The 56,219-nt window shown below is 71.6% G+C and carries 53 protein-coding genes (2 of these 53 only partly in view); 26 read left to right on the top strand and 27 right to left on the bottom strand.

Annotation, left to right across the window (positions count from 1 at the left end; genetic code table 11):
- Positions 1-4,006: the 5' portion of a glutamate synthase large subunit gene (gltB, locus tag AXK60_RS18980; RefSeq protein ID WP_068573565.1), read on the bottom strand. It extends 602 nt beyond the left edge of the window; 4,006 of the gene's 4,608 nt are visible here — the first part of the coding sequence; its start codon is at positions 4,004-4,006; the stop codon falls past the left edge of the window.
- A gap of 227 nt (positions 4,007-4,233) precedes the next feature.
- Between gltB and AXK60_RS18975 the strand changes: the two genes are divergently transcribed.
- The gene (locus tag AXK60_RS18975; protein ID WP_068573564.1) at positions 4,234-5,016 is read left to right on the top strand and encodes an ABC transporter permease; all 783 of its coding nucleotides are present in this window, start codon (positions 4,234-4,236) and stop codon (positions 5,014-5,016) included.
- Positions 5,017-5,062: 46 nt separating this feature from the next.
- Here AXK60_RS18975 and AXK60_RS18970 read toward each other — a convergent pair whose 3' ends face one another.
- Positions 5,063-5,935 (bottom strand): aldo/keto reductase family oxidoreductase, encoded by an 873-nt coding sequence (locus tag AXK60_RS18970; RefSeq protein WP_068573563.1) that lies wholly within the window; start codon positions 5,933-5,935, stop codon positions 5,063-5,065.
- 91 nt (positions 5,936-6,026) lie between these two features.
- Entirely contained in the window at positions 6,027-6,488 is a 462-nt protein-coding gene (locus AXK60_RS18965; protein ID WP_068573562.1) for a GbsR/MarR family transcriptional regulator, read from the bottom strand.
- A 65-nt stretch (positions 6,489-6,553) separates the two neighbouring features.
- On the opposite strand from AXK60_RS18965, the gene AXK60_RS18960 reads away from it, so the two are divergent.
- Genes AXK60_RS18960 through AXK60_RS18950 form a run of 3 tightly spaced genes read left to right on the top strand, consistent with a single transcriptional unit; the run spans position 6,554 to position 9,584 of the window.
- Positions 6,554-7,450 (top strand): ABC transporter ATP-binding protein, encoded by an 897-nt coding sequence (locus tag AXK60_RS18960; RefSeq protein ID WP_068573561.1) that lies wholly within the window; start codon positions 6,554-6,556, stop codon positions 7,448-7,450.
- Positions 7,447-9,027: an ABC transporter permease gene (locus tag AXK60_RS18955; protein WP_068573560.1), complete on the top strand. Its 1,581-nt coding sequence runs from the start codon at positions 7,447-7,449 to the stop codon at positions 9,025-9,027. Before AXK60_RS18960 ends, AXK60_RS18955 begins: the two co-directional genes overlap by 4 nt.
- 53 nt (positions 9,028-9,080) lie before the next feature.
- The gene (locus AXK60_RS18950; protein WP_068573559.1) at positions 9,081-9,584 is read left to right on the top strand and encodes a hypothetical protein; all 504 of its coding nucleotides are present in this window, start codon (positions 9,081-9,083) and stop codon (positions 9,582-9,584) included.
- Positions 9,585-9,743: 159 nt separating this feature from the next.
- Here the strand turns inward: AXK60_RS18950 and AXK60_RS18945 are convergent, their stop codons facing one another.
- From AXK60_RS18945 to AXK60_RS18930, 4 genes are read right to left on the bottom strand one after another with little or no spacing between them, the layout of a single operon-like run.
- Positions 9,744-10,541 carry a glutamate racemase gene (locus AXK60_RS18945; protein ID WP_068573558.1) on the bottom strand — a complete coding sequence of 266 codons (798 nt, stop codon included), beginning with the start codon at positions 10,539-10,541 and terminating at the stop codon, positions 9,744-9,746.
- 9 nt (positions 10,542-10,550) lie between these two features.
- Positions 10,551-11,939 (bottom strand): sensor histidine kinase, encoded by a 1,389-nt coding sequence (locus AXK60_RS18940; RefSeq protein ID WP_068573557.1) that lies wholly within the window; start codon positions 11,937-11,939, stop codon positions 10,551-10,553.
- A gap of 24 nt (positions 11,940-11,963) precedes the next feature.
- Positions 11,964-12,650: a response regulator transcription factor gene (locus AXK60_RS18935; protein WP_068573556.1), complete on the bottom strand. Its 687-nt coding sequence runs from the start codon at positions 12,648-12,650 to the stop codon at positions 11,964-11,966.
- Entirely contained in the window at positions 12,622-13,272 is a 651-nt protein-coding gene (locus tag AXK60_RS18930; RefSeq protein ID WP_139058044.1) for a hypothetical protein, read from the bottom strand. Before AXK60_RS18930 ends, AXK60_RS18935 begins: the two co-directional genes overlap by 29 nt.
- A gap of 229 nt (positions 13,273-13,501) precedes the next feature.
- On the opposite strand from AXK60_RS18930, the gene AXK60_RS18925 reads away from it, so the two are divergent.
- Positions 13,502-15,007, top strand: coding sequence for a SulP family inorganic anion transporter (locus tag AXK60_RS18925; protein WP_068573554.1), 1,506 nt, complete (start codon positions 13,502-13,504; stop codon positions 15,005-15,007).
- A gap of 9 nt (positions 15,008-15,016) precedes the next feature.
- Positions 15,017-15,424, top strand: coding sequence for a MerR family transcriptional regulator (locus tag AXK60_RS18920; RefSeq protein ID WP_068573553.1), 408 nt, complete (start codon positions 15,017-15,019; stop codon positions 15,422-15,424).
- Between the two features lie 101 nt (positions 15,425-15,525).
- Here the strand turns inward: AXK60_RS18920 and AXK60_RS18915 are convergent, their stop codons facing one another.
- The 3 genes from AXK60_RS18915 to AXK60_RS18905 all read right to left on the bottom strand — a co-directional run bounded on the left by AXK60_RS18915 (position 15,526) and on the right by AXK60_RS18905 (position 19,355).
- Positions 15,526-17,676: a solute carrier family 23 protein gene (locus AXK60_RS18915; protein WP_082778246.1), complete on the bottom strand. Its 2,151-nt coding sequence runs from the start codon at positions 17,674-17,676 to the stop codon at positions 15,526-15,528.
- 69 nt (positions 17,677-17,745) lie between these two features.
- Positions 17,746-18,669, bottom strand: a complete 924-nt coding sequence (locus AXK60_RS18910; protein ID WP_068573551.1) for a sensor histidine kinase — start codon at positions 18,667-18,669, stop codon at positions 17,746-17,748.
- Complete coding sequence (locus AXK60_RS18905) at positions 18,666-19,355, bottom strand: response regulator transcription factor (protein WP_175400074.1); 690 nt, start codon at positions 19,353-19,355, stop codon at positions 18,666-18,668. Before AXK60_RS18905 ends, AXK60_RS18910 begins: the two co-directional genes overlap by 4 nt.
- Positions 19,356-19,423: 68 nt before the next feature.
- On the opposite strand from AXK60_RS18905, the gene AXK60_RS18900 reads away from it, so the two are divergent.
- Complete coding sequence (locus tag AXK60_RS18900; protein ID WP_082778245.1) at positions 19,424-20,308, top strand: cytochrome c oxidase assembly protein; 885 nt, start codon at positions 19,424-19,426, stop codon at positions 20,306-20,308.
- 29 nt (positions 20,309-20,337) lie between these two features.
- Positions 20,338-20,973 (top strand): DUF998 domain-containing protein, encoded by a 636-nt coding sequence (locus AXK60_RS18895; RefSeq protein ID WP_068573549.1) that lies wholly within the window; start codon positions 20,338-20,340, stop codon positions 20,971-20,973.
- Here AXK60_RS18895 and AXK60_RS18890 read toward each other — a convergent pair.
- Positions 20,921-21,265 carry an ArsR/SmtB family transcription factor gene (locus AXK60_RS18890; protein ID WP_068573548.1) on the bottom strand — a complete coding sequence of 115 codons (345 nt, stop codon included), beginning with the start codon at positions 21,263-21,265 and terminating at the stop codon, positions 20,921-20,923. The genes AXK60_RS18895 and AXK60_RS18890 overlap by 53 nt on opposite strands.
- 105 nt (positions 21,266-21,370) lie before the next feature.
- On the opposite strand from AXK60_RS18890, the gene AXK60_RS18885 reads away from it, so the two are divergent.
- Positions 21,371-22,588, top strand: a complete 1,218-nt coding sequence (locus AXK60_RS18885; protein WP_068573547.1) for an MFS transporter — start codon at positions 21,371-21,373, stop codon at positions 22,586-22,588.
- Between the two features lie 617 nt (positions 22,589-23,205).
- Here the strand turns inward: AXK60_RS18885 and AXK60_RS18880 are convergent.
- Genes AXK60_RS18880 through AXK60_RS18865 form a run of 4 tightly spaced genes read right to left on the bottom strand, consistent with a single transcriptional unit; the run spans position 23,206 to position 26,390 of the window.
- Positions 23,206-24,549 (bottom strand): L,D-transpeptidase, encoded by a 1,344-nt coding sequence (locus AXK60_RS18880; RefSeq protein ID WP_068575228.1) that lies wholly within the window; start codon positions 24,547-24,549, stop codon positions 23,206-23,208.
- Positions 24,550-24,583: 34 nt separating this feature from the next.
- Positions 24,584-25,225 (bottom strand): 5,6-dimethylbenzimidazole synthase, encoded by a 642-nt coding sequence (gene bluB / locus AXK60_RS18875; protein WP_068573546.1) that lies wholly within the window; start codon positions 25,223-25,225, stop codon positions 24,584-24,586.
- A complete protein-coding gene (locus AXK60_RS18870) occupies positions 25,225-25,767 on the bottom strand; it encodes a GNAT family N-acetyltransferase (RefSeq protein ID WP_068573545.1) in 543 nt (180 codons plus the stop codon). Before AXK60_RS18870 ends, bluB begins: the two co-directional genes overlap by 1 nt.
- Positions 25,764-26,390: a TetR/AcrR family transcriptional regulator gene (locus tag AXK60_RS18865; RefSeq protein ID WP_175400073.1), complete on the bottom strand. Its 627-nt coding sequence runs from the start codon at positions 26,388-26,390 to the stop codon at positions 25,764-25,766. Before AXK60_RS18865 ends, AXK60_RS18870 begins: the two co-directional genes overlap by 4 nt.
- A gap of 139 nt (positions 26,391-26,529) precedes the next feature.
- On the opposite strand from AXK60_RS18865, the gene AXK60_RS18860 reads away from it, so the two are divergent.
- The 3 genes from AXK60_RS18860 to AXK60_RS18850 all read left to right on the top strand — a co-directional run bounded on the left by AXK60_RS18860 (position 26,530) and on the right by AXK60_RS18850 (position 30,569).
- Positions 26,530-26,925, top strand: a complete 396-nt coding sequence (locus AXK60_RS18860) for a DUF5313 domain-containing protein (protein WP_068573543.1) — start codon at positions 26,530-26,532, stop codon at positions 26,923-26,925.
- 81 nt (positions 26,926-27,006) lie between these two features.
- A complete protein-coding gene (locus AXK60_RS18855) occupies positions 27,007-28,089 on the top strand; it encodes an alpha/beta hydrolase (protein WP_068573542.1) in 1,083 nt (360 codons plus the stop codon).
- Between the two features lie 230 nt (positions 28,090-28,319).
- Entirely contained in the window at positions 28,320-30,569 is a 2,250-nt protein-coding gene (locus AXK60_RS18850; RefSeq protein WP_068575227.1) for a heavy metal translocating P-type ATPase, read from the top strand.
- 165 nt (positions 30,570-30,734) lie between these two features.
- Here the strand turns inward: AXK60_RS18850 and AXK60_RS18845 are convergent, their stop codons facing one another.
- The 6 genes from AXK60_RS18845 to AXK60_RS18820 all read right to left on the bottom strand — a co-directional run bounded on the left by AXK60_RS18845 (position 30,735) and on the right by AXK60_RS18820 (position 36,766).
- Positions 30,735-32,573 (bottom strand): cytochrome c oxidase assembly protein, encoded by a 1,839-nt coding sequence (locus tag AXK60_RS18845; RefSeq protein WP_139058043.1) that lies wholly within the window; start codon positions 32,571-32,573, stop codon positions 30,735-30,737.
- A gap of 10 nt (positions 32,574-32,583) precedes the next feature.
- On the bottom strand, positions 32,584-33,306 hold the full coding sequence (locus tag AXK60_RS18840) for a hypothetical protein (protein WP_139058042.1): 723 nt from the start codon (positions 33,304-33,306) through the stop codon (positions 32,584-32,586).
- Positions 33,307-33,362: 56 nt separating this feature from the next.
- Positions 33,363-33,818, bottom strand: coding sequence for a hypothetical protein (locus tag AXK60_RS18835; protein ID WP_139058041.1), 456 nt, complete (start codon positions 33,816-33,818; stop codon positions 33,363-33,365).
- A gap of 10 nt (positions 33,819-33,828) precedes the next feature.
- Positions 33,829-35,202 carry an O-antigen ligase family protein gene (locus AXK60_RS18830; protein ID WP_068573538.1) on the bottom strand — a complete coding sequence of 458 codons (1,374 nt, stop codon included), beginning with the start codon at positions 35,200-35,202 and terminating at the stop codon, positions 33,829-33,831.
- Positions 35,199-35,975 carry a hypothetical protein gene (locus tag AXK60_RS18825; RefSeq protein WP_068573537.1) on the bottom strand — a complete coding sequence of 259 codons (777 nt, stop codon included), beginning with the start codon at positions 35,973-35,975 and terminating at the stop codon, positions 35,199-35,201. Before AXK60_RS18825 ends, AXK60_RS18830 begins: the two co-directional genes overlap by 4 nt.
- A gap of 77 nt (positions 35,976-36,052) precedes the next feature.
- Positions 36,053-36,766 carry a hypothetical protein gene (locus tag AXK60_RS18820; RefSeq protein WP_139058040.1) on the bottom strand — a complete coding sequence of 238 codons (714 nt, stop codon included), beginning with the start codon at positions 36,764-36,766 and terminating at the stop codon, positions 36,053-36,055.
- A 169-nt stretch (positions 36,767-36,935) separates the two neighbouring features.
- Between AXK60_RS18820 and AXK60_RS18815 the strand changes: the two genes are divergently transcribed.
- Positions 36,936-38,408 carry a hypothetical protein gene (locus AXK60_RS18815; RefSeq protein ID WP_068573535.1) on the top strand — a complete coding sequence of 491 codons (1,473 nt, stop codon included), beginning with the start codon at positions 36,936-36,938 and terminating at the stop codon, positions 38,406-38,408.
- A 30-nt stretch (positions 38,409-38,438) separates the two neighbouring features.
- Here the strand turns inward: AXK60_RS18815 and AXK60_RS18810 are convergent, their stop codons facing one another.
- A complete protein-coding gene (locus AXK60_RS18810) occupies positions 38,439-39,740 on the bottom strand; it encodes a lipase family protein (RefSeq protein WP_068573534.1) in 1,302 nt (433 codons plus the stop codon).
- 174 nt (positions 39,741-39,914) lie between these two features.
- On the opposite strand from AXK60_RS18810, the gene AXK60_RS26590 reads away from it, so the two are divergent.
- Complete coding sequence (locus AXK60_RS26590) at positions 39,915-40,058, top strand: preprotein translocase subunit YajC (protein ID WP_139058039.1); 144 nt, start codon at positions 39,915-39,917, stop codon at positions 40,056-40,058.
- Positions 40,059-40,078: 20 nt separating this feature from the next.
- Here the strand turns inward: AXK60_RS26590 and AXK60_RS18805 are convergent, their stop codons facing one another.
- Positions 40,079-40,705 carry a TetR/AcrR family transcriptional regulator gene (locus AXK60_RS18805; protein ID WP_068573533.1) on the bottom strand — a complete coding sequence of 209 codons (627 nt, stop codon included), beginning with the start codon at positions 40,703-40,705 and terminating at the stop codon, positions 40,079-40,081.
- Positions 40,706-40,786: 81 nt separating this feature from the next.
- On the opposite strand from AXK60_RS18805, the gene AXK60_RS18800 reads away from it, so the two are divergent.
- The 10 genes from AXK60_RS18800 to AXK60_RS18755 all read left to right on the top strand — a co-directional run bounded on the left by AXK60_RS18800 (position 40,787) and on the right by AXK60_RS18755 (position 50,242).
- A complete protein-coding gene (locus AXK60_RS18800; protein ID WP_068573532.1) occupies positions 40,787-41,668 on the top strand; it encodes an SDR family oxidoreductase in 882 nt (293 codons plus the stop codon).
- Positions 41,665-42,582 carry a patatin-like phospholipase family protein gene (locus tag AXK60_RS18795; RefSeq protein WP_068573531.1) on the top strand — a complete coding sequence of 306 codons (918 nt, stop codon included), beginning with the start codon at positions 41,665-41,667 and terminating at the stop codon, positions 42,580-42,582. Before AXK60_RS18800 ends, AXK60_RS18795 begins: the two co-directional genes overlap by 4 nt.
- Positions 42,579-44,045, top strand: coding sequence for a flavin-containing monooxygenase (locus tag AXK60_RS18790; protein ID WP_068573530.1), 1,467 nt, complete (start codon positions 42,579-42,581; stop codon positions 44,043-44,045). The genes AXK60_RS18795 and AXK60_RS18790 overlap by 4 nt, the downstream gene beginning before the upstream one ends.
- A gap of 212 nt (positions 44,046-44,257) precedes the next feature.
- Positions 44,258-45,142 (top strand): SDR family NAD(P)-dependent oxidoreductase, encoded by an 885-nt coding sequence (locus AXK60_RS18785; protein ID WP_068573529.1) that lies wholly within the window; start codon positions 44,258-44,260, stop codon positions 45,140-45,142.
- Entirely contained in the window at positions 45,139-46,710 is a 1,572-nt protein-coding gene (locus AXK60_RS18780; RefSeq protein ID WP_068573528.1) for an AMP-binding protein, read from the top strand. The genes AXK60_RS18785 and AXK60_RS18780 overlap by 4 nt, the downstream gene beginning before the upstream one ends.
- Positions 46,707-47,486 (top strand): MBL fold metallo-hydrolase, encoded by a 780-nt coding sequence (locus AXK60_RS18775; protein ID WP_068573527.1) that lies wholly within the window; start codon positions 46,707-46,709, stop codon positions 47,484-47,486. The genes AXK60_RS18780 and AXK60_RS18775 overlap by 4 nt, the downstream gene beginning before the upstream one ends.
- The gene (locus AXK60_RS18770; RefSeq protein ID WP_068573526.1) at positions 47,483-48,214 is read left to right on the top strand and encodes a dienelactone hydrolase family protein; all 732 of its coding nucleotides are present in this window, start codon (positions 47,483-47,485) and stop codon (positions 48,212-48,214) included. The genes AXK60_RS18775 and AXK60_RS18770 overlap by 4 nt, the downstream gene beginning before the upstream one ends.
- Positions 48,211-49,008, top strand: a complete 798-nt coding sequence (locus AXK60_RS18765) for an MBL fold metallo-hydrolase (RefSeq protein ID WP_231855520.1) — start codon at positions 48,211-48,213, stop codon at positions 49,006-49,008. Before AXK60_RS18770 ends, AXK60_RS18765 begins: the two co-directional genes overlap by 4 nt.
- Positions 49,005-49,613 carry a TetR/AcrR family transcriptional regulator gene (locus AXK60_RS18760; protein ID WP_068573525.1) on the top strand — a complete coding sequence of 203 codons (609 nt, stop codon included), beginning with the start codon at positions 49,005-49,007 and terminating at the stop codon, positions 49,611-49,613. The genes AXK60_RS18765 and AXK60_RS18760 overlap by 4 nt, the downstream gene beginning before the upstream one ends.
- A 71-nt stretch (positions 49,614-49,684) precedes the next feature.
- Positions 49,685-50,242: a YdcF family protein gene (locus tag AXK60_RS18755; protein WP_068573524.1), complete on the top strand. Its 558-nt coding sequence runs from the start codon at positions 49,685-49,687 to the stop codon at positions 50,240-50,242.
- Positions 50,243-50,246: 4 nt separating this feature from the next.
- Here AXK60_RS18755 and AXK60_RS18750 read toward each other — a convergent pair whose 3' ends face one another.
- From AXK60_RS18750 to AXK60_RS18740, 3 genes are read right to left on the bottom strand one after another with little or no spacing between them, the layout of a single operon-like run.
- Positions 50,247-50,990 (bottom strand): sulfite exporter TauE/SafE family protein, encoded by a 744-nt coding sequence (locus AXK60_RS18750; RefSeq protein WP_068573523.1) that lies wholly within the window; start codon positions 50,988-50,990, stop codon positions 50,247-50,249.
- A gap of 58 nt (positions 50,991-51,048) precedes the next feature.
- Positions 51,049-52,068 (bottom strand): agmatine deiminase family protein, encoded by a 1,020-nt coding sequence (locus tag AXK60_RS18745; RefSeq protein ID WP_068573522.1) that lies wholly within the window; start codon positions 52,066-52,068, stop codon positions 51,049-51,051.
- Positions 52,065-53,039 (bottom strand): nitrilase-related carbon-nitrogen hydrolase, encoded by a 975-nt coding sequence (locus AXK60_RS18740; RefSeq protein WP_068573521.1) that lies wholly within the window; start codon positions 53,037-53,039, stop codon positions 52,065-52,067. Before AXK60_RS18740 ends, AXK60_RS18745 begins: the two co-directional genes overlap by 4 nt.
- 120 nt (positions 53,040-53,159) lie before the next feature.
- On the opposite strand from AXK60_RS18740, the gene AXK60_RS18735 reads away from it, so the two are divergent.
- On the top strand, positions 53,160-53,798 hold the full coding sequence (locus AXK60_RS18735; protein ID WP_068573520.1) for a TetR/AcrR family transcriptional regulator: 639 nt from the start codon (positions 53,160-53,162) through the stop codon (positions 53,796-53,798).
- Here the strand turns inward: AXK60_RS18735 and AXK60_RS18730 are convergent.
- Entirely contained in the window at positions 53,769-55,283 is a 1,515-nt protein-coding gene (locus AXK60_RS18730; protein ID WP_068573519.1) for a PucR family transcriptional regulator, read from the bottom strand. The genes AXK60_RS18735 and AXK60_RS18730 overlap by 30 nt on opposite strands.
- Positions 55,284-55,408: 125 nt before the next feature.
- On the opposite strand from AXK60_RS18730, the gene AXK60_RS18725 reads away from it, so the two are divergent.
- Positions 55,409-56,219, top strand: partial view of an aminobutyraldehyde dehydrogenase gene (locus AXK60_RS18725; protein WP_068573518.1) — the 5' portion only. The gene runs 617 nt beyond the window's last position; 811 of the gene's 1,428 nt are visible here — the first part of the coding sequence; the start codon lies at positions 55,409-55,411; its stop codon lies beyond the right edge, outside the window.

Raw genomic sequence — 56,219 nt, 5'->3', positions numbered from 1 at the left:
CGCCCTCGAGGCGCAGCGTGATGCCCTTGGGCACGAAGGCGCCGAAGCTGTTGCCCGCGCTGCCCTTGAACGTGATGTCGATCGTGTCCTCGGGGAGGCCGTCGGCGCCGTGCGCCTTGGTCACCTCGTGGCCCAGCATCGTGCCGACGGTGCGGTTGACGTTGGAGATCGGCGTCTCGATCGTGACCGGGGCACCGGTCTCCACCGCGACCCGCGCCTGCGAGATCAGCTGCTGGTCCAGGGCCTTCTCGAGGCCGTGGTCCTGCGGCTGGCTGCAGAACGGGTCCTGCTTCATGAACGGCGAGTCGACCTGCGCCAGGATCGGCGAGAGGTCGAGCTTGCCCGCCTTGGCATTCGCCCAGTGGGCCTGCGCCGCCTCGGTGTCGAGGATCTGCGACTGGCCGACGGCCTCCTGCAGGGTGCGGAAGCCCAGCTCGGCGAGCAGCTCGCGCACCTCCTCGGCGATGTAGAGGAAGAAGTTCTCCACGAACTCGGGCTTGCCGTTGAAACGGCGGCGCAGCACCGGGTTCTGGGTGGCAACGCCCACCGGGCAGGTGTCCAGGTGGCACACCCGCATCATGATGCAGCCCGAGACCACCAGGGGGGCGGTCGCGAAGCCGAACTCCTCGCCGCCGAGCAGCGCGGCGACGATGACGTCCCGGCCGGTCTTGAGCTGACCGTCGACCTGCACGACGATGCGGTCGCGCAGACCGTTGAGCAGCAGCGTCTGCTGGGTCTCGGCGAGGCCGATCTCCCAGGGCGCGCCGGCGTGCTTGACCGAGGTCAGCGGGGTCGCGCCGGTGCCGCCGTCGTGGCCCGAGATGAGCACCACGTCGGCGTGCGCCTTCGAGACGCCGGCCGCGACGGTGCCGACGCCGATCTCCGAGACCAGTTTCACGTGAATCCGCGCCTGCGGGTTCGCGTTCTTCAGGTCGTGGATCAGCTGCGCGAGGTCCTCGATCGAGTAGATGTCGTGGTGCGGGGGCGGCGAGATCAGGCCGACGCCCGGCGTCGAGCCGCGGACCTCGGCGACCCACGGGTACACCTTGTGCGGGGGCAGCTGGCCGCCCTCGCCGGGCTTCGCTCCCTGCGCCATCTTGATCTGGATGTCGGTGCAGTTGCTCAGGTAGTGCGAGGTCACGCCGAACCGGCCCGAGGCGACCTGCTTGATCGCCGAGCGGCGCAGATCGCCGTTCTCGTCGGGCGTGAAGCGCGCCGGATCCTCGCCGCCCTCACCGGAGTTGCTGCGGCCGCCGAGGCGGTTCATGGCGATCGCCAGGGTCTCGTGGGCCTCCGCCGAGATCGAGCCGTAGCTCATGGCGCCCGTCGAGAACCGCTTGACGATCTCGCTCGCGGGCTCCACCTCGTCGATGGAGATCGACGGGCGGTCGGAGGCGAACCGGAACAGGCCGCGCAGCGACGCGAGCCGCGCGCTCTGGTCGTTGACCAGCGCGGTGTACTCCTTGAACACCTTGTACTGCCCGGTGCGCGTCGCGTGCTGGAGCTTGAAGACGGTGTCCGGGTTGAACAGGTGGTACTCGCCCTCACGACGCCACTGGTACTCGCCGCCCACCTCGAGCTCGCGGTGCGCCAGCTCCTCGGGGCGGTCGTTCATGGCGCGCTTGTGCCGCGCGGCCACGTCGGCGGCGATCTCGTCCAGGCCGATGCCGTCGAGCTGGCTCTGCAGGCCGGTGAAGAACTCGTCGACGATCTCCTGCGACAGGCCGATGACCTGGAACAGCTGCGCGCCGGTGTACGAGGCGAGCGTGGAGATGCCCATCTTGGACATCACCTTGAGCACGCCCTTGCCGGCGGCCTTGACGTAGTTGGCGTTGAGCTTCTCCAGCGGGGTGCCGTTGAGCTCACCGCGGATGTGCATGTCCTCGATGGTCGCGAAGGCCATGTACGGGTTCACCGCCGCCGCACCGCAGCCGATGAGCGCGGCCATGTGGTGCACCTCGCGCGCGTCGCCGGACTCGACGATGAGGCCGACCTTGGTGCGGCTGCGCTCGCGCACCAGGTGATGGTGCACAGCGGAGGTCAGCAGCAGCGACGGGATCGGCGCCAGCAGCCGGTCGGAGTTGCGGTCCGACAGGATGATCAGGCGCGCGCCCCCGGCGATCGCCTCGGAGACCTGGGTGCGCACGGTGTCGAGCGCCTCGCGCAGGCCCTTGCCGCCCTCGGCCACGTGGTACAGGCCCGGGATGACCACGGACCGGAACTCGGGCAGCGTGCCGTCGTCGTTGACCTTGACCAGCTTGATCAGCTCGTCGTTGTTGAGGATCGGCTGGTCCAGGTGGATCTGGCGGCAGCTGCCCGGCTCCGGGTGCAGCAGGTCGCCCTCGCCGCCGATGGTGCCGCCGAGGCTGGTGACGATCTCCTCACGGATGGCGTCCAGCGGCGGGTTGGTGACCTGCGCGAACAGCTGCTGGAAGTAGTCGAACAGCAGCCGGGGGCGCAGCGACAGCACGGCGACCGGGGTGTCGGTGCCCATGGAACCGATCGCCTCGGCACCCGTCTTCGCCATCGGCGTGAGCAGCAGGTCCAGTTCCTCGGTGGTGTAACCGAACATCTGCTGCCGCTGGGTGACCCGGTCGTGCGGCATCACGGGGTGCGGGCGGTCCGGAAGCTCCTTGAGGCGCAGCAGGCCCTCGTCGAGCCACTGCTGGTAGGGCTCGGCCGCGGCCAGGTCGCTCTTGATCTCCTCGTCGGAGACGATGCGGCCCTGCGCCGTGTCCACCAGGAACATGCGGCCCGGCTGCAGGCGGGTCTTGTAGACCACCTCGGAGTGGTCGATATCGAGGACGCCGACCTCCGAGCCCAGCACGACGAGGCCGTCCTTGGTGACCCAGATCCGCGACGGGCGAAGGCCGTTGCGGTCCAGCACGGCGCCGATCAGGGTGCCGTCGGTGAAGCAGACCGACGCCGGCCCGTCCCACGGCTCCATCAGCGAGGAGTGGTACTCGTAGAACGCCCGGCGGGCCGGGTCCATGTCCTGGTGCCGCTCCCACGCCTCGGGGATCATCATCAGCACGGCGTGCGGCAGGCTGCGACCGCCCAGGTGCAGCAGCTCGAGCACCTCGTCGAAACGCGCGGTGTCGGAACCGCCCTCGGTGCAGATCGGGAAGATCTTGTCCTCGGCATCGGCGCCGAACGCCGAGACGTCGAGGAGCGCCTCGCGGGCCCGCATCCAGTTCTCGTTGCCGCCGACGGTGTTGATCTCGCCGTTGTGGGCGACGCGGCGGTACGGGTGGGCCAGCGGCCAGCTCGGGAAGGTGTTCGTGGAGAACCGCGAATGCACCAGGCCCAGAGCGGATTCGACGCGCTCGTCCTGCAGGTCCACGAAGAAGCCGCGCAGCTGCGGGGTGGTCAGCATGCCCTTGTAGACGAAGGTCTGACCGGACAGCGACGGGAAGTACACCGACTCCTCGCCCTGCGAGCCGGCGCCCGCACCGTCGGCTCCGAGCTCGCGCTCGACCCGCTTGCGGATCACGAAGCAGCGGCGCTCGAGGTCCATACCGGAGAGCGGCGCACCGTCGGAATCCGTTCCGGCGATGAAGATCTGACGCATGGTGGGCATCGCATCGCGGGCCAGCGCGCCCAGCGAGCCGTCGTCGGTGGGCTGATCGCGCCAGCCCAGGACCGTCAGGCCCTCCTCGACGACGATCCGCTCCACGCCCTCCGCGGCGGCGGTCGCCTCCGCGGCGGCCTGCGGCAGGAAGGCGATGCCGGTGGCGTAGGCGCCCTGATGGGGCAGCTCGAAGTCCACGACCTCGCGGAAGAAGCGGTCCGGCACCTGGATCAGGATGCCTGCGCCGTCACCGGTGTTGGGCTCGGCGCCGGCGGCGCCGCGGTGCTCCAGGTTGACCAGGGCGGTGATGGCCTTGTCGACGATGTCCCGGGACTTGCGTCCGTGCATGTCCACCACGAAGGCGACGCCACACGCGTCGTGCTCGTTCGCGGGGTGGTACAGGCCCTGGGGACCCGGGGGGACGAATCGGCTCATCGAATACCTGCCTTAGCGCAGCGCCTCACGGCGGAACGGATGGATCAAGGGCGGCGATCGGCTCGCGTCCGGGGACGCGGCTCGCCTCAGGCATCGTTGGCTGTACTCAAAACTGTAGTTTCCCCCGCCCGGATCACAAAATGAAAGGCCATCCTTACCGACCGTGACCTGCGGGTATCCGCGGTCACGTCGCCGCGGGCAGCGTGTTTCGACTAGGTTTCCTGCACGTGACCGGAGGTAGTGATCCGGGCGAGCTGCTGAGCGTCGGGCCGGGCCTCGCCGTCGCGCTCGTCGCCCTCGCGCTGATGGGCGCCGCAGTGGCGTGGCTCGGCCGCACCGGCTACGGGCCGGCGGTACTCGGAGCCGCGGCGCGGGCCACCCTGCAGCTGGCCGTCCTGGGCATGGCGCTGAGCCTGATCGTGCGGAGCCTGTGGTTCACGGCGGCGTTCACCGTGCTGATGGGGTGCACGGCGGGCTGGACGGCGGCCGGGCGCATCGTGGGGCGCCGGCCCCGCTGGTCCGAGTTCGCGGTGACGACGGTGACCGTCGCCAGCCCGGCAGCGCTCCTGACGGTCGCGCTGATCCTCTCCGGCGTGCTACCGGCGCGCGGGATCGCCGTGATCCCCGTGGCGGGCAGCGCGATCGGGGCGGCCATGGCCGCGGCGGGGTTGGCGGGCAAGCGCGCACTGGAGGAGCTCACCGCGCGGCGCGGCGAGCTCGAGGCAGGACTGTCGCTGGGGCTGGACCCGATGTTCATCCGGCTCGACCTGACCCGCTCCGCGGCGGCGACCGCGCTGATCCCCGCGCTGGACCAGACACGGACCGTCGGGCTGGTGACGATCCCCGGCGCCTTCGTCGGCATGGTGTTGGGCGGCGCCTCGCCCGTGGCGGCCGCGGTCATGCAGCTCTACGTGCTCGTCGCGATCCTCTGCGTGACCCCGGTCGCGATCGTGGCGATCACGTGGCTGGTCGCCGACGGCAGGTACGAGACGGGCTCGCGCAACTACTGAGTCCCTGTGGTCGATAGTGCCCGCTGAGCGGGCACTATCGACCACGCTAGGAACCGGCGATGGCGTCCAGCTCAGCGACGACGTCGGCGGGCAGCTGCAGGGCCGCGCCGGCGATGTTCTCGCGCAGGTGCACCACCGACGAAGTGCCGGGGATGAGCAGGATGTTCGGCGAGCGCTGCAGGAGCCAGGCCAGCGCAACGGCCATCGGGGTGGCCTCCAGCCGCGCAGCGACGGCGTTCAGGCTGTCGGACTGCAGCGGGCTGAACCCGCCCAGCGGGAAGTACGGCACGTACGCGATCCCCTGCGCCGCCAGCAAATCCACGAGCTCGTCGTCCACGCGGTGAGCGATGTTGTAGAAGTTCTGGACGCACGCGACCGGGGCGATCGACTGCGCCTCGCGCACCTGCTCGGCGGTCACCGTGCTGATGCCGAGGTGGCGGATCAGCCCCTGCTGCTGCAGCTCGGCGAGGACGGTGAAGGGCTCGGCGATCGAGCCGGGAGCGGGCGTGTCGAAATCGCCGACGCGGAGGTTCACCACGTCGATCGCGTCGAGCCCGAGGCGCTCGAGGTTCTCGTCGACGGCGCGGCGCAGGTCGTCGGGCTCGAGGGCCGGCGGCCAGCCGCCCGTGGCGTCACGGCGGGCCCCGACCTTGGTGACGATGTGCAGCGAGTCCGGGTACGGGTGCAGTGCCTCGCGGATGATCTCGTTGGTGACGAACGGCCCGTAGTAGTCGCTGGTGTCGATGTGCGTGATGCCGAGGTCGATCACGTCGTGCAGGACCTCGATCGCGGCCTCACGGTCGGCCGGCGGGCCGAAGACGCCGGGGCCGGCCAGTTGCATCGCGCCGTAACCGAAGCGGGTGACCGTCAGGTCACCGCCCAGATCGAAGGTTCCGCCGGGCGGGGTGGGTGCGGTCATGGGGGACTCCTTCGTGGCGAGGACGTGCGACCCCTCCAGGATTCCAGTTTCCCGCCCGCGCCGCCGAACGACGGCGCCTGGACGGGACCCGTCAGTACCCGTGCTTGTCCTGCCGCACCTGCCGCCAGCGCTCCATCATCTCGGGGAGCTCGGTGATCATGAAGTCGAAGAAGTCCCGCATCACGGACAGCCGTTCCGCGGCGGGCCCGCCCGCGGGGAGTTCCTCGATGCCCTCGATCGCCACCTCGCGCCACCGCTCCAGGATCGGATTCCGCGAGGCGAAGGCCTCGTACCAGATGTCGTCGCCGAGCGTGATCAGGCTGTGCCGCGAACCCGGGACATGGGTGCGGCGGATCATGGACGTCTGCTCGAGGTACCCCACCGCGCCGGACACCGCCCCTGCGGACACCTGCAACTGCGCGGCGATCTGCGACGGGGTCAGCGCGGCCTCCGGCGAGGTCAGTACCGCGGCGAACACACGGGACGCCATCCGCTGCATCCCCGCCTCCACGAACGCGGCTGCCATGTTCTCCACGAAGTTCGGCGCGTCCATATCGCGCAGATTATACGAATTTTTAACACTTCACAAATTTGTGAAACGCGCGTAGCGTCAGCGCCATGACAACTGACGTCATCCGCGCCGAGGGCCTCACCAAGACCTTCGGCAGCGCACATGCCCTCAACGGACTCGACCTGACCGTGACCCCCGGGGAAGTGCACGCCTTCCTCGGACCCAACGGCGCCGGCAAGTCCACCACCATCCGAATCCTGTTGGGGCTCCTGAAGAAGACCGCGGGCACCGTCGAACTGCTCGGCGGCGACCCATGGCGCCAGGCCCCCGAACTGCATCGTCGCCTGGCGTACGTACCGGGCGATGTCACCCTGTGGCCGAACCTGTCCGGCGGCGAGATCATCGATCTGATGGGCCGTCTCCGGGGCGGGCTCGATGAGGCCCGTCGCGCCGAGCTCATCGAGCGATTCGCCCTGGACCCCGCCAAGAAGGCGCGCACCTACAGCAAGGGCAACCGGCAGAAGGTCGCGCTCGTCGCGGCGTTCGCGGCGCGCGCCGAGCTCATGATCCTCGATGAGCCGACGTCCGGCCTCGACCCGCTCATGGAGGAGGTGTTCACGCAGTGCCTCACCGAGGCGAAGGCCGCGGGCACCTCGATCCTGCTGTCCAGTCACATCCTGTCCGAGGTGGACCGGGTGGCGGACACCGTGACCATCATCAAGGACGGTGCGACCGTCGAGACCGGTTCCCTGGCCTCGCTCCGACACCTGTCCCGCACGCGCGTCGAGGCGACCCTCGCGCAGCCCGTCGACCTGACGGGTACCGCGGGCGTGCACGATCTCCAGGCCGACGGTGACCGCGTGTCGTTCAGCGTCGAATCCCGTGACCTGGGGCGGATTCTCGGCGAGCTGGCGGCCGCCGGTCCCACGTCGCTGACGAGCCGTCCGCCCACGCTCGAGGAGCTGTTCCTGCGGCACTACGACACCGCGGGGGCCGTGCGATGACGGGCCTCGCCCCCACTCTCCGGTTGGTGCTGCGGCGCGACCGGATCCAGCTGATCGTCTGGCTGCTGCTGTACGTGGCCATGGCCGCGTCGGCGTACTCGACGGCGAAGACCAACTACGCCGATCAGGCATCGCTCGACTCCGCGGCGCGCGCCGCGAGCGAGAACCCCTCCCTCGTCGCGATGTTCGGCCCGGTCTACTCGTCCACCGTGGGCGCCGTCGGCATGATCAAGATGGTCGTCATGATGGCGGCCGCGCTGGGCCTGCTCACCGGCCTGCTCGTGATCCGGCACACCCGCGCCGACGAGGAGTCCGGCCGCCGGGAGATGTTGGGCGCCTCCGCGATCGACCGCACCGCTCCCCCGATCGCCGCGCTCGTCGAGTCCGTCGTGCTGAGCCTGGCGATCGGCGTGCTCAGCGCGCTGGTCCTGATCGGCATGGGTGCGGACGCGCGCGGCAGCCTGAACTTCGGTGCGCTGTGGGCGTTCACGGGCATCGTGTTCGCGGCATGGGCGCTGCTCTGCGCGCAACTCACGGAGGGCGCCCGCGCGGCCCGCGGGCTGTTCGCCGTGGGCCTCGGCGCCGCCTACCTGCTCCGGGCCGTCGGCGACGTCTCCGTCATCCGGACCGACGGTACGCTGCCGGCCGAGCCCGGCTGGGAGTCCTGGCTCTCCCCACTGGGGTGGGCGCAGCAGATCCGGCCCTTCGCCGAGGACCGGCCGTGGCCGATCCTCCTGCTGCTGGCGCTGTCGGCGGTGTTCATCGCGGTGGCGCTGCGCCTCGCCGCTCAGCGCGACCTGGGCGCCGGACTCATCCCCGTGGGCCGCGGAAAGGCCCGTGCCGGAGCCCTGCTCGGCACCGTCGAGGCGCTGACCTGGCGGCTGCACCGGGGTCAGGTGATCGGCTGGAGCGTCGGCTTCCTCGCCGTCGGCCTCGCCTTCGGCGGCATGGGCAGCGCGATCGACTCCCTGGTCGGCAACAGCGGCACGCGCGAGATGCTCGAGCGGCTGGGCGGATCCGGCTCGAGCATGCTCGACATCTTCTTCGGCGCCGAGTTCTCGATCATGGGCATGGCGACGGCCGCGCTGGGCATCTCCATCGTCAACACCGCGTGCTCCGAGGAGACCTCGGGCCGGGCCGAGTACCTGCTGTCCGCGCCGGTCCGGCGCCTGCGCTGGTACGCCTCGCACCTGACGGCCGCCGTGATCGCGACCTCCGTCGCGACCTTCGCGCTGGGCGTGGGGGTCTCGCTCACCGCGGGGCGCCAGCTGATCCTGCCCGCCCTGGCCGCGCTGCCCGCCGTGTGGGTGATCACCGCGATCGCCGCCCTGGCCGGCGCGATCTCGGCGCACTGGTCCTCGGTCGGCTGGGTGGTCCTCGCGCTGTGCGTGATGACCATGGTCGCCGATGTGCTCAAGCTGCCCGACTGGGTCGCGAAGGTCTCGCCGTTCAAGCACGTCGCGACGCAGCCGGGAGCGACGGTTCTCACCGGCGCCACCCTCGCACTGGTCGTGATCGCCGCGGCCGGACTCATCGCCGCCGCGTTCTCCGAATCGCGCCGGGACCTCGCGTCGTAGTTCCGAATCGGGCCGTTGCGATCGTTCAGCCCGTCCGTGCCAGACTGCACCACGTGAGCGAGACGCCCGATACGATCCCCGCGACCACCGTTGAGTGGATCGCCCGGCCCGGTGACCCTCGCCGCGCAACGCTGGCGTCGCTGCGGCAACGGCGGGCGTGGATGAAGCCCCTGGCGATCGGGCTGGCGATCGGCGTCGTGGTCACTGCGGTGTGTGTGGCGACCGACAGCGGGTGGCCGCTGGGACTGGCGATCGGCGCGGCGTTCTTCGTCGGAGTGGTCGTCGAGATGGAGCTCGTGGCGTTCATCGCCATCTACCGGCACAACCGGAAGGGGCTGGCACCGGGCGCGCGGTGGGCGGCGGGCAGCGACGCGGCGCGGATCCGGTTCGACAGCCCGATCGGCACGACGGTGCTCGATCGGGCGAACGTCCTGAGCATCGAGCGCGCCACGTTCCTCGCGGTTCTGACGGTGCGGCCGAAACAGCGCCTGGGCATCCCCGTCGCACTCCTGCCCGCGATCCTGCCCGTAGCCGACGACCGGAATCTCATCGACTGAGACGGTTGAACTTTCACCTGAGAGACGCCGGGCTAACTTGAGAGATCAAAAGCCCTGCAAATGACTACTGACCGCAGCGAGCGAGTCAGCTGCGGTCAGTGCCCTCTCAGGATAACAGGACAGTTGCGATCATGCATATATCCCGTCGCGGTATTTCTGTCACGTGTTTTTCGCACCGCGCGCGCAACGCTCGAGCAGCAGCCGGCCCGCGGGGTAGGCGGCCAGCGCCACGGGCAGCGTCCCGACCCGACCCGACTCCAGCACGGCCACCACGTCGCCCAGCTCCGACGGCCCGCCGGGCTCGACACCGAGCCGTCGGAGCGTCTGCCGCGCGACCGGCTCCGGCGAGTCGAAGACGGCCACCTCGCGCCCCGTCCGCTCCCGCAGGGCTGCCACGATCGGCTCCCTGACCAGGCCGTAATGGGTGCAACCGAGCACCACGGACTCGATGTCCGCGGGCGTCGCCGCGGCCGCGGCCGTGATCGCCTCCGCCACGCGAGACGGCTCGCCGGAGTCGATCGCCTCGGCCAGGCCGTAGCAGGGGATGCGGTGCGCGAGCGCCGAGTCGGCGAAGGCGTCGATGAGCGAGGTCTGGTAGTCGCTCACGGTGGCGGCCGCGGTGGCCCACACGGCGAAGGGACGCCCCGTCGACCCCGCCGGGCGGATGGCCGGCACCACTCCGACCACGGGGATCGCGGGTTCGAACCGGGCGCGGGCCGCTTCCAGCGCGTACATGGAGCCGGTGTTGCAGGCGACGATGATGGCGTCCACGTCGTACCGCGCCGCTGCGCCGGCCATCGCCACCACGCACTCGGAGATCCGCGCGGGTTCGAGCAGGCCGTAGGGCATGTTGTCGGGGTCGCGCGCCAGGACGAGCTCGGTGTCGGGGCGCACGCGGGAGAGGGCGTCGGCGTAGTTGACCATCCCGAAGCCCGAGTCGATCACCGCAACACGCATGCCTCGAATTTACCGGGCGAGCCGCAGCCGGAAGACGGTGGTCGCACCGTCGCGGCGGTAGTCCACATCGCCGCCCAGCAGTCGCGCGTTGTCGCGGGCGATGGCCAGCCCGAGCCCCGCTCCCCCGCCGCCGCCCCGCGACCGCGCCTCCTGCCCCTTGGCGAACCGCCCGAACACCCGCTCGGCGTCGCACTCCGGCACGCCCGGGCCCGCGTCGCGCACCTCGACGACGACCTCTCCCGGGGCGGTGGCCACGGTCACCGCCACCGGCGGCGCCCCGTGCCGGACCGCGTTGCCCACCAGGTTGGTCACCACCGCGACCACCCTGCGCCGGTCGGATTCGACGGTGAGCGGCGCACCGTCGAGCTCGACGGACCGCCACCCGCGCGCGGTGAGCGCCTCGCGCAGGGCGCCGACGAGCTCGAAGGGCTCGCTCCGCACCTCCGCCGCACCCGCGTCGAGGCGGGTCATCTCCAGCAGGTCGTCGACGAGACCCGCGAGAGTGTCGACCTCGGCGGCGACGAGCTCGGACGCGCGCCGCAGGTCGTCACCGGGTTCCAGCGCGGCGGCCTCCTCGAGCAGCACCTCGGCGGCGGGGACCAGCGCGGCGAGCGGGCTGCGCAGCTCGTGCGAGACATCGCCGACGAACCGCCGCGACCGCTCGTCCTGGCGGCGCAGCACGTCGATCGACTCGCTCTGCCGGTCCAGCATGGAGTTGAAGGTCTCTGTGAAATCACGTAATTCGGTGACGTTCGTGGCGGGCAGGCGCGCCTCGGGGTCGCCGTCCGTGACCCGCGCCGCCACCGACTGGATCCGGCCGAGCGGCCGGATCACGATGCGCGCCACGACCAATGCCACCAGGATGCCCAGCAGCGCACTGCCGCCCACTGCGACGAGCACCACCAGCGTGAGCCGGTCGAGCCGCTGCTGCACATCGCCGAGGGGCTGGACGCTGTACACGACCAGGGTGTCGGCGTCGGCGGCATTCGGACGGTTCATGCTGTGCGCCACCAGCACCCGGCCACCGGACAGCCGCTGGAAGCGGTACAGCGAGGGCACCCGTTCCAGCTCGGAGCGCATCTCGGCCGGGATGTCCTCCGGGCGCACCGTACCGGCCTGGACCGTCCTGCCGTCGACCTCGACCGCGTAGTCCGACGGCAGCCCGAGGGACTCGGAGGGCGTCGCCCACTCCTGACCGCCGCTCCCCGGCACGGGCCGCGTCGGCCGGCTCTCGAAGCTCTGCATGTCGTGCCGGAAGGCCGTGAGCACCGCGTCCTGCGCGTCCTGGTACACCCAGTCCCGCACCACAACCGTCACCGCGATCCCCGTGACACCGGCGGTCAGGCACATCACAACCGCGATGATCGCGAGGATCCGGGCGCGCAGGCCCTTCAGCACGGCACCCGCCTCATGGCACACGCCTCACGGTGACGCCCGGAACCGGTAGCCGAAGCCCCGCACCGTCTCGATGTGGCTCGGGCCGTCGTCGGGGTCGATCTTCGGTCGCAGCCGCAGGATCGCGTTGTCCACCAGGCGGGAATCGCCGAGGAAGTCCTGGTTCCAGGCCAGCGCGAGCAGCTGCTCGCGGCTGAGCACCTGGCCGGGGTGGTCCGCGAAGGCGTACATCAGCCGCTTCTCGGTCGGCGTGAGCGGCAGCGGCGCACCGTCGCGCAGCACCTCCGCGCCGGCCCGGTCGATCACGAGCGGACCGTCGTTCGACGGTGCCGGGCCCGCCTCCGGGGGCGCGCAGGGGACCGAGCGACGCAGCGCGGCCTTGATCCGGGCGTCGAGCACACGGGGGCTGACAGGTTTGACCACGTAGTCGTCGGCGCCGGCCTCGAGCCCGGCGACGGTGTCGATGTCGTCGGAGCGCGCGGTGAGCATGAGGATCGGGACCGTGCTGGAGCGGCGGATCCGGCGGCACACGGCGAAGCCGTCGTCGCCGGGTAGGCCCACGTCGAGGATCACCGCGTCGGCGGCGGCGACGCGCTGCTCGAGATCGTCGGTCGCGGCGCCCAGGTGCTCGACGACGTGGTCGAGCCGGCCGAGCGACAGCACGAGGGCGTCGACGATCGAGGGGTCATCCTCGATGAGCAGCAGCCTGACCACCCGTGAGGCTCCCTTCCACGTCGGACGTCCAGGCCCAGGCCGCCTGACCGACCCGGACCGTCGCGGCGGTTCCCACCGCCACCAGCCATGCTCCCAGGACATCGCCCGGGCGGTGCCACTGTTGGGCGACGACGAGCACGGACACGACGGCGCCGACACTGCCCGCGATCAGGATCGCGAGGCCGCGATAGGGGCGCGCCGCCGAACCGACGAGGATCACCGCCAGCGCGGCCACGACCGCCACGGTGTTCGACGGGAAGGAGTTGAGTTCCGGGCCGATGCCGAACGACGGGCGGTCCAACAGGGCCTTCAGGACGAAGGCGACCGCCACCGTCGCGGTGAGGACGAGCGCGGCGGACACGGCCACGGTCTTCGAGCGGCGGCTCGCGACGACCGCCGCCACGAGGAGACCGCCGACCGCGAGCATCGGCAGTTGGTAGCGGCCCAGCGCGCCCTCGACGGGGTTCTCGACCCCGAACGCCGCGGAGACGATCCGCATGAGTTCGTGGTCGACGTGCTGCCCCGTCGGGGTGCCGACGACCGCGAGGTAGAGCCCGCCGAGGGCCAGCGCGGCGACGACGGCCGTCGTCGCGGCGGTCCAGGGGCGTGTGGTTGCGAACATGACGCCGAGCATTGTGCCCCATGGTCGTCGGGTCTCATCCGTTTCGCACCACGAATGTCACAGCCGTGTCGCAATCCGCGTCGCAAGCACCGACCTCGTGCACAACCCTCCCCTTACGGGAGGGTAGAGTTTCGACCGTTCGCGCGGTGCATCCGCGCACCGTCTCGTCATTCACCCCCGCACTCGGCAGTCGCCGCGAGGTGCGACCGATGTACGAAGGATCCGATCGATGGCAATCGACACGCGCGCGGCGCGGGCCCTACGGGACAGCGAGGTCGTGGCCGCGCTGCGCAGCCCGAAGCGCCTCAAGACCGAGACGCTCGCGGGTCTCGTGGTGGCGCTGGCGCTGATCCCGGAGGCGATCTCCTTCTCGATCATCGCCGGCGTCGATCCGCGGGTGGGCCTGTTCGCCTCGTTCACCATGGCGGTGACGATCGCCGTCGTGGGCGGTCGTCCCGCGATGATCTCCGCGGCCACCGGCGCGGTCGCCCTGGTCGTCGCACCGATCGCGCGCGAGCACGGCCTGGACTACCTGCTGGCGACCGTGATCCTGGCCGGGGTCCTGCAGATCGTGCTCAGCGCCCTCGGCGTGGCGAAGCTGATGCGATTCATTCCGCGATCGGTGATGGTCGGATTCGTCAACGCCCTCGCCATCCTGATCTTCCTGGCCCAGGTGCCGCACATGACCGGCGTGCCGTGGCTCGTGTACCCGATGATCGCGGCAGGCCTGCTCATCATGATCGGCCTCCCGCGCCTCACCACCGCGGTGCCGGCGCCGCTGGTGGCGATCGTCCTGCTGACCGCGGTGACGATGGTCGCCGGCCTCACCGTCCCGAACGTCGGCGACGAGGGTGAGCTACCGAGCACCCTGCCCCAGTGGCTCGTCCCCGACGTCCCGTACGACCTGAGCACGCTGCGGCTGATCGCGCCCTACGCCCTCGCTGTGGCGCTCGTCGGTCTGCTCGAATCGCTCATGACCGCCAAGCTCGTCGACGACATCACCGATACCCACTCCGACAAGACCCGCGAGGGCTGGGGGCAGGGCGTGGCGAACGTGGTGACCGGCTTCTTCGGCGGCATGGGCGGCTGCGCGATGATCGGGCAGACGATGATCAACGTCAAGAGCTCCGGCGCCCGGACGCGGATCTCGACCTTCCTCGCCGGGCTGTTCCTCCTGATCCTGGTCGTCGGCCTGGGAGACCTCGTGGCGCGGATCCCGATGGCCGCGCTGGTGGCGGTGATGGTCATGGTCGCCGTCGGCACCTTCGACTGGCACAGCATCGCCCCGGCGACCCTGCGTCGCATGCCCCGCAGCGAGACCGCGGTCATGCTGGTCACCGTCGCGATCACCGTCGCCACCCACAACCTCGCATACGGCGTGGTCGGCGGCGTCATCGTCGCGACGCTCCTCCTGGTGCGGCGCGTCGCGCACTTCACCGAGGTCGCGCCCGCCGAGTCCGACGTGCCCGGCGTGCGCACCTACCGCGTGCGGGGCGAGTTGTTCTTCGCGTCCAGCAACGACCTGGTGCACCAGTTCGACTACGTGAACGACCCGGATCACGTGATCGTCGACCTGTCCGCGACACACGTCTGGGACGCGTCGACCGTCGCGGCACTCGACGCGATCGAGACCAAGTACCGCGGCAAGGGCAAGACGGTCGAGTTCGTCGGGCTCGACGCGGCGTCCGCGGAGCGGCACGGGCGTCTCAGCGGGCACCTCGGCGGCGAGAACTAGGCTCCCGGCATGGCAGACGCAGCGGAGATCGGCCGCCTCCTCCAGATCGGACAGGTCGCGGAGGCGACGGGGCTCTCGCTCAAGACGATCCGGCACTACGACGAGGTCGGGCTGGTCACGCCGTCCGAGCGGAGCCCGGGCGGATTCCGGCTCTACACCTCCACCGACGTCGACCGCCTCCTGGTGATCCGCCGGATGAAGCCCCTCGGCTTCACCCTCGAGCAGATGCGGGACCTGCTCGCGGCGCTGGACACGCTCGCCGACGACGCGGCGACCGACGCGGTGCGCGCCGACGCGGAGGTCTTCGTCGACCAGTGCTCGGACTCCGCGCAGCAGCGCTGCGCGGAGCTTCGAACGCAGTTGGCGATCGCGGAGGAGTTCGCGAGCACGCTCGCCGATCTCGCCCGGCGGCGCTGACGACCGGGCGGCCACGACCGCTGCGCCCCGGTCGGGTCACCCGAGGACGGAGATGCGCGGCGCCGCGGGGGTGAGCTCCGCAGCGCCGCGCCGGCGAGCCGTCAGGCGTGGGTGAGGGTGTCCGCCTCCACGACCGCCGAGTCCGTCACGCGCAGGACCCGGCCGGACGCGATGTCGAAGAACAGACCGATCACCTCGACCCGCCCCGCCCGGACCTCGTCCCGCACCAGTGGATGCTCCGCCACCGCCGCCACCTGCATCGCGACATTGACCAGCGAGAGCTGATCCGCCTCGCCGAAGCCCAGGCCCGCCGCCGCGCGGCGCACGGGATGCCCCGCACGGAAGGCATTCGTCGACGGTGCCGCGTGCGCGATCCAGCGCTCGATCGTCGGAGGCACCGGGGGCGAGGAGAGCGCGACGCCCATCGCCCCGCACGACGAGTGGCCGCAGACGATGACCTGCCGGACCCCGAGCTCCTCCACCGCGAACGCGAGCGAGGCCTCCATCGACGGGTCCGTGCCCGCGGGCGGCACCAGGTTGCCCACGTTGCGGACGGTGAACAGATCGCCCGGGCCGCTCCCGGTGATGACGTTCGGGACGATCCGGGAGTCGGCGCAGGTCAGGAACAGCGCCTCCGGCCGCTGTCCGCCGCTGAGCTGGTCGTAGTCGTCACTGAGCAGCGCCGCGTGCCGCCGGTGGTACCGGGCGATGCCGTCGGCGAGGCCGCCGCGGGCGTGCGCGCGCCAGGGCAGGAGGCCGCGTTCGGCCGGGCGCTGCGTGGTGCGCCGGGGCGTGCGCGTGGCCGCCGCGTCGAGGGCCGCGCCGCCGAGATCGTCGACGGTGACGGTGCCGCCCGCGGCCCGGTAGCGCCGCGCCCACTCGAGGATCTCCTCCGCCGCAGCGTGATCGAGGAAATCGACGGTCAGCTCGATCGCGACGTCCCGCCCCGGCGGGACGGTGGCGAGCACTCGCGTCAGGCGCGGCAGGGAGAAGAAGGACAGCGTCCCGTCGACGGTGACGTGCCAGCGCCCGGCACCATCGACCGCGGCCTCGATGTGGGCCCGGGCGACGCGCCACAGCACGAGGACCAGCGCAACGACCAGCCCGGCGAGCACGCCCTCGAGCAGGTTCAGGAACAGGACGCCGCCGATGGTGACGCCGTAGACCAGGAGGTCGCCGGTACGGCGGGCGCTGCGGATGTGCGAGATCTTCACCAGCTGCACGCCGATCACGATGAGCAGTCCCGCGAGCGCGGAGGTGGGGATCTTCTCGACGAGACCCGACAACGCGACGGAGAACAGCAGCAGCCAGACGCCGTGCAGGACGGCCGACCAGCGCGTGCGCGCCCCGGCGGCGACATTGGTGGCGCTGCGGACGATGACGCCCGTGACGGGCAGGCCGCCGAGCAGTCCGGAGAGGGTGTTGGCCGCGCCCTGCCCGACCAGCTCGCGGTCGAGGTTCGACTTCGGGCCGTCGTGCATGCGGTCGGTCGCGACCGCCGAGAGGAGCGATTCGACGCTCGCGATGAGCGCCACGGTGAGCACCCCCAGCGCGACCGCGCCCCAGTTCCCGGTCGGCATGGACGGCAGGCCGATCGCGTCGATGATGGAGCCGTTCAGGCGGATCCGCTCGACGCTCATCGGCACCACGAGCGACAGGACGGTCGCGGCGGCCACGGCGACGAGCGCGCCGGGGACGCGCCGCCACGCCGCGGGCAGCTTCGGCCACACCACCATCACCCCGATCACGACGAGGCCCACGGCGAGGTCCGGCCAGTGCAGCGCGCCGATCCGCGCGGGGAGGTCGAGGAGGTTCTGCAGCACGGAGCTGCGCGACGATCCGCCGAGCAGCACGTGCGCCTGCTGGATCACGATCGTCACGCCGATGCCGGCGAGCATGGCGTGCACCACGACCGGGGAGATCGCGAGTGCGGCGCGGGCGATCCGGCTCAGGCCCAGGCCGATCTGCACCAGGCCGGCGGCGACGGTGATCGCGGTGGTCACCTTCCAGCCGAAGGTCGCGATGAGCTCCGCGACCACCACGGTGAGACCCGCCGCGGGTCCGCTGACGAGCAGCGGCGAGCCGCCCATCAGGCCGCCGACGATGCCACCGACGACGCCCGCGATGAGCCCCGCCATGAGCGGAGCGCCCGACGCGAGCGCGATGCCGAGGGACAGTGGCAGCGCCACGAGGAAGACGACGATCGACGACGGCCCGTCGAATCGCGCTATGTCTCTGAGTTTCTCCTGCATGCACCCCACTGTGGAGGCGGGGTGTGGACGCGTCGCCGCGATGTCGTGAAGATCGCGTGAAGCCGGGGATCAGGGGGCGGGGAGGGTGAAGGCGAACACGGCGCCGCGCCCCTCGCCCTCGGATTCCACCCACATGTGGCCGTCGTGCGCGAGCACGATCGCGCGGCTGATGGTCAGGCCGACGCCGCTGCCTCCGTGGTCCCGGTCGCGCGCGATGTCGGTGCGGTAGAAGCGCTCGAAGATCGATTCGAGGTGGTGCGGCGCGATGCCGTCCCCGTTGTCGGCCACGCGGATCCGGACCCGGCGGTGGGGTGCGGCGTCCGCCCCGAGCTCGACGGTGCCCCCGGGGTCGCTGTGCCGCAGGGCGTTCGACAGCAGGTTGGCGAGCACCTGATCGAGGCGGTGGCGATCGGCGACGAGGGGGCGGCGAGCCGCCGGCGCGACCCGCACGCGCAGCTCCACGCCCCGGTCCGCGTAGCCGCGGCGGGCGGCCGCTGCGGCGGCCTCGAGCAGCTCCGGCACGTCGACGGCCGTCGGCCGCAGGTCCAGTGCGCCCTCCTCCGCGTGCGAGACCGACTGCAGGTCGTCGGTGAGCCGCGCGAGGCGCGTGGTCTGTGCACGGAGCACAGCGAGTGTCGCAGCGTCGGGTTCGACCACGCCGTCCTGGACGGCCTCCAGGTAGCCGTCGAGAACGCTGACGGGCGTGCGGATCTCGTGTGCGAGGTCGGTGAGCAGGCGCCGGCGCTCGCGGTCACTGTGCTCGAGACGCGCCGCCACCGAGCGATCGAGCCGCCTGGCCAGAACGCCGCTCACCGAGATCGACACCACGACGGCGCCGACGAAGCCGGTCAGCGCCGCGAGGACGTTGACCCGCTCCGCCGACTCCCGGCTGAGCACCAGCGGCCAGATCACGAAGTCGACGAGCGCGGTCACCGCCAGCGTCCCCAGCGCCACCGCCATGAGCAGCGGTCCGGGGCTGCGCGGCCGGATCATCCGGGACCCATCCGGTAGCCCACACCGCGGACGGTACGGACGAACCGCGGGTCGGCGGCATCGTCACCGAGCTTGCGGCGCACGCGGCCGACGTGGACGTCGACGAGCCGCTCGTCGCCGACCCAGCCCGTACCCCAGATCGATTCGATGAGCTGCGCCCGGCTGAAGGCCACGTTCGGGCTCCGCGCCAGGGTCGCGAGCACGTCGAACTCGGTGGCCGTCAGCTCCACGGCCTCATCGGCCACCCGGACCTCCCGGGCGATCGGATCGACGGTCAGCGCGCCGAACCGCCGGGCCGCGCCGGCACCGTCGGGCATGGTGCGCGGGCGGCGGAGCATGGCCCGGACCCTGGCCACGACCTCGCGCGGACTGAACGGTTTGACGAGGTAGTCGTCGGCGCCGACCGACAGGCCCACGATCCGGTCGAGCTCGTCGCCGCGCGCGGTGAGCATGATGACGTAGGCGTCGCTGAAGGAGCGCACGGCGCGGCACACCTCCAAGCCGTCGATGCGCGGTAGGCCGATGTCCAGCAGGATGACCGCGGGTTCGAGCTCGCGGGCGAGGGCCAGCCCCTGCTCACCGTCACCCGCGATCGTCACGTCGAATCCGTCCCGCACGAGGTACTCCCGGGTGAGCCGCGCGAGAGCGGGCTCGTCCTCGATCACCAGCACTCTGTGAAGGTCCATGCCGAACATTGTAATATGCGCATGTGACTATTCCTGATCCGCCGGTGGAGGCACCGTCGATCCTCGGAATGCTCGCGTGGGATCCGCCGGCGCTCCCGATCCTGCCGCTGGCCGCGATCGCGGCGGCCGCGCTGTACGTCGCGGGGGTCCGCACGCTGCGCCGGAAGGGCCGACGGTGGCCGGTCGCGCGCCTCGTGAGCTTCCTGCTCGGCTGCGCGGTCCTCGCCGGGGTGACCGGACTGCGGATCGAGGCCTACACCTGGCACCTGTTCAGCGCGTTCATGTTCCAGCAGCTCACGCTGTCGATCCTGGTCCCGCCGCTACTGATCGGGGGCGCCCCCGGGGTGCTGCTGCTCCGCGCGACGCCGCACCGCGGGCTCGGACGAGTGGTGCTCGGCGCGGCGCTGGGGCTCCTGCGCAGCCCTGCGCCGCGGATCCTGCTGCACTCGGCGTTCACCATCCCTCTGTTCCTGGTGAGCTACTACGGTGTCTATCTCGCCGGAGTGGTGGACGCGATCGGCGGGACCCGGGCCGGCCACACCGCGCTGCAGGTCTTCTTCCTCGGGGCGGGGCTGCTGTTCATCATCCCGATCCTGTCGATCGGCCCGCTGCCCGGCCGCGACTCGTGGCTCATGCGCTTCTTCGACATCTTCATCGAGATGCCGCTGCACGTGTTCATCGGCGTGATCCTCATGATGGCGACCACCCCCATGGTCGCCGCGTTCGCCGCACCGCCGACGTCGTGGGGGATCGACCCACTGCGCGACCAGTCCATCGCCGGTGCGCTCGCCTGGTCCTACGGCGAGCCCGTCGCGATGATCACGACCTGCCTGTTCGCCCTGCGCTGGCGCCGGGCCGAGCGGCGGGACGCCGAGCGGGCGGGGGCGGACCGTCGGGAAGCGGACGAGACGAACGCCTACAACGCCTACCTGCGCGAACTCGGCCGCGGCTGAGACCCGCTCGCCGACGGTAGCCTGGCCCCATGCGCCGCGCCCGCCTCATCGTGATCGGCGGCGCCGTGCTCTATTCGACGTGGCTGATCGCGTCGCTGCTCGGCTCGGAGCTCAGCCCGCTGACCTCGTTCGTCAGCGAGGTCGGGGCCTCGGGCCAGCCCTACGCGAAGCTCTTCCGTGCGACGGATCTCCTGGCCGGCACCGCCTTCGTCGTGGCCGGGGCCCTCGCGTGGCGCGCTGCACGCCCGGCGCCCTGGACGGCCCGAGGGGCGCTGATCGGCCTGCTCGTCCTGGGCGCCGCCACCATGTGCGACGCCCTGATGCCGCTGTCGTGCACCCCGACCGCGGACGCCGCGTGCGCCGCGCGCGAGGCGGCCGGCCTGGTGCCGTTCACGCACGTCGGGCACGCCGTCTCCTCCGGGATCGCGGGCTTCGGCGGCGTGGTCGCCGTCCTCGGCTGGGCACTGTGGCGCCGCGGATCCGGGTTCGACGGCGCCCGGCTCCCCCTGGGCGCCGGCCTCGCATTCCTCCTCGCGACGGCGTGGACGCTCGTCGCGATGCTCGAACCGGCGCTCTACCTGGGGTTGGCGCAGCGGGCGCAGATCCTCGCGCTCACGCTGTGGCTGGTGCTGGTGGCGCTGCCGCCTCGCGCTCGGCCGCGCTGATCACCGAGCCGAGCAGGCCGGGGTAGGCGCGCTCCACGTCGTCGGCCCGCAGCAGCTGCCGGGTGTGGGCGCCCACGTCCTCACGTCCGGTGATCCCGGCCTCGCGGAGCACCTTGAAGTGGTGGCTCGCCGTCGCCTTGGTCACGCCGTCGTAGAGGTCCGCGCACGCCATGGGGCCCCGCTCGCGGTGCAGGCGCCGGACCATCTCCAGGCGCACCGGATCCGCCAGCGCGCTGAGCACGGTGTGCAGCGAGGCGACCTCGATGCCGGAGGCGACTGTGACGTCGATCATGATTCTCGTTCCCTGAGATAATGGTTTGATCCTCGTCGAACCGGGTGTACTGTACGACATGGTTCGACGATCATCGAACTCAACCGTACACCGGAGGCGTCCCCGATGAGCATCACCGAGCAGATCGCACCACCGTCGACTCATGCGCACCCACAGCGCTGGGCCTTCGCTCTCCTGCTCACGCTGCTCGCGCTGGCCCTCGGAGTCTCGGGCCTCCCCTCCCCGCTGTACCCGCTCTACCAGGAGCAATGGCACCTGTCGGCGCTGTCGACCACGGTCGTGTTCGCGGTCTACGCCATCGGCGCACTCGGCGCGGCGCTCACCGTCGGGCCGATCTCCGACGCGATCGGCCGCAAGCCCGTACTACTGGTCGCGGTCGCGACGATCCTGCTCGGGCTGGTGCTGTTCCTCTTCGCGGGCGCCGAATGGCAGCTGATCCTGGCGCGGTTCCTGCACGGCGCGGCGATCGGCTCGATCACCGTGGTCGCCGGGGCCGCCCTCCTCGACGTCCGGCCGGACGACGGGGCCCGCAACGGCATGCTCTCCGGCGTCGCGCTCAACGTGGGCATCGCCGCGACCGCACTCGGCGCGGCGGCCGTGGCCCAGTACGCGCCGCACCCGCTGCGCACGCCGTTCGTGACGATGGGCGTCGTGGTGCTCGCGATCCTCCTCGGCGTCATCGCGCTGATCGAGCCGCACACCGGTCGCACCGGAGGCCGCGTGCGCCTGAGCCGGCCCAACGTGCCGGGCGAGATCGCCTCCGACTTCTGGTTCTCCGGCATCGGGATCATCACGGCGTGGTCGGTGCTCGGCGTCTTCCTCAGCCTGTACCCCGCTCTCGTGCAGCACGTCACGGGGCACCACTCGGTGATGTTCACCGGCGGCCTCGTCGCGGTGATGGCCCTCGCGTCCGCGATCTCGCAGTACATCGGTGGCCGCTACCCGGCGCGTCCCACCGCCGTCGTCGGCGACATCGGCCTGGCGATCTCCCTCGCGCTCGCGGTGTTCGCCGTGCGCGACGGCCACACCTGGCTCATCGTCGTCGACACCATCCTGCTCGGCGCCACCTTCGGCCTGGCCTTCGGTGGTTCGCTGCGGCACCTCGCCGCCGTCGCTCCGGCGCACGCCCGCGGCCAGGTGATGAGCGCGTACTACCTGCTCGGCTACCTCGCGATGGGCGTGCCGACGGTGATCGCCGGCTACCTCGCCACCACCTACAGCACCGCCACGATCTTCCCGTGGTTCGCGGCCGCCGTCGCCGGTGCCTGCCTTCTGGCCGCCGCCATCGGCGTCCGCGGCCGACGGTCCGCCGTGCTCACGTAGGCCGGGTCGAGATCGACGGCCGCACCGATCGGCGGCTGGCGGCTGGCGGCTGGCGGCTGGCGGCTGGCGGCTGGCGGACCATGGGATCGGGTTCGATGGGCGGGAGGACGAACGCGGGGACTCGACGATCCGCTGACTCTCGGATTCTGACCGACATGGACACGCTCCCGAACCGTCGTGCGCCGCACGGGATCTAGCGCCATATGGGGGATCGACGCCTCATGGGGGACACGGCGCCGCGCGGGGGACGGCCGAGCCCCCACCGAACGACTGGCGTGCGATAGGGGTACGAACGCCCGGCGCTCCTTTCGGCGCCGCGCGGGGGACAACGGCGCCGCGTGGGGGACGACGCTTCCCTCGCGAAACGCCGGGCGTCCGATGGGGGTACGAACGCCCGACGCTCCTCTCGGCGCCGCGCGGGGGACGAAACATCGAACTGCGTGATCCCGCCCGTGCCGACCCACCGGCGCTGTCCATCTCGGTCAGGATCCGAGAGTCGCGAGATCGGCTGCGTCCCTCTGTCGTCGGCGCAGAGCGCACGAAGCCATCGCGTGGGTCGCGGGAGACCACCGACACCGGCCTCGCGACCGCAGTCCGCCGCCGGCGGAGTCCGTGGATCAGCCTCCGGGCGTACTCGTCCCGGGCTCACCGGTGGAGGGCACCGTCGACGACGGGGAGGGTGCGGCGGACGAGGTCGGGGCGAGCGGGACACCGTCACCGTCGACGGGCACGGCGCTCCCGGCGACCCAGGTGGACCACGGGACGGACCAGTCGCCGTTCTGCCACTGCTCGAGCGCGGGCCCGCCGGTGTTGCGGACCTCCACCACGTCACCCGGCTGTGAGAGCCCGAAGAACCACTGCGCGTTGGCCGGGCTCAGGTTGAGGCAGCCGTGCGACTGGTTGCTCACGCCCTGCGCCCAGATGTTGTCGAGCGCGTGCAGGTAGATGCCGTCGTTACTGATGCGGGTGGCCCAGCCGATGGTCTGCTTGTAGCCCAGCCGCGAATTGATCGGCAGGCCGTAGGTCGACGAGTCCATGATCACGGGATTCGCCTTGTCCAGCACCGTGTAGACGCCGCGCTGCGTCCAGAAGTGGAAGGTCTTGCCGTTGATCACCTGCTCGCCGCCCTGCCCCATCGACGTGGGCATCGACCGGACCATCTGACCGTTCACGAAGACCTGCACCTGCTTGGTGGTGTCGTCGGCGATGGACACGTGCGACTCACCGATGGTGAACGAGACGGAGACGTCCTTCTCACCCCAGAGCCCGGGGCTGACCTCCTTGCCGAACACGCCCGCCTCGATCGACACCTTCGTGCCGGACGGGTAGTAGACCTTCGGCCGCCACGCGACGGTCTTGTCGGTCGTCCACATCCACGCACCCGGCACCGACGGGGTCGTCGTGACCTTGAGCAGCTTCTGCGCCATCGCGCGGTCCTTGATCGGCTCGTCGAAGTGGACGACCGCGACCTGCCCCACGCCGTAGACGGCACCGTCGTTGAGCGACATCCCGCCCGTGTTCTCGAAGTAGGGCTGGGTCTTGTTCGTCTCGTCGACCTTCACCGTGGAGAAGGTGGCGCGCTTCTCGCGCGGCTGGCCGAGCGTCTCGTACTTCGCGACGAGCGTGTACACGCCGTTGTAGGCGAGCGGCTTCGTGGGCTTCCACGAGAGCAGGTCCGTCGAGAGCTCACCGTCGACCGCGACGCCCTTGTCGTCGGTCAGCGTGACCGAGCCCAGTTTCGCCTTGGCGATCGACACCGTGACCGGGGCGATCGGACTGACGGCCTGCGCACCGTCGGCCGGGTTGACCGTGACCTCCGCCGGATCCGGGGGCGGGCCGGACGGGCCCGCGCTGGCACCCGAGCCTCCCGTATCGCCGATCGTGCAGCCCGCGACCACCACGGGCACCGCGGCCGCGGCACCGATCAGTACCGCGCGCCGGCCGACACGCTCGTTGAACATGCTCACTGAGTTCCCCTCGCCACTTGCCCGCAGTCTAGCGATCGGAAGTGACATCGCCGTTCGGGTAGCACTCGCGGTGCACCGCGTCGGACAGGGGCCGACGCTGCCGCCACCCGAATCGCTCCAGGTCGGGAGCGGTCTGGAGCTGGGTGACGGGTCCCACGCAGAGCCATGCGACGACGTGCACGTGTTCCGGCACGCCGACCAGTTCCCGCAGGAAGGGCTCGCGGTAGAAGGACACCCAGCCCACGCCGATGCCCTCCGCCGTCGCGGCCAACCACAGGTTCTGGATGGCCAGCGCCACCGACAGGTGCCCGGTCTCGTCGATCGTGTGCCGGCCCAGGATGTGCGTGCCGCCGCGGGTCGGGTCGTAGGTGACCACGACGCCGGTCCGCGAGGACTCGATCCCCTCGATCGAGATGGGATTGAAGGTGTCCTTCCGGTCCGCGGGCAGGGAGCGCGCGAAGTCCTCGCGGCAGTCGCCGACGTGCCCCGCGAACCGGGCGAGCGTGCCCGGGTCCTGCACCACGACGAAGTCCCAGGGCTGCGTGTTGCCGACGCTCGGCGCGCTGTGCGCGGCGCTGAGGATGCGCAGTAGGCGGTCGTCGTCGATGACCTCGCCCGCGAACTCGTTGCGCACGTCGCGACGGCGCAGGATCGCCTCGAAGACGTCCATCAGGCGTCGCCCGGACCGGACCGCGCGCCCGCCGGGCCGGGCCCGGCGGCACCGTCGGCGACGGTGGCCAGGGCCCCGAGGGACGGACCGGTGAGCCGCTGCGTCGTCCACTCGTCCATGGGCACGGCCCCGATGGACCGGTAGAAGCCGATGGCCGGCGCGTTCCAGTCGAGGACGGTCCACTCGAGCCGCTCGTAGCCGTTGTCCCGGCACTCCTGCGCGAGCGTCGCCAGCAGCTGCTTGCCGTGCCCGCCACCGCGCACGCCGGGGCGCACGTACAGGTCCTCGAGCCAGATGCCGTGCGTGCCGGTCCAGGTGGAGAAGGTGCGGAAGTACACGGCCATGCCGACGACCGTCTCGGTGCCGTCGGCGCCGACCTCGGCGGCGATACGGGCGAAGACCGCCGGCGCGGGTCCGAACAACGCGGCCTGCAGCTGCTCGGCGGTCGCGACCGCGGCGTCGGGCTCCTTCTCGTACGCGGCGAGCTCGGCGATCATGGTGAGGATCTCCGGCACGTCCGCCGGTGTCGCGGGCCGGATCACGAGGCGCCGCCCGATGCCGCTCCACCGGCGGCAGCGGCCTGCGCCGCGATCGCGGGCATCAGGCACTCCCGGACCACCCGACCGGCGGTGTAGGGGTCGTCGAAGCTGATCAGGCCGTCCGGCGCCAGCAGGACCGAGTGCCCGACCCGCGCGAAGATCTCCGCGATCGGTTTGGCGTCGAACTCGGGCAGCTCTCCCTTGGCCTGGAAGCCCTCGATGATGTGCGCGGCGAACTCGCGGCCGATCTCGATGAGCATGCCGCCGCCCTGCGCGATCATCGGCAGGCCGACCACGACGTTGCCGTCGCCGATGCCCCGGATCAGGGGCCGACGGTGCGCCTCCCGCAGGAACGCGACGAACCCCTCCGTCAGCGCCTCCTCGACGGTGCCCAAGCCCGTGACCTGCTGTTCGACAGCGCTGAGCAGTTGCTCGGCCTCGTACCGGATGGCCTGCTGGACGAGGTTGTCCTTGCGGTTGAAGCGGCGGTAGACGGTGGCCACGCCGATGCCGGCGAGATTCGCGACGTTCTCCATCGTCGTACGCGAAATACCGACGCTACCGATGCTGGACACCGCCGCAGACAGGATGCTCTGCGCGGTCTGATCGTTTCTGCCGGGACTCACAGCAGCCGATTCTATGCGGTGCGTCGGTTCCGGGGGTTCCCACTAACGGTCCGCGGCATCGATCTTCTATTATTACAAGTGGCGCTCGTAGAAATAGCCCCGGAGAGCCGGGCGTCGGAACCGAGAGGAGCATGGAGCGATGAGCGAAGGCCGGAGCAAGCCGAACGTGCTGCAATTCATTCCGTACGCCTACGGCCGCACGGTCCTGCCCCCGTCGATGCACCCGTGGGTCGCCAACGACCTCGCCGGGCCCGGCGCCGCGATGCGCACCGTCGTGCGGTTCGCGATCCCCTGCTTCCTGATCCTCGTCCCGTTCTGGTTCATCGACACGTCGGTGCTCAACCGGATGACCATGACGCTGCCGATCTTCATCCCGTTCGTCTACTTCTCGATCGCACTGAACAAGATCTACCGGCGCGGGCGGCTGCGGCATCACGGCCTCGACCCCGAGCTCGTCGACGTGATCGCGCGGGAGAAGGAAGCGGACGTGCACGCCGACTACCGGGCCAAGTACGGCCCGCGCGACGACGACTGACGCACCCGCGCCCGGGCGCACGAGTCACCGGGAGGCGCCGTACCCGCCGTGATACGTGACGCACGTCCTACTATCGGGTCCATGGCGCTCACCGACCTCCTCCACACGCTCTCCCAGAAGATCCCTACTCCGCTCGTCGCGGGCGGCGCGAAGCTGCTGTTCGGGCTGCCCGTGTCCGTCAAGCAGCGGCTCGGGACCCCGCAGACCGTCGAGGGCAACGAACTCGGCATCGACTCGCAGATCACGCTCCTGCTGCTGGGCCTGCAGGGCGTCGACGGGCTGTCCGGCGCCCGCGACGTCGCCTTCTCCCGCGTATCGCTGAACAAGCTCGGCCAGGCCGTCGGCACCGGTGCCGGTCCGACGGTCGGTGCCCGGGGCCTCATGGTCGACGGTGCCGCCGGCCCGCTCCCGGCGCGGCTCTACACGCCCGCGGGGCTGGAGGCCGGGTCTCCGCTGGTGGTCTTCTTCCACGGCGGCGGTTTCGTGCTCGGCGACCTGGACTCGCACGACGCGCCCTGCCGGTACATCGCCGACCGTGCGCGTGTGCGCGTGCTGTCGGTCGACTACCGGCTCGCGCCGGAGGCGATCTTCCCCGCGGCCGCCGACGACGCCGTCGCGGCGACGAAGTGGGCCCTGGAGCACGCCGACCAGCTCGGCGCCGACCCCGCGCGGGTCGCCGTGTCCGGCGACAGCGCGGGCGGCAACCTGGCCGCGGTCGCGGCCCGCGAGCTCTCGCTCGAGGGCGGCGCACAGCCCGCCTTCTCGCTGCTGTTCTACCCCGTGACGGGTGCCGATCCGGGGAACCGCAGCCGCGACACCTTCGCCGAGGGCTACTTCCTCACCAAGGCCGACATCGAGTGGTTCCGGCAGATCTACACGCCGGAGCCCGGCCAGGACACGGACCCCAAGTTCGACGTGCGGCACGCCGACAGTCTCGGCGGCATCGGGCGGACCCACGTCGTGGTGGCCGGTTTCGACCCACTGCGCGACGAGGGCGCCGCCTACGCGCAGCGCCTCCGGGACGCCGGAGTGGACGCCACCACGCAGTTGGCACCCGGCTCGCTGCACGGATTCATCAACTCGGTGGGCGTGAGCGCCGACGCCCGCGTCGAGGTCGACGCCGCTCTCGACGTGCTGCGCGATGGCCTTGCAAAACGGTCGTGACAACCGGCCGTGAGCTGCTGCGGATCGACACGACGCAGCGCATCGCAGGAAAGGTGGCACGCGTACGCGTACACCACGTATCGTAGGTTCTGCGGCCGCCATATGACGTCTCCCCCCACGTCGGTGGCTGCGTGATTGAGCCTTGATACCGGTTCCCCCTCCTCCCCCCATTCCGGGAGCCGGTATCAAGGCCTTTCGCGTATTCGGGGGCATCTGCGGATACTGGAGTGGTGACCGACCTCTCCACCCCCGCCCCACCCGCCTCCGCCGCCCCGGAGCCGGGCGGTGTGCAGCGCACCTTCCTCGAGGTCAACGGCATGACCTGCGCCGCGTGCGTCGGGCGGGTCGAGCGCAAGCTCGCCAAGGTCGACGGGGTGCGCGCCGTCGTCAACCTCGCGACGCGGACGGCCACCGTCGAGCATCCGGCCGAGGTCACCGTGCGGCAGCTCACGGACACCGTCGAGGCCGCCGGCTACAGCGCGACCCCGAAGTCGCCCAACCCGCGCCGCGCGATCCTCGCCGAGGAGCGCGAGCGGCGCGACGTGCTGCGCCGGCTGATCGTCTCGCTGGTGCTGTTCGTGCCCGCCGCGGACCTGTCGATCGTGCTCGCGACCATCCCTTCCACGCGGTTCACGGGATGGCAGTGGGTGCTGCTCGCGCTGAGCCTGCCGGTCGTGACGTGGGGCGCCTGGCCGCTGCACAAGCGGGCCCTCCAGGGCGCGCGGCACGGTGCCGCGACCATGGACACGCTGGTGTCGGTCGGTATCACCGCGGCCACCGCATGGTCGGTGGTCACCGTGCTCACCCCGGGGCGGCAGCGCCCCGACCCGCACGGCTTCTGGAACGCCGTGCTCCAGTCCGACCCGATCTACCTCGAGGTCGCGATGGGCGTCACGGTCTTCGTGCTGGCCGGCCGCTACTTCGAGGCGTCGGCGCGCGCGAAGGCCGCATCCGCGCTGCGCGAGCTCGCCACGCGCGGCGCCCGCGAGGTGTCGGTACTGGTCCGCGACGGCTCCGAGCTGCGCATCCCCGTCGGGGAACTGCGCGAGGAGCAGCTGTTCGTCGTGCGCCCGGGCGAGACGATCGCGACGGACGGCACCGTCGAGTCCGGGTCGGCGTTCATCGACAACTCGGCGATGACGGGCGAGTCCCGGCCCGTTCCCGCCGGGCCCGGCGACCGGGTCGTGGGCGGCACCGTCTGTCAGGACGGCCGCCTGACGGTCCGCGCCACAGCCGTCGGCGAGGACACCACCTTCGCGGCGATGCTGCGGCTCGTCGAGGACGCGCAGGCCACCAAAGCGCGGATGCAGCGCCTCGCCGACCGCGTGTCCGCCGTCTTCGTTCCCTGCGTCTTCGCCATCGCGACGCTCACCTTCGTGGGATGGCTGATCGGGAGCGGGTCCATCGATCACGCGGTGAAGGCCGCGATCGCCGTGTTGGTGATCGCCTGCCCGTGCGCGCTCGGGCTCGCGACGCCGGTCGCGTTCATGGTCGCGTCGGGTCGGGGCGCGCAGCTCGGCGTGTACGTCCGCGGCCACCGGGCCCTGGAGGCCACCGAGACCGTCGACACCGTCGTCTTCGACAAGACGGGCACCGTCACCACCGGCGTGCTCTCGGTCGCCGTGGTGAGCGTCGCGCCGGGGTTCACCGAGGACGCGGTGCTGCGGCTGGCCGGGGCGGTCGAGAACGCGTCCGAGCACGCCGTCGCGCGCGCCGTCGTGGCGCGGGCGGGCGCCGACCTGCCCGCCGTGGAGGACTTCCGGGCCGTGCCCGGGCTCGGGGCCTCGGGCGTCGTCGGGGGTGCGACGGTACGCGTCGGATCGCCCCGCTTCGTCGCGCCCGGAGCGCTCGGCGGGGCCGTCGCCGCCGCGGCCGAGTCCGGGCGCACCGTCGCCGTCGTGGAGGTCGACGGTGCCGTCGCCGCCGTCCTCGAGGTGGCCGACACGATCAAGCCGGACGCCGCTGCCGCCATCGCGCGGCTGCACGCGGCCGGGATCCGGACCGTCCTGCTCACCGGCGACAACGCCGCCGCCGCCGCGAAGGTGGCAGCGCTCGTCGGGATCGACGACGTGCGCGCCGACGTGCTGCCGGACGGGAAGGTCGCAGCCGTCCGGGAGCTACAGGCGTCGGGCCGGAAGGTCGCGATGGTGGGCGACGGCGTGAACGACGGCCCCGCCCTGGCCGCCGCGGACCTGGGCCTGGCGATGGGCACCGGCACCGACGTGGCGCAGAGCGCCGCCGATGTCGTCCTCATGCGCGAGGAGCTGTCGGCGGTGCCCGACGCGCTGGGCCTGGCCCGCGCGACCCTGAAGACCATCAAGACGAACCTCGTGTGGGCCTTCGGCTACAACGTGGCCGCGATCCCGGTCGCCGTCGCGGGCCTGCTCAACCCTCTCGTCGGCGCCGCCGCGATGGCTTTCAGCTCGTTCTTCGTGGTGTGGAACAGCCTGCGCCTGCGGAAGTTCGGCACGCGGCCGTAGTCGGCGCCGGGCACGCGGAACGACGAGCCGCTGACGGCGGACGAGCGAGCGGCCTGGCGCTGACGCGAGCTGGAGCGATGACCGATCGGAAAGCCATGCGCGGCACGCATGGCTCTCGAAATGACATCACCAGGCCAGCGCAGGAGCTTTCGGGGCGGGCGTAGCTCAGAGCAGCTCGGGCTCGGAGTCCTCGTCGCGGTTGCGCCAGGCCCAGTGCAGCACCAGCCCGAGCGTCACGAGCGCGATGGCCGCCTCGTCGGTCGCCCAGGCCACGACGCCGCCCACGAACTGGTCGCGATGCAGATCCGTCATCCACGGGAAGTCGAGGTACAGGTACAGCCGCGAGCCGACCAGCCCGTCCATCGTCATGACGATGAGGGCGAACACCATGGTGATCGGCATCATCGCCAGCAGCATGCCGATCCGGCCGATGAAGGGCAGCTCGGTCGGTACCGGATCGATCTGGAAGACCCGCCAGTAGAACAGGAAGCCGGTGAAGAGCAACGCGGCGTAGATGGCCAGATGACCCCAGTGGTAGCGGCCGATGGTGTCGAACAGCGGCGTGAAGTACAGGCCGTAGAGCACGAACGCGAACAGCGCGAGCTGCACGACCGGCCGCATCAGCACCGCGAAGGACCGGGAGTCGAGCAGCATGGCCAGCCACCGGGCCGGGGCGCCGCGCAGCGTGTCGCGCAGCAGCGTCACGGGGGCGCCCAGCAGGAGGAACACCGGGACGATCGAGGTCATCAGCATGTGCACCACCATGTGCACGCTGAACATCGCGTTCGAGTAGGTGCGCAGCCCGGAGCCGGTCAGGGTGAGCAGCGCGACGCAGCCCAGCAGGAACAGCACGGTGCGGTACCACGGCCAGTTCGCCGTCCGCCGGACCAGGATCAGGTAGCCGACGGCGAGGGCGATCGCGAACGGGGCCAGGTTCAGGTCGGGACGCCAGTTCCCGAGGAAGGCCATCGCACTCGGCGGGTCCGGCAGGTTGTAGCCGAGGAAGTTCTCGCCCACCGTGGGCCGGCTGCGCAGGAAGGGCGGCGGGGTCAGCTCGGACGCCGCGATCGCGGTGCCGAACGCGGCCGTCAGCAGCGCCGCCGCAGCGGGTAGGGCGCGCAGCCAGTGCGCCGCGCCCGCCGCCACGAGGAGCACGCCGGTGGCCAGCAGCAGCTGCCCGTACCAGGTGACCCAGAGGTCGGAGCCGGGCGCCATGATCAGCGCGATCACCGCGCCGTTGACGAGCGCGAGCGCGGCGAACAGCGGACCGATCCAGCGCCGCTCAGACCGCGCCGGCAGCCGCACCGCCGACCACAGCCCACCGAGCCACAGCGCCGCGACGACGGCGAGGGTGGTCAGGGCCGCGGTGGAGTAGTCGTGGTTCCAGTTCTGCGCCTCGTTGGCGGTGACGATCGTGGCCAGCAGGCCCACCACAGCGGGCAGCAGGATCCACAGGTGCGCGACCCAGGTGTACGCGGTGCGCAGCGCCACGGACACGGCCACCGCGCAGACCAGCGAGACGATCCAGCCCTTCGCCGTGTCCGACGCCGAGATCAGCACGCCGAGACCGCCGACCCGGTACGTGGCCACGAGGTCCTGGGCTGCACTCTCCGCGGCCGCGAGGAAGACCATCGGGACCGAGACGACGGCCCAGGCGGCGGCGTACCGTCGGGCCTGCAGTTGCGTGAGGTACCCGCGCAGGCCGAGCTCGCCCGAGTCGAGGGCCCGCGTACGGAACACGGCGTAGCCGATCGAGCCGAAGGTCAGGGCCGCGGCGACGGTGCCGACCAGCCGGCCCACGGCCGCCCCGTACGCGGTGAGCGCGCCCGGGTAGGCGTTGCCGTTGACGAGGTAGCGCAGCTCGCCCTCGCTCGCGACGAGCCAGAGCACCACCGCGAGGGCGGCGGCCGAACCGATCAAGAGTGCGGCGATCCCGCCGCGGGGCGCCGCGACCGGGCGCTGCTGCTCCGCCTCCGCAGCGGCTCCCGACTGCTCCTGCGCCACCGCCGACAAGCTACTTCGCGTCCTTGATCTTCTTCACGGACTTGTCGAAGAACGAATCGAACTCACCGCGATCGGGATCGCCGCCGAGCTTGGTGCCCTGCACCGCGACGGTGTAGCCGCGCAGCGAGGCCACGCCGACCAGCACCTTCTGGTGGATCGGGAAGGAATCGGTGCCCTTGGTACGGGTGCCGTCGAGAGCGATCTCGAAGGTGGCCTTCTGCGTGTCCGAGGCCACCTCCTTGGTGATGGCGCGGGCCTTGATCGTGCCGCCGCGCGGGTCGCCCGTCTCGATGGTCACGTCGGAGCAGGTCTTGAGCAGGCCGACCTTGAGCGTGTCGACGTCGACGTCCTTGGCCACCAGTGACGCGCTGAGGCTCTTGCGGTCCTTGTCGTTCACGCCGGCGATCGTGTTGGCGTCGCCCTCGGAGCTCTTCAGCGCGGACAGCAGGTTCTTGCACTCCGGCGGGTTCACCTTCGCCGACGACGCGAGGGTCAACGGGTCGGCGCCCAGCTCGTTCGCCAGCCGCTGCTGCGGTGCGGGCACGATGATGTAGCCGCCGGGGAAGTCACTGGAGTTCGCCAGCAGGTCGGACGCCGGCGCGGTGGGCTTGGCGGTGGTGTCGGGATCGGCATGGGCGATGCCCCCGGACAGGCCCACGACCAGTGCGGTCGCGGCGGTCAGGGTGGCGGCGCGACGCAGGCCCGCTCGCTTGAGGTCAGTCTTCGCGTTCATCTTCCACTTATCTCCGGTCCCGAAACCTTCGTTACGCAGGTCGACGGTGACCGTGGTCACCGTGCGGCCCGCCTGCGCAGGGCGATCATGCCGAGGGCGGCCACGGCGACCACGATCTCGGCTGCCGCGAACACGATCATCAGGGTCATCCAGGGCTCCATCGAGCCCATGGAATGGCCCATCGAGCCCATGTCCATGCCGGGCATCGAGTGGTCCATGCCGCCCATCGACGAGCTCATCGCCGACATCAGGACCGGGTGGAGGGCGATCATGATCGCGCCCATCGCTCCGGTCAGCACCCAGGCGCTCACCGTCGGATTGCGGAACAGGCAGACGGAGCAGTGCGCGCACCCGATGAGCATCGCCGCGACGAGGATGGACACCACCCAGCTGTGCTCGCCCAGCATCGGCAGGTGCACGAGCGACGTGGCCAGCGCCACGGCGGCACCGACCCAGCCCCAGATGCGGGCGGTTCGGGACGTTCCGGCGGCGTCGGCGTGCGCGTGGTTCACGACCGTGATCCTACCCGGCGGGCACTTCACCGGATTCCTGCGGCGGTGGCTCACCGGAAAGCCGGTACGCCGCCCCCGCGAGCGCGGCGAGGATCCAGGTCAGGTACCAGATCTGCATGAATCCGGAGGTGTCGAGGATCAGGCAGATCACGATCAGCGCGGCGACGGCACCGCTGATGCCACTGGCGAGCTCGGCCGTCGCGCCCGACGCCCGCGCGGACGCCCGGATCGCGAGGTAGAGGGCGAGCGCCAGCGCGGCGATGAAGGTGACCAGGCCGAAGATCCCCGCCTCCATGAGCCGGGAGAGGTACTGATTGTCGAGCACCGGCTGCTTGAGCGTCGGGTACGCGCCCACGCCCTGGCCGAACCAGAGTCGTTTCCACACGTTCTCCGCGACGAACGCCTGGCCCACGGCCCGCGACTGCAGCGAGGAGTCGTTGCCCGAGCCCGCGAAGGTCTCGATCAGCGCGAGGATCACCTTGATCTGGAAGACGGTGCCGACGAGGAACAGGCCGACGGCGCTCGTCACGATTACCAGGAGGCGACGCACCGGCCAGCGCCAGCACATCACGGCCACCGCCGCGGCGCCGCCCACGATCGCCGATCGGGACAGCGAGGCCAGGTCGGCCGCCACGATGATCGCCGTGCACAGCGCCCAGGGCCACACCTTCGCGCCGCGCCTGCGGGCGCTGAGGATCAGCGCCACCCCCAGCGGGACCAGCACCGTGAGCACCGCGCACAGCTCGAGCGCGTGACCCGCGCTGCCCTGCGGACGGTTGAGGCCGGCGCGAGTGAAGTTCTTGATCAGGACGAAGTCACTGGCCTTGGTGATCACCGGGATCCGGAAGTTCGGCGCGAGGTCGAGCCCCGTGGCCGCGTACACGAGCGCGAACAGCGCACTGACCGTCCCGCCGAGAACGAGCCCGCCCAGCACCACCCGCAGCGCATGCTCCGACCGCACCACCGCGAGGATCAACAGCACCATCCCGACCAGGAGCATGTCGACCATGACATAGCGATCCATGGCATCGACGGTGATGCCGCTCGGTACGCCGCGCGCCATCGCTCCGCCGTAGGAGACGAAGGACGCGAACGCGTAGGCGAGCACCGCGGCCACGATCGACCGGTCGCGCACCATGGGGGCGTAGCCCGTGAACGCCGCGGCCCCCCACACCACGGCGCCGATCGCGAACAGTGTCTGCGCCAGGGTGAGGCCGTAGGTCGCGGGCACCAGGATCGACTGTCGCATCGACAGCAGCGCGAATCCGCCGGCCGCGACGAACACCGCGCCGGGCGGGCCGATCGTCTGCGCGATCCGCCGCGTCACCGTCGACCCGACCTCGACGGGGTCGACCGCCGGCAGCGATTCCCGCAGCCTGCTCACAGCGGGACCCGGTCTCGGCCGTCGGCTCCCGTCGGGGTGCCCGACGGTGCCTCCGGCGCGGAGTCCGGTGCGTCCCCCGTGCCCGGCGGTGCCTTCGGCTCGCCGTTCCCGCCCGACGGATCACCGTCCCCGTCCGGCGGACCATCGCCCTGCGTTCCGCGGACGGCGCTCCGCAGGCCCGCGATCATGACGAAGACGAACATCGTCAGCAGGACGCCGCCCATGGCGTATCCGACGGCGGCGCGCACCGGGTCGGCGCCACTCAGGACGCCGGGCCGCGGTTCCACGCTGACGCGCAGGTCCGCGAGTGTGCCCGGGAGCGCACCGGCCTCCTCCTGCATCGTCTTCAACCGAGTGCGCAGGAAGTCGATCAGCGCGACCGCGGCCTCGCGGGAGGTCCACTGGTCCGGGGCGCGGACGGCGAACAACACCTGCGGCGAGAGCAGGGCGGACGAGCCCTCGCCCGCCACCGTCGAGACCACGTAGTCGGGCGAGCCGCCCTTGGCCTCCACGACCTTGCGGGCGTCCTCGCTGAGCGCGACCGTCGAGAGCACGTGCGCCAGCTGGGCCGTGTTGGACAGATTGGTGAACGGGTTCAATGTGGGGTTGGGGTTACCGGCGCCGGGCGGGATCGCGACGACGGCGCCGACCGACTCGTACTCGACCGTGACGGACTTCCATCCCGCGGCGCCGCACACGACCGCAGCGATGACCGCCACGGCCACCACGACGCGCCGGAGGAAAACGGCGCGAACCATGCCCGCGATGTCCATCTCGTGTCCTTCCTGCCGCCGGCCCGGGCGCCCGTGCCCAGTTCTGTGCGATCGCAATGATAGCCGGGCCGGCCGGCTCATTCCGAGGCCACGCCCGCGGTGCGCCGGTCCGCCGCGGGCGTCGGCGACGACTGCGACGATCCCGCCCGGGGCCGGCGACCACCTGCACGCGCGTTCCGGACGAAGCGCCGGACCAGCAGCAGCGCGACCACGATCACCGCGGCGATCCCACCGTCCTTCAGCGCTGCGATGACGAGTCCGCCGGTGACCTCGTGCGCGGCGGGTGCGGGTACGGCGACCTGCAGTTGCGCCATCCGCTCCGCGGGGATTCCGGCGTCGCTCTGGATGGTGCGGATGGCGTCGCGGATCGCGGCGACGAGCGCATCCGCCCCGCGCTTGGCCGCGTCGGGATCGGGAGCGTTGATCGTGTACTCGATCTGCGCCGCGTTCTGCGCGAAGTTGGCCCGCACCTCGCGGGCCACAGTCTCGATCACGTAGTCGCGCCGGGCGCCGGACGCGGCCACCCGGTCGCGCGTGGCCTCCGACCGCACGTTGGTCGCCACGACGGCGGTGAACTGCGTGGAGTTGTAGAGGTTCGCGAACGGATTCTGGCCGGCGTCCGGGTTGCCCGCCCCCGCCGGCAGCACCACGACCGCGCCCTGCGTCGCGTAGTACGAGTCCGTCGTGCTGTACCCGACGTATCCTCCGGCGACGGCCGCCACCAGGACCAGCGCCACTGCGAGCACCCTGCCCCGCAGGCTGCGGAGCCATCGGGCGAGATCAGTCCACACGTTGCCTCAGCCCTCGGTCGGTCTTCACGATCGCAACCGACTCTAGCGTGCGGCGGCCCGGGGCCCAACCCACGTCGCTTGACCGCCACGGACCGCCACCAGCAGACTGGTCGCTGGTAATCGGCGTTACGAAACCAGCGCTTGTGCAGTCCGAACGATCGGATCCGTCATGAACGCGAAGCACGTGGGCGCGCTGGCAGTCGCCCTCATCACCGTCGCCGGCCTCACGGCGTGCGGCTCGAACGACAAGCCCACGGACAGCTCGGTCGCCTTCTCGCCGACCACCGGGGACGACTTCGGCTCCAACCCGGGCGCCTGGCAGACCGACGGTGTGCCCGTCCCCGGCAAGGGCGTGACGATGGTGGGCGATCCGGTCGCGGCGCAGGCCGTGGCGAACGCGGGTCTGCAGCAGGGCACCGTCACCGCGACGGCCGGAGACGCCACCGTCTACTACCCGAAGGCCCCGGACGTGCCCGGTCTGCCCGTGACTCCGCAGGAGGTCGCGCCGCCCCCGCCGCAGTTCACCCGCCCCGTGAACACCCGGCCGTGGAACTACACGCCGCACCAGATCGACGTGTACCGGCAGATCTGCGAGACGGGCCGCTGGAACGACTGGGTCGCCGGCGTCGAGGTGCAGTCGCAGACCTGCTGGACCGTGTACGGCCGGCAGCTGGGCGTGCGTCCCTGGTACCCCGGACAGCCGAAGCCGTGGGAGCGGCCGAGTTGGCCGAAGCCGTGGTTCGAGGCGAGCTTCCGCGCGGACGTGCCCGTGATGTGGGTGTACCCGCGGGACTGGTCGCAGCCGCGACCGCAGCCGCTGATCTCCGTGTCCATCGGCATCGACGTTCCGCAGAACCCGCACGCCCGGCCCAACCCGCGCTACCGGGACCAGCCCTACTACCCGGTCTGGGCCGCCACGCCGGGCCGCCCGGTCGCGGTGCACGACCAGGGTCGCGTCGTGGCGCCCTGGCTGCCGGCGTACGGCTCGGCGACCGCCGGCTACACCGCCGCGCCCCTCTACCCCGGCGTCGTGCTCGCGCCCATGCCCACGTCGGATCGGGCGGAGGTCGTGACGGCGGTGCCGGGCACGCAGGTCGTCGGCAATCCGTTCCGGGATTCGACGGTGCTGGCCCCGACCGCCGCCGCGATCGCCGGGGCGACGGTCTACAACGGCACGCGGACCCAGCTCGCGCAGGCCCTGGGCGAGGACGTCGACGTGCGGGTCCCGACCAGCGGCCGGGCGTCGGCGCGGACCTCGGACGCGACGACGAGCACGACGACGACCACCCGGTCCGCGACGAAGACGACCACCGAGCCCACCACCTCGGAGAAGGCCACGACCACGTCCGGGACGACTGCGGACCGGACCTCCGAAGCGACCACCACCACCACGAGCACGAAGACCACCAACACGACGCCGAAGACGACGGCACCGTCGGGCTCGACGACGACGGCACCGTCGGCCACGCGGACCACGACGACGGCCCCGAAGACGACCACGACGGAGAAGCCGGCCACCACCACCGAGAAGCCCGCGACCACGACGACTCAGGCGCCGACGACGAAGACGGACACGCCGGCCACGACCACGACCACCACGAAGAAGGTCGTCACCACCACGACGACGAAGCCCGCGCAGTAGCGCGGGCTTCGGGGTCGATCGGTCGAGCGGTCAGATCCGGCGGGCGAGTCCCACGCGGGTCAGCGTGCCGACCAGGCGCAGCGTGCGCCCGACCTGCCGCGGCGAGGCCATGATGGTGCGCTTGTGCGTGTGTCCGGCGTCGGCGACGGGCTTGCCGTCGAGGCGGTCGGCCAGCCAGCCGAGCAGCATGGGTGCCGACAGGAAGTGCATGGAGAAGTGGTCGCTCCACTGGTCGGTGCGGTACTCGACGTGGGTGCCGCCGTCGGCGTAGCGCGCGACGTGCGCCTCCGCGTCCGTCACCGGTGAGATCTGGTCCTTCGTGGACTGCACGACGAGCATCGGCACCGTCGGCGCGGACTGCCCGGGCCGGATGTCGTCGAAGATCTCCAGCAACTTCGGCAGCCGCGCGACCTCCTCGAAGGTCAGATCGGGGCAGTAGTAGCCGAAGTCCTTGTGCGCCATCTTGCGGATCGCGCGCTCGGGCGACCACTCGAGGGCGTCCTCGTAGAACACCTTGCGGCCCTTGTCGTCGACGTGCTCGGCGAGCACCTCGCGCAGCGTCGGGTACTCGCGGGCGAGCGCGGCGATGACCAACGTCGGCAGGCCCGTGAACAGGGTGTTGTTCAGGTAGACGAAGACATTGCCCGGGTCGGAGACGGGCGCGCCCACGGCCCCGGCGATCAGGTTCAGCTCCGGCGCGTACGACGGTGCGATCTCCGCGGCCCAGGAGGTGGCCAGGCCGCCGCCGGAGTAGCCCCAGACGCCGAGGCGGGTGTCGGCCGCGAGGCCCAGCGGCTCGTGCGAGAGGGCGGCGCGCAGACCGTCGAGCACCATGTAGCCGGGTTCGCGGGGGATGCCCCAGCGCCCCGTCTGGCCGCCGTGGTCGGGCACGGAGACGGTCCAACCCTTGGCCACCGCGGCCGCGATGAACAGGTACTCGATCTGCGGGAACGACGCGTCCTCGGTCTTGACGCCGTGCTGCAGCACGTACGACGGGAAGGTCTTGGGGTGCAGCGAGTCGATCGCGCACTGGTAGCTCACCAGCGGGGCGCCCGGCTTCGCGCCGCGCAGCGGGCTGATCACGGTGGTGACGGTGACCTCGGGGACGCCGTGCATGTTGACGGTGCGGTACAGCAGCTGGGTGGCGCGCACCTTCTGCTTGACGCGGCCGAGGAAGCCGATCGACACGTCGCGGTAGCGCAGGACGGTGCCCTCGGGTGCGTCCTCGAAGCCCGACGGGGCCTCGAAGAACGGGTCGACGCCCACCATCTGCGGCTCCGCGGGTGCGGGCCAGTGCTCGGCGAGCTCCGTGCGGTTCTGCACAGCCGTCATGTCGGTCCTCCTGATCGGGGGTTCGGAGCGACTGTACACGCATATGGGACAGATCTGAAGAATCTGTCCCAGGGCTCGCTCGACGGAGTCGGTGAACATCGCGTGAACCGGCCCCGCTTGCCTTTGCAAGCGGCTAATCTTCATCTCGCTGAATGAACGATTGAGGTGAACGACGTGACCCCAGGTGACCGCGTGCAGTTGCGCGACGAGGTGCTGAGCTACGGAACCGTGCTCAGCGCCGATGATGAGGCGGTGTCGGTCAAGCTCGATGACGGACGGGCCGTGGCGGTGCACCGCGAGGCCGTCGTCCTCCTGTAGACGCTGGGCGCGCCCCGGCGTCAGTACACACCCGCCCCGAGCAGCGTCAACGTGCTGCGCAGCGATGCGATCACCGGCTCCGGCGAGATCGTCGGATCGACGGCCCGCTGGATCCCCAACCCGATCGCCGCGGCCAGCATCAGGTCCGCAGTGGAATCGAGCGCGTACAGCTCGGCCTCCGCGTCGGCGGCGTCGTCATCGGCGTCGCCGCGCAGCATGGTCCGCAGCATGTCGACGACGGTGCGGTGCGCCGCGGAGCGCAGCTCGACGACCATCGCGAGCAGGCTCGGGTCGGTCCGCGCCACGGTGACGAACTCGAGCTCGAGCATCGTCCAGCCGACGTCGCCCGCCGTCCGCTCGACCCAGGACGCGAGCACGTCGATGCGGTCCTGCAGGTCACCGGGCCCGCTCACCAGCGCGCTGAGCTGGCCGACCTTCTCCTCGTGGATCGCCTGCAGCACCTCGCGGCACAGATTCGGCTTGTCGACGAAGTTCGAGTAGACGGCGCCCTTCGAGTAGCCGGCACGGTCCGCGATGTCCTCCAGGCTCGCCGCGGCGTAGCCCACCTCGAGGAACCTGTCCCGCGCGGCGAGCAGCAGGTCGGCGCGCGTCTGCGCGCGCTGCTCGATGCGGGTCAGCCTGGCCATGCGGAGAGAATACCGCCATCGGTATTCAAAAACTTCAAGTATTCGGATACTGTTGGTCCAACCTGATCGAAAGGATCCACCATGGCCCTGTTCTTCGGCCCCTCCGACCGCCATCTCGCGCGGCTCGACGGTGCGCTGGTCGTGATCACCGGCGGCGCCCGCGGCATCGGCGCCGCCACCGGCCGCCTGTTCGCGCAGCACGGCGCCCGCGTGGTTCTCGCGGACGTCGATCTCGACGTCGCCGAGGCCACGGCCGCGACCATCCCGGGCGCACGCGCCGTCCGGCTCGACGTCACCGACCGCGACTCCTGGCGGAGCGCACTGACCGAGATCGGCGGCGACATCGACGTCCTCGTCAACAACGCGGGCGTCATGCCGCTCGGCCACTTCGAGGAGGAGTCGGAGCGGACCACCGATCTCATCCTCGACGTCAACATCCGCGGCATGCTCAACGGCATGCGCGCCGCGATCCCCGGCATGGTGGCGCGCGGTCGCGGGCACGTCGTCAACGTCGCGTCGATGGCCGGGATGATCCCGATCCCCGGCATGGTCACCTACAACGCCAGCAAGTACGGGGCGCTCGGCGCGTCCCTCGGCGCGCGCCGGGAGTACGACGGGACCGGCGTCGCCGTGTGCGCGATCCTCCCGTCCGCCGTGCGCACCGAACTCAGCTCGGGAGCACAGCTGGGCGGCGGCATGCCGACCGTCGACCCCGAGGACGTCGCCGCCGCGATCGTCGACACGCTGCGGACCCGCGCGGCCCGCACCTCCGTGCCGAAGTGGGTGGCCCCGGGCTGGAGTCTCGTCGAGGCCTTCGTGCCCGAGCCGATCGAACGACTCGCGCGCAGGCTGGTCGACGACCGGCGCACACTCGACCTCGACGCAGCCGCGCGGAAGGCGTACACCGACCGCATCGACCGCCACGCCGCGGATCACGCCCTCGACGAGGAGGCCGCCCGATGACCCGCGCCCTCGTGATCGGGTGCGGCGGCACCATCGGCGGCGCGTGGACCATCGCCGCGCTCGCCGCACTCGAGGAGCAGCTCGGCTCCGATCTCCGCGAGCTCGACGTGCTGCAGGGCACCTCCGCCGGCTCGGAGATCATCACCGCGCTCCAGCGCTTCTCGGTACAGGACCTCGTCGCGATGCAGGAGGGACGCGCGGAATCGCCCGTGCTGCAGCACCACCTGGCCGCGACCCCGCCCTCGCTGCCCCGCATTCCGTTCTCGCTGCCCTCGGACCCGTCCACGCTGTGGACCCGGCGCGGCGGGCACGCGCCGCTCACGGGCATCGCCCCGCGCGGCCGCGGCGACGCGACGTGGCTGGCAGAGCTGGCCGACGCCACCGTCGGGCCCGGCGCGCCGGTCCCGGCGAAGGCCCGCATGGTGGCCTACGAGCCGGTGTCCGGCGAGCGCGTCGCGTTCGGCGCACCGGGCGCACCGAAAGCCACTGCCTCCGAGGCGCTCCGCGCATCGTGGGCCATCCCGGCGTGGATGCCGCCCGTCGAGGTCGAAGGTCGCACGTTCGTGGACGGCGGCGCCGCCTCCACGGCCTCGGTCGACCTCATCACCCCCGAGGACGCCGACGAGATCATCGCGGTCGTGTCCATGGCCTCCGCTCCCGGCGTCCGCGGTCCCGGAATCGGCGGACTGATCGAGTACGCCGGGCTGAGAAGGCCTATGTCGCAGGTCTTCTGGGCCGAGGTCGCCGTGGCCCGGGCCCGCGGCCAGAAGGTCACCGTGATCTCGCCCGACGGTGCCGACCTGGCCGGGCTGGGTGCGAACTTCATGGCCCGGGGCCGTCGCGCGGAGGCCTTCGAGGCCGCGCGGAGGACCGCCCCGCTCGCCGTCCGGCGCGGACTGGAGGCGGCGCGATGACCGAGCCGCGCATCGTGGTCATCGGCGCCGGCGTGGCCGGCATCTCGACCGCACACGTCCTGCAGGAGCAGGGATTCACCGACTGGGTCGTGCTGGAGAAGGGTGCCGACGTGGGCGGCGTGTGGTTCTGGAACCACTACCCCGGACTCACGTGCGACGTGCCCTCACAGATCTATCAGTTCGCGTTCGCGCCGAAGCCCGACTGGGAACGGATCTGGGCCACGGGTCCACAGATCCAGCAGTACCACCGCGACGTGGTGGATCAGCTGGGCATCGCCGACCGGATCCGCTGCAACACCGAGGTTCTCGCGGCGGAGTTCGACGACGCCTCCGCCACCTGGGCCCTCACGCTGAACACCGGCGAGACGATGACGGCCGACTTCGTCATCTGCGCGACCGGCGTCCTGCACAATCCGGCGATCCCCGACATCGAGGGCCTCGCGGATTTCGACGGCGACGTGGTGCACACCGCCCGTTGGGACGATGCGCTGACCACCGAGGGCCGAAGGATCGCCGTCATCGGCACGGGATCGACGGGCGTACAGGTGGTCTCGGCGTTGCAGCCGAGGGCGAGGCATCTCACGCACTTCGTCCGCTCGCCGCAGTGGGTCCTGTGGGCGCCGATGCGGCTGCCGCAGATCGCGCCGATCACCGCCCTGTTCGAACGCGTTCCGGGACTGATCGACCGGGTGCACCAGGGCCTACTCTGGGGCTCGGGCATCCTCGCGGACATCGCGACGAAGCCGTCGTGGCGGCGCAGCGCGGTGCAGGCCTACGCCCGGCTGTCGCTCCGTGCGCAGGTGCCGTCCACCCTGCGGCCCGGCCTCACGCCCGAGGACGAGCCGCTGTGCAAACGTCAGGTCGTCTCCGGCACCTACTACTCGGCGATCAAGGCGCGCAACGCCTCCCTCGTCTCAGAGGGTATCGATCGGATCGAGGCGAAGGGCATCCGCACCGCGGACGGGACGCTGCACGAGGCCGACGTCATCGTGCTCGCCACGGGTTTCCGGGCGCACGACTACATGCGGCCGATGCAGGTCACGGGCCGGGACGGGGTCAAGCTGGACGACGCCTGGTCCGGCGGCCCGCGGGCCTACCGGATGACGGCGATCCCGGGTTTCCCCAACCTGTTCACCGTCCTCGGCCCGAACTCGCCGACGGGATCGATCTCCCTCCAGTTCTCCGCCGATCTCACCGCGCGGTACATCGCGCAGTGGCTGGACCGGTTCCGCCGCGGCGAGGTCACCTCGGCGGAGGTCACCGAGGCCGCGACCGACACCTTCAACGAGCAGGTCGCCGAAGCCATGGGCCCCACGGTCTGGAACACCGGTTGCAACTCCTGGTACTTCACCGAGGGCGGCACCATCGACCTGTGGCCCTTCGACCGGAAGACGATGGTGCGCATGCTGTCCGAGACCGACGAGGCGGACTTCCACGTCCGACGGTCCGCCGACCGCAGCTGACGAACAGGCGCCCGGACGCAGGGCACCGGAGGGCCCGGTACCGCACGCCCGGACGCAGGGCCCTCACGTCGTGTCGCCCGCCGAATCCCGCGCGTCGGAGACCCGATCCGTCACTGCGCATACCGATCCGGCGCCGGCCCTTGACACGGCCGTCCGGACCCGCCATTCTGAACATGGTTCATATATGAACATCGTTCAGATTGGGGCAATCCATGACCTCTCCCTCGCTCGCCGGGCGCCTGTCCAGCCCTCGCCGTGAGACCGACCCGCGCCGCCTCGCCGAGGCCGTCTCGGGACGCACCGTCCTCATCACCGGAGCCTCGTTCGGCCTCGGCGCGGCCACGGCCGAACTGTTCGCCGCCGCGGGCGCCACGGTGCTCCTCGTCGCCCGCACCGCCGACAAGCTCGACGAGGTCGCCTCCCGAATCCACGGGAACGGCGGCACCGCACACACCTTCCCGACGGATCTCTCCGAGCCCGCCGCCGTCGAGGCCCTGGCCACGGCGATCATCGAGCAGCACGGCGCCCCGGACATCGTCATCAACAACGCGGGCAAGTCGATCCGCCGTTCGCTGGACCTCCAGCTCGACCGGCCGCAGGACTTCGTCCGCACGATCGACGTGAACTACCTCGGCCCGGTCCAGCTGCTGCTGCGCCTGATCCCCGCCATGACCGAGGCCGGCGGCGGCCGCATCGTGAACATCTCCACCGTCGGCGTGCGCATGTATCCGGGACCGCGCTGGGGCGCCTACCAGGCCTCCAAGGGCGCGTTCGACACCTGGTTCCGCAGCGTCACGCCCGAACTGCACGCCCGGAAGATCGCCACGAGCTCGATCTACATGGCCCTGATCCACACGCGCATGAGCGCCCCCACGCCGAGCATGCGCAAGCTCCCGGGGCTGGACCCCGAGCACGCCGCGCAGATCGTGGCGGCCGCCGTGGTCGACGGTCCGCGGGTCCTGGCGCCATGGTGGTCGTGGCCCCTCGACACCGTCTCCGCGGCCGCCGGCGGCGTGTTCGCCGCCGCGTACACGCGGGCGTTCCGGTTCACGGCCGACTCCGCCTCGGCGCGTGCCCGGCACGAGGTGCTCCGGTGAACGCCGCGATCGCCACGGCGCTGGCCGCGGCGCGGTCCGGGCTGCTCGTCCCACCGCCCCCGGCCCGCTGGCCCGGAGTGCTCGACGCGCTGTTCACGGGCCCGCGGGGCATCGGCTCCCTCGTACGCCTGTCCGCGGCGCGACACCCCGACCGGGTCGCGATCATCGACGACGAGGGCGCGCTCACCTACCGGGAGCTGCTCGCCGAGGTCGATGCGGCCGCCGCCGCGCTCCACTACGGCGAGGGGGTGGGCGCGTTGGGCACCGTCGGCATCATGTGCCGCAACAGCCGGCAGTTCGTCGTCGCGCTGCTGGCATCCACCTCTCTCGGCGCCGACGTGGTGCTGCTCAACACCGACTTCCGGGACCGCGCGCTCGCGGCGTCGCTGGAGGGGCACGACATCTCGCTGGTGATCTGCGACGCCGAGTTCGAGGCGATCGTCGGCGCCGTGCCCGCCACGCGCACCGCGTCGCCGGGCGCCCGCGACCAGGGGCACCGCGCACCGTCGTCCCCGCGCGAGGGACGCCTGATCCTCCTGACCTCGGGCACCACCGGCACCCCGCGCGGCGTCCCGCGCGACCCCGACGTGCGCACCGTCCTCGGGATGACCGCCAGCGTGATCCTGCGCACCGGCGCACGCACGGGCATGCGGACCATGGCGTCCGTGCCCTTCTTCCACGCCTTCGGGTTGGCGGGTCTGCTCATCACGCTGGGCCTCGGCGGGACCCTGCTGACCTGCGCCCGGTTCGACCCGGCCTCCGCACTCGAGCGCGCCGCGGTCCACGAGGCCGACGCGCTGCTCGTAGTGCCGGTGATGCTCAGCCGCATTCTCGACGCCGTCCCCGAGGGCTCGGAGACCTCCATGCCGCGCATCGTTCTCAGCGGCGGCTCCGCGCTCCTGCCGTCGGTCGCGCAGCGCTTCACCGCCCGCTTCGGCGACCACCTCTACAACGGCTACGGCTCCTCCGAGGTCGCCCTCGCGACGCTGGCCACGCCGTCGGACCTCCGGCGTTCGCCCGGCACGGTCGGTCGGGCCGTCGCCGGCGCCACCGTCGCGATCCTGGGAGACGACGGTGCCGCCGTCGCCCCCGGCAGCACGGGCCGGATCCACGTCGGCGGTGCGCCCGCCGTCGGCACGTACACCAGCGAGCAGCACAAGGGCGAGGTCGCGGGGCTGATCGCCACGGGCGACAAGGGATTCATGGACCGCGACGGGCTGGTGCACGTCACCGGCCGCGAGGACGACATGATCGTCAGCGGCGGCGAGAACGTCTACCCGCGCGCGCTCGAGAACGTCCTCGCCGGGCACCCGGACATCGTCGACTCGTGCGCGGTCGGCGTGCCCGACGAGCAGTACGGACAACGTCTCGCGGCACTGATCGTCGCCGACACCGAGCGCTTGCGCGAACCGGATCTGCGCTCGTACCTGAAGGATTCGCTCTCGCGGTTCGAGCAGCCGCGCGATGTCCACTTCGTCTCCGCCGTCCCGCGCAACGCCGCGGGCAAGGTCGACCGGCGCGCGACCACCGCCCTCCTCGTCCAACTCTCCCGGGAGGCCTCATCATGACCATCCACCTGTTCGACGTCGCCACACTGCGCCCCCTCGCCGGTGGCGAGGTCCCCACGCTGTGCCTCGTCATCGTCGGCGAGGACCGGGTGATCGCCATCGACGCCGGCTTCCCGGTCTCGGTGTTCGAGGACACCTCGCTGATCGGTTTCGAGCGCCCCTTCCTGCGCCTGCGCCGCACTCCCGAGATGGCGCTGGTGAACCGGTTGGCCTCGATCGGCGTCCGCCGCGAGGATCTCACCGACATCGTGCTGACCCACCTGCACAGCGAGCACGCCGCCGGCATCGTCGACTTCCCCGAGGCGACGGTGCACGTCTCGGCGACCGAACTGGCCGCGTCCCGCTCGCGCTCGCCCCGCGCCCGGATCTCGTACCGGTCGCGCTTCTTCGAGCACGGCCCGAACTGGGCTCCCCACGACGGCGCCGAGGAATGGCTCGGCGTGCCGGGCTGCTCGTACGTCACCGACGACGTGGTGCTGGTCCCGTTGCCGGGGCACACCGTCGGGCACTGCGGCGTCGCGGTACGGCGCGGCGACCGGTGGCTCCTGCACACCGGCGACGCCTGGTACCGCGACCCGCTCACCGGATTCGACGCGTCCTTCCCGCTCGGGCTCTACGAGCGGGTCGTCAAGGCCGACGGTGCCCTCCAGGCGCAGACCTGGCGCACGCTCGAGCGGCTCGCGCTCCGGCCCGACGTCGACACGATCTCGTCCCACCGCTTCCCGCCGCGACTGCCGATCTCGCTCGCGGACACGACCGAACGGAGTTCCCGATGACCCCCGCCGTCACGATCGAACGGATCACCGTCGACGGGGGACCGGCACCCTTCGAGGCCCTCGTCGCCCGCCCCTCCGAGCCCGCCGGGCCGCGCCCGTCCGTGCTGCTCGTGCACGACATCACGGGCGCCGAACCGGACATCGAGCGCAACCTCCGCATCGTCGCCGGCCACGGCTACCTCGCGATGGCGCCGCTGCTGTTCACCGCGGGCAGCAGCCGCGCCGGGTGCATCGTGTCCACCATGCGCTCCCTCGCCACCGGGAAGGGCCCCGCGTTCGGCGTGCTCGAGCGCGCCCGCTCCGTGCTGGCGGGCGACGCACAGTCCACGGGCGACGTCGCGATCACCGGGTTCTGCATGGGTGGCGGCTTCGCCCTCCTCGAGGGCGACGCCCGCTATGTCGCGGCGGCACCGTTCTACGGCGCGCTCACCACGTACCGGATGGTCACCGCCGACACCTGTCCTGTCGTCGCCTCCTTCGGCCGCCGCGACGCCTTCATCCCGCTCGGCGAGCAGCGACTGCAACGGGTACTCGACCGGCACGGCATCGACTCCGACCTCAAGACCTATCCCGGTGTGGGACACAGCTTCGCGAACCGGATCGAGCTCGCGTCCGACGCCGTGCTCCGCGTGGCCGGCATGCACTACGACGAGGCGGTGTCCGCCGACGCGTGGGCGCGGGTGTTCGCGTTCTTCGACGCGCGCTTCGCGATGGGAGACGTGGCATGACGGTGCGCGTCCATCACCTCAACTGCGGCACGATGCGCCCGCCCGGGACCGTGCCGATGGTGTGTCACGTCCTGTTGGTGGAGACGAACGCGGGCCTGGTCCTCGTCGACACCGGACTCGGAACGGCGGACATCGCGCACCCGAACGCACGGCTCGGTGCCAGTGCACCGGTCATCCGGCCCGCCTTCGACGACGCCGAGACCGCCGTCGCGCAGGTCCGCGCCCTCGGCTACTCCCCCGCGGACGTGACCCACATCGTGGCCACCCACCTCGACTCGGACCACACCGGCGGGATCGACGACTTCCCCGGGGCGAAGGTCCACGTGACCACCACGGAGTACCGCTCGGCGGGTCTCGCGAGCGGCCCGGCGGCGGCGCTGCGGTACCGGCCCTGGCGCTCGTCACCGGCACCCGCCACCGTCACCTACGACCGGTTCCCGGTCGACTGGTTCGGCTTCCCGAGCGCGCCACTGTCCGCGATCGACGAGGACCTGCTCCTGGTGCCGCTGCCGGGGCACACTCCGGGCCACGCCGGGGTCGCGGTCCCGACCGGCGACGGCTGGCTCCTCCACTGCGGCGACGCCTTCTACCACCGTGCGGCGGTCTTCGGCGGGCACGTGCCCGCCACACTCCGGCTCGGCCAGTTCGTCACCGCGACACGACGCCGCGAGGCCCGGGCCACACGGGACCGGCTCGCGGAGGCCTTCTCCGACGGTGCCTCGAACGTGACCCTGGTGTGCGCGCACGATCCGGTGATGTACGCGGATGCGGCGCGGGGCAGTATCGGGGGGTGAACACGAGCAGGCCGGCCACCCAGTGGGGCGATCGCGATCAGCGCCGGATCGACATCCTCCGCGCCGGGGAGCGACTGTTGCGCGAGGGCGGCTACTCCGCTCTACGGATGCGCGATGTCGCCGACGGCGCCGGCATCTCGCTCGGCACCGTCTACACCTACTTCGCGAACAAGGAGAACCTGTTCATCGGCGTCTTCGCCGAGCAGGTGGTCGGTCTCACCGAGCGGCTACGTCCCCAGATCGAGGGCGCGACCGACTTCACGGCGGTGTTCACCGCGGCCGCCACCGAGTACCGCGAGCAGTACCTGGACTTCGGGCGCCAGTTCGACGCGCTGGGCCTCGAGCACGCTCCCGGCACGCTGCAGCCCGCGGTCGAGCAGCACCTCCGGGACGCGACGGGCGGGCTGGTCGCCGTGCTCGGCGCCGCCCTCGTCGACCTCGGTTACGAGGGCGATCCGCGTCCCGCCATGGCCTTGCTCTGGTCCACGGTGACCGGCCTCGCGAACCACTACACCACCGCCCGGCAGGACTTCCTCGGCGTGCCGTGGGATGCCGAGATCGCGTTCGCCGCCGAACGGTTGGGCCGCAGCCTCGGCGTGCTGTGACGCGCCCGCGGGGGCGCGCGACGGACCGGCTCGGGTCGGCGTCCCGGAACCGCCGCCGGTAGGGTGTCCGCGTGCGGCGATTGCAAAGGCTCCTGTGGGTGACGGCGGTGCTCGTCGTCGCCGTGCTCGCGGCGGTCGGCGGCGTCGGATACCTGCTCTTCGGTGTCTCGCACGAGGATCCGCTCCGCAAGGTGGACGCGATCATCGTGCTGGGCGGTGAACACGACTCCCGCGAGTACTACGGGATCCGCCTCGCTCAGGAGGGGTACGCCAAGAACGTCGTGCTCTCGAACCCGTACGCCGCGACCGACCGCACCATGCAGGACCTGTGCGACACCAGGATCGACGACATCGCCGTCACGTGCGAGCGGCCCGCGCCCAGCACGACACGCGGCGAGGCGATGTTCACGCAACGCCTGTCCGAGCAGCACGGCTGGAAGTCGGTGATCGTCATCAGCTGGGGCTACCACCTCACGCGGGCCCGGTACATCTTCGACCGGTGCTACAGCGGCGAGACGGTGCTGCGGGCGGTCCCGCGCTCCTACGACTACGGCCCCGCCGACTGGGAACTCGTCTACCTCTACCAGTTCTTCGGCACCGCGAAGGCCGTCGTACAGGGCTCCTGCTGAGCGGTCAGAACCACACGCGCGCCAGCCACGCCGCGAGCCCCAGCCCGCAGATCGCGACCACCACGCGCAGGCGTCCCGCGTCGATCCGCGCCACGACGGGCGGGCCGCACCAGCCGCCCAGGAACCCGCCGATCGCCATCGCGATCGCCGCCGGCCAGTGCACCGGGCCGAACGCCGCGAAGCCGATGGCCGCCACCAGGTTCGCCAGCCCGAGGACGTAGGCCTTGAGCATCGCCGCGCGCCACAGCGGCTCGGACGTCGCGACCAGGGTGAGCGCCAGGATCATCACCCCGGCGCCCGCGCCGAAGTATCCGCCGTAGATCGCCACGAGGAACACCCCGACGGGGTAGTACCGCGCGAGCCGCGCGACCTCGGGGCGCTCGCGCAGTCGCGGCTGCAGGAGGATCGCCACCGCCGCGATGGCGATGAGCACCGGCACCACCGCCTCGAAGGTGCTCCCCGGAGCCAGTATCAGGAGCGCGGAGCCCACGACGCCGCCGGCCACCGCGAGCGCGGCGAGCAGCCGCATCTGCGGCTTGTTCTTCACCAGCTCGGACGCCGACGAGGCGATGGAGCCGCCGCCCACCGCCACCATCGCGACCGTGTTGGTGACATTGGCCGCCACCGGCGACAGGCCCATCGCGAGCAGCGCCGGGTACGAGACCAGCGAGGCCAGCCCGGTGATGTAGCCGATCAGCCCCGCGGCGAACCCGGCGGCCACCATCGCCGCGATCACCCACACCGTCATCGCCCCGCCTCTCCGACGCGCATCAATCGCAGCGATTGTCGCGCGGCGCGGAGCGGACTCAGACCGCGGGCTGCTGCTGGGTGATGCAGTGGATGCCGCCGCCACGCGCGAACAACGGCCGCGCATCGACGGTGAGGATCTCCCGACCGGGATACGCGGCCGCCAGCACCTCCACTGCCACAGCGTCGTTCGGGTCGTCGAAGGAGCACGCGACCACGGCGTCGTTGACCACGACGTGGTTGATGTAGCTGTAGTCGACGAAGCCCTCGTCGTCGCGGAGCACCGTCGGGGCGGGGACGGAGCGGACCTCCCAGGGCAGGCCCGCGGCGTCCGTCGACGCGGCGAAGACCTCCCGGATGACCCGGCACCGCTCGTGGTCCGGGTGCGCGGGATCGCGCTGGTCGTGCAGCAGAACGGTGCCCGCGGACGGGATGGTCGCGACGATGTCGACGTGGCCGCGGGTGCCGAAGGTGTCGGAGTCGCGGGCGAGCCCGTAGGGCAGCCACACCGCATGCGTCGCGCCGATCGTCCGGGCCAACTCGGCCTCCACGTCGGCCTTCGAGAGCCCCGGGTTCCGGCCCGGATCGAGCTGGACGGTGTCGGTGAGCAGGACGGTGCCGGCACCGTCGACGTTGATACCGCCGCCCTCGCCCACCAGGTCGGACCCGATGTACTCGGCGCCGGCGAGCTCGGCGACGAATGCCCCGATCCGGCTGTCGCGGTCCCATCTCGCCCAGGACTGGCCACCCCAGCCGTTGAACACCCAGTCCACGGCGCCCAGCCGCCCGGCCTCGTCGACGACGAAGGTGGGCCCGATGTCGCGCATCCAGGCGTCGTTGAGCGGCGCCTCCACGACGTCGACGGCGCCGGCCAGATGGCGCAGCGCGGCCTGCCGCTCGTCGGGATCGACCACCACGGTGACGGGCTGGAAGTCGACGATCGCGTTCGCCACCGCCGCCCACGTGGCGCGGGCGGACTCCTGCTCGGATGCCGTGTCGCCGAGCGAGTACCCGGCGGACGGGTAGGCCATCCAGGTGCGGGTCTGGGGCGCCGTCTCCGACGGCATGCGCCACGTCACTTCGCACCGCCCAGGAGACCGTGCGCCGACACCGGCTCCGTCAGCGGCCCGTAGGTGTCCGGCCGGCGGGTGGCGAGGAACGGGAAGAGCGTGAGCCAGTCGCGGCGCTGGTCCAGGTCCAGGTCCGCGACGAGCACGGCGGATGCGTCCCGCGGCGCCTCGACGAGGACGCGGCCGTACGGGTCCGAGATGAACGAGCTGCCGTAGAAGGTGATCGAGCCCTCGTTGCCCCAGCGGTTGGGCACCACCATGAAGGTGCCGCTCGAGATCCCGTTGCCCACGATCACCTGCCGCCACAGGGGCGCGGTGTCGAAGTCGGGGTGGTCGGGCTCGGAGCCGATCGCCGTCGGGTAGGCGATGATGTCGGCGCCGCCCAGCGAATAGGCCCGCGCGACCTCGGGGAACCACTCGTCCCAGCAGGTCGGCAGGCCGAACCGCGCGCCGCCCAGCTCCGACGGTGCGTGGACCGGATAGGGATCGGCGCTGTCCGGCCCGGGGCCGCGCAGGAAGTAGGTGTCCTCGTAGTAGCCGGCGGTCACCGGGATGTGCAGCTTGCGGGTCTTGGCGAGCAGTTCCCCGGACGGCGAGACCATGATCGCGGTGTTGTAGCCCAACGGTTCCGCGTCGGGGTGCCGCTCGTACAGGGAGGCGTGCACGACCACGCCGTGCTTGCGCGCCGCGGCGGCCGCGAAGGTGAAGGTGGGCCCGGTCAGCAGGTCCTCGGCGAGCGCACTCGGCTGCGCGCCGCCCCGCTCGAACGCGGGGTAGCGCAGGAGCGTGATCTCCGACAGGAAGACCACCTGCGCCCCGGCGGCCGCCCCCTGCCCGATGGCGTCGGTGAGCTCGGCAGCGAGTCGCTCGGCATCGTCGTGCCAGCGGTGCTGGACCAGGCCCACCCGCAGCGGAGCGCGTTCCGGCCGATCGACGCGGGCGGGCGACACGGGGATTCCGGGCGCGAGGATGAGGTCCATCTCGTCTCCTGAGGATTTAATCGATAGGCTTTCGATTAAAAGATAGCCCGGTGCGACCGCCGCCACAAGACCCAATCGACAACCTTTCGATTTTCAGCCCCGGCGGGTAGGTTCACGCAGGTGAGCAGACGCGCCGGACGCCCGACCACCCCGCAGCTCGACCGCGCCTCCATCGGTGCGGCGGCGCTGGAGCTGGTCGATCGGGACGGCAACTTCAGCCTCCCCGCACTCGCGCGGCGGCTCGGCGTCACGGTCTCCTCGATCTACCACCACGCGGACGGGCGCGCCGCCGTCGTCGGGCTGGTCCGCGACCTCGTGACCGCGGACATCGACGCCACCTGCTTCGACGCGCTGCCGTGGGACGAGGCCCTCGACACCTGGGCCCGCACCTACCGCGACGCCTTCGCCGCGCACCCGTCGGCGGTGCGGCTGCTCGCGACCGAGACCATCGGCGGCGACCAGAACCTGGCCATGTACACCGCCGCGGCGGCCGCGCTGCTCCGCGCCGGATTCCCCGTCGATCGCGTCATGGGGATCATCGTCGGCGTGGAGAACTTCCTGCTCGGTGCGGCGCTCGACGTGTCCGCTCCCGACGAGCCGATCCACGTCGGGGACGAGCCGGGCGCCGAAGATCTGCGCCGGGCGCTGGCCGCGGCACCGTCGGGCCCGGAACGCTCGCTGCAGGCCTTCGACCTGGGGCTCGCGGCGATGATCGAGGGACTGCGGGCGCTACTCGTCGCCGAGCAACAGCGCCAGTAGGAGCTCGGCGCGCACCCGCGCCGACTTCAGGTCCACACCGAGCACCTCCTCGGCCCGCGCCACCCGTGCCCGCGCGGTGTGCCGGTGCACGCCGAGGGCCGCGGCGGTCCCCTCCCACTGCCCGTGGTTCTCGAGGTACGCGCGGAGCGCCTGCGCCAGATCGCGGTCCTGCGCGCGCAGCGGCTCGAGCAGCGCGCGGTCGAGCGCGGTCAGCGCGCCCCGGGTACCGGGGTCTGTGAAGAGGGTGCGCCCGGCCAGCGCGGAGGCGTCGACGGTGCCCCCGCCGGGCCGGGCCGCGCGGGCGGCGAGCTCGGCCGCGCGCACCGCGTCGGCGACGGCGCCCGCGGCGTGCGGCGCTCCGAGACCCGACTGCAGCCGCGCCCGCTCGCCGGGCGCGAGGCCCGCGACCAGACCGTCCGCGAAGGTCCGCCCGTCGGCGCCGCCGAGCAGTGCGACGACGACACCGTGGGACGCCTCGGCGACGAACACCGGCCGGCCCGCGTCGTGCAACGCCGCCCGCACCGCGGCGACGACGGCCACGGCCTCGCCGCCGCGGACCACGAGCGCGCGTACTCCCCCCGGGTCGGCGGCCTCGTCGACCAGGCGGGCTGCCTCGTCGGAGTCCCCGCCCGCGGACAGCACCAGGCGCAGGGCCGCCGCGTTGATCCGCCACTGCGCGCGCAGCAGGCGCAGCGGACGCTCGAAGTCCAACGCCAGCAACGAGTTCGCGTGCCCGATGAGGACGTGATCGGTGGCCAGCGGCTCGTGCGGCAGCACGACGCCCAGGTGGCCGTGCTCGCGGTCGCCGACGCGGATCGGCTGGGTCACGATCGTCGCACGACCGACCGCATCCGCCGCCGTCACCGGCCCGACCGCGGACGCCGCGCGGTGTGCCCGCGCCAGCTCCCCGACCTCGCGCGACACGGCCGGGTCGACGTCCACGGGGTGGGCCTGCACCACCCGGCCGCTCCGGTCCAGGAGCAGGGCCGTGCCGCCGCAGCCCACCGCCAGCTCGCGCAACGTGGCCGACGGTCCGCCCGCCACGGCGGCGCGGGTCATCCGCTGCTGGGCACGCCCCGCGGCCACCTGGGACCTGTTCGCGCGTCGCGCGATCTCGTCGATGACGGTGCGCGCGACGGCCACGAAAGGGGTCGGCAGTGGCACGTCCACGAGGGCCAGGCCGTACTCGTCGGCTGCCGCGACCAGGGCCGACGGTGCGCTCTCCCGCGAGACGCCGACACCGAACCCCAGGGCCGAGACACCGCGTTCGGTGAGCTGGCGCACGTACTCCCGACAGCCCTCGTCGCCGGGTGGGATGCCGATGCCCGTGGTCAGTAGCATCTCGCCGCCGGCCAACCAGGGCGTGGGATCCGACAGCTCGGTGGTGATGACGAAGGTGATGGGGACATCGGTCGCCGCGGCCCCGGCGCGGAGCCCGAGGCCCAGGTCCCGCTGCGCGAGCAGCCAGCGCACCGTGACGGCCATGCCCACTCCATTCCGTCGAGATGATCCGATCGATTTCGCCATTCTGGCAGATGCCGCGAGAAGTGATCCAGCGCACAGTGAGAGGACCTCACCCGCCCTGTCGCCACCGACGAGAGAGAGCCGCGATGACCGACCGCCTCCAGAACTACATCGACGGAGCCTTCGTCGACTCGACGTCCAGCGCCTCGATCGACATCGTCGATCCCGCGACCGAGAAGGTCGTCGCGGTCTCCCCCGTGTCCACCGACGCCGAGGTGGCGGCGGCGATCGCCGCCGCCGAGCGCGCCTTCCTCACCTGGGGCCGCACCACGCCCAGCGCGCGACAGGCCGCGCTGCTCGCTCTGGCCGACGCCATCGAGGAGCACGCGGACGAGATCGTCGCGGCACAGGTGCGCAACACCGGTCAGATCGCCGCCCTGGTGAAGTCGGAGGAGGTGCTCGTCTGCGCCGACCAGGTGCGGTTCTTCGCGGGCGCGGCCCGGATGCTCGAGGGCCGGTCCGCGGGCGAGTACATGGACGGCTACACCTCCTACGTGCGGCGCGAGCCGATCGGCGTCGTCGGCCAGGTGACGCCGTGGAACTACCCGTTCATGATGGCCATCTGGAAGATCGCCCCCGCCCTCGCCGCGGGCAACACCGTGGTGCTCAAGCCCTCGGACACGACGCCCGAGTCGACCCTGGTGCTGGCGCGGATCACCCAGGACGTCCTGCCCGACGGCGTGCTCAACGTGGTCCTCGGCGACGGAGCCGTCGGCGCCCGACTCGTCGGCGACCCCGCGCTCGGCCTGGTCGCGATCACCGGCTCGGTCCGCGCGGGCGTGGCCGTCGCGACCGCGGCGGCGTCGGACGTCAAGCGCGCGCACCTGGAGCTGGGAGGCAAGGCACCCGCCGTCGTCTTCGCCGACGCGGACCTCGCTCGCGCCGCCGAGGGCATCG

The sequence above is a fragment of the Tsukamurella pseudospumae genome (assembly GCF_001575195.1).
GTDB classification, from domain to species: Bacteria; Actinomycetota; Actinomycetes; order Mycobacteriales; family Mycobacteriaceae; genus Tsukamurella; species Tsukamurella pseudospumae.
This window is presented reverse-complemented; position numbering and strand designations above follow the sequence as displayed.

What these genes read in the sequence shown, in the direction of transcription:
- AXK60_RS18965 (WP_068573562.1), bottom strand. Translation starts at nt 6,488, where the DNA reads ATGGACGCGCCGAACTTCGTGGAGAACATGGCAGCCGCGTTCGTGGAG.
- AXK60_RS18770 (WP_068573526.1), top strand. Translation starts at nt 47,483, where the DNA reads ATGACCCCCGCCGTCACGATCGAACGGATCACCGTCGACGGGGGACCG.
- AXK60_RS18880 (WP_068575228.1), bottom strand. Translation starts at nt 24,549, where the DNA reads ATGTTCAACGAGCGTGTCGGCCGGCGCGCGGTACTGATCGGTGCCGCG.
- bluB (WP_068573546.1), bottom strand. Translation starts at nt 25,225, where the DNA reads ATGGACGTCTTCGAGGCGATCCTGCGCCGTCGCGACGTGCGCAACGAG.
- AXK60_RS18900 (WP_082778245.1), top strand. Translation starts at nt 19,424, where the DNA reads ATGCTCGCGTGGGATCCGCCGGCGCTCCCGATCCTGCCGCTGGCCGCG.
- AXK60_RS18925 (WP_068573554.1), top strand. Translation starts at nt 13,502, where the DNA reads ATGGCAATCGACACGCGCGCGGCGCGGGCCCTACGGGACAGCGAGGTC.
- AXK60_RS18885 (WP_068573547.1), top strand. Translation starts at nt 21,371, where the DNA reads ATGAGCATCACCGAGCAGATCGCACCACCGTCGACTCATGCGCACCCA.
- AXK60_RS18740 (WP_068573521.1), bottom strand. Translation starts at nt 53,039, where the DNA reads ATGGACCTCATCCTCGCGCCCGGAATCCCCGTGTCGCCCGCCCGCGTC.
- AXK60_RS18765 (WP_231855520.1), top strand. Translation starts at nt 48,211, where the DNA reads ATGACGGTGCGCGTCCATCACCTCAACTGCGGCACGATGCGCCCGCCC.
- AXK60_RS18815 (WP_068573535.1), top strand. Translation starts at nt 36,936, where the DNA reads ATGAACGCGAAGCACGTGGGCGCGCTGGCAGTCGCCCTCATCACCGTC.
- AXK60_RS18730 (WP_068573519.1), bottom strand. Translation starts at nt 55,283, where the DNA reads ATGGCCGTCACGGTGCGCTGGCTGCTCGCGCAGCGGGACCTGGGCCTC.
- AXK60_RS18825 (WP_068573537.1), bottom strand. Translation starts at nt 35,975, where the DNA reads ATGGACATCGCGGGCATGGTTCGCGCCGTTTTCCTCCGGCGCGTCGTG.
- AXK60_RS18775 (WP_068573527.1), top strand. Translation starts at nt 46,707, where the DNA reads ATGACCATCCACCTGTTCGACGTCGCCACACTGCGCCCCCTCGCCGGT.
- AXK60_RS18905 (WP_175400074.1), bottom strand. Translation starts at nt 19,355, where the DNA reads ATGGACCTTCACAGAGTGCTGGTGATCGAGGACGAGCCCGCTCTCGCG.
- AXK60_RS18800 (WP_068573532.1), top strand. Translation starts at nt 40,787, where the DNA reads ATGGCCCTGTTCTTCGGCCCCTCCGACCGCCATCTCGCGCGGCTCGAC.
- AXK60_RS18805 (WP_068573533.1), bottom strand. Translation starts at nt 40,705, where the DNA reads ATGGCCAGGCTGACCCGCATCGAGCAGCGCGCGCAGACGCGCGCCGAC.
- AXK60_RS18790 (WP_068573530.1), top strand. Translation starts at nt 42,579, where the DNA reads ATGACCGAGCCGCGCATCGTGGTCATCGGCGCCGGCGTGGCCGGCATC.
- AXK60_RS18890 (WP_068573548.1), bottom strand. Translation starts at nt 21,265, where the DNA reads ATGATCGACGTCACAGTCGCCTCCGGCATCGAGGTCGCCTCGCTGCAC.
- AXK60_RS18915 (WP_082778246.1), bottom strand. Translation starts at nt 17,676, where the DNA reads ATGCAGGAGAAACTCAGAGACATAGCGCGATTCGACGGGCCGTCGTCG.
- AXK60_RS18785 (WP_068573529.1), top strand. Translation starts at nt 44,258, where the DNA reads ATGACCTCTCCCTCGCTCGCCGGGCGCCTGTCCAGCCCTCGCCGTGAG.
- AXK60_RS18855 (WP_068573542.1), top strand. Translation starts at nt 27,007, where the DNA reads ATGGCGCTCACCGACCTCCTCCACACGCTCTCCCAGAAGATCCCTACT.
- AXK60_RS18910 (WP_068573551.1), bottom strand. Translation starts at nt 18,669, where the DNA reads ATGATCCGGCCGCGCAGCCCCGGACCGCTGCTCATGGCGGTGGCGCTG.
- AXK60_RS18860 (WP_068573543.1), top strand. Translation starts at nt 26,530, where the DNA reads ATGAGCGAAGGCCGGAGCAAGCCGAACGTGCTGCAATTCATTCCGTAC.
- AXK60_RS18930 (WP_139058044.1), bottom strand. Translation starts at nt 13,272, where the DNA reads ATGTTCGCAACCACACGCCCCTGGACCGCCGCGACGACGGCCGTCGTC.
- AXK60_RS18840 (WP_139058042.1), bottom strand. Translation starts at nt 33,306, where the DNA reads ATGAACGCGAAGACTGACCTCAAGCGAGCGGGCCTGCGTCGCGCCGCC.
- AXK60_RS18750 (WP_068573523.1), bottom strand. Translation starts at nt 50,990, where the DNA reads ATGACGGTGTGGGTGATCGCGGCGATGGTGGCCGCCGGGTTCGCCGCG.
- AXK60_RS18955 (WP_068573560.1), top strand. Translation starts at nt 7,447, where the DNA reads ATGACGGGCCTCGCCCCCACTCTCCGGTTGGTGCTGCGGCGCGACCGG.
- AXK60_RS18960 (WP_068573561.1), top strand. Translation starts at nt 6,554, where the DNA reads ATGACAACTGACGTCATCCGCGCCGAGGGCCTCACCAAGACCTTCGGC.
- AXK60_RS18970 (WP_068573563.1), bottom strand. Translation starts at nt 5,935, where the DNA reads ATGACCGCACCCACCCCGCCCGGCGGAACCTTCGATCTGGGCGGTGAC.
- AXK60_RS18920 (WP_068573553.1), top strand. Translation starts at nt 15,017, where the DNA reads ATGGCAGACGCAGCGGAGATCGGCCGCCTCCTCCAGATCGGACAGGTC.
- AXK60_RS18945 (WP_068573558.1), bottom strand. Translation starts at nt 10,541, where the DNA reads ATGCGTGTTGCGGTGATCGACTCGGGCTTCGGGATGGTCAACTACGCC.
- AXK60_RS18795 (WP_068573531.1), top strand. Translation starts at nt 41,665, where the DNA reads ATGACCCGCGCCCTCGTGATCGGGTGCGGCGGCACCATCGGCGGCGCG.
- AXK60_RS18895 (WP_068573549.1), top strand. Translation starts at nt 20,338, where the DNA reads ATGCGCCGCGCCCGCCTCATCGTGATCGGCGGCGCCGTGCTCTATTCG.
- AXK60_RS18810 (WP_068573534.1), bottom strand. Translation starts at nt 39,740, where the DNA reads ATGACGGCTGTGCAGAACCGCACGGAGCTCGCCGAGCACTGGCCCGCA.